The following is a 57,671-nucleotide window of genomic DNA, read 5'->3' as shown; positions in this document are numbered from 1 at the left end:
TTATTGATTGAGCCAATTTTATTCAACGGCAAACGAACAATACGAGATTGTTCAGCCAACGCCTGTAAAATGGATTGACGAATCCACCAAACAGCATAAGATATAAATTTAAATCCACGAGTTTCATCAAAACGTTTCGCTGCTTTTATCAATCCTAAATTGCCTTCATTAATTAAATCTGGCAATGTAAGTCCTTGATTTTGATATTGTTTAGCAACAGATACCACAAAACGCAAGTTTGCTTTTGTTAATTTCTCTAAAGCCAATTGGTCTCCGGCTCTAATTTTCTGCGCCAATTCCACCTCCATCTCAGCAGTAATTAAATCTACTTTTCCAATTTCCTGTAAGTATTTGTCTAATGATGCGGTTTCCCTGTTGGTAACTTGTTTCGTTATTTTAAGTTGTCTCATGAAGTAGCTAATATTTTTTTTTGTTAATATAAAGGGTCTACAATATTATACGTTGGATTCTTGAGAATGTTACAAAAAATATCACAAAACATTTTTTTAGTTTCAAAAATGACTTAATTTAAAGCAATATTTTGGGCGTTTCCGTTGAAAAAACGGGCGGGCTTTACGCTATAATCTTTTTTTCGGAAAAAAAACCTCAAAAAAGGATTTTCACTTCAATCCCTAGCGCGAATTGAATTTATAATGAAAAATTGTATGCATTTCCCAATTACTAATTACCAATTACATGTTACAATTATTTAGCCGACAATAATTTTTGATAATAAAAAGCAGGAAGTAAAATAAAAACAAACAAAGGCTGTATTAAAAATCTACGGATGTAAAAAATTAACATATAGTTTTGTGTTACATTAAATTTTAAGAGAATAAAAAGCATCAAACTCAATGCTAAAAAAGCAAGAATGTAAAATTTAGCCGAAAAATAAAGCACTTTTACATCATTAAAAACCAAATAAATAATCGCCAATGAAATGATGGTGTTTAACGCGTATCTGTAAAAAATGTTCAAAAAATAAGTACCGAAATTCAGATCGGGAATAGAGGTATATAAAAAGTTACCTTTAAAATAATCCAAAAGCGGATCATAGAAATAGGGCTGTAAAAAAGCGCGAATAGAAATCAGCATAAATAGCAGCACAACAATTAAAAGTATTCGAACTGATTTTCTCATTTTTTTAATGTTGAAAATTTCTTTACCCAAACAAACCAAAGCAAAAATGTTATTCCATATATAATGGATGGAAATATAATTTCATGCAATATGTGCTGGTACTGCGGATATCTATACAGTGCAATTGAAATAATTGCAATTCGAACAATGTTTGTGAAATAAATAAGCAAACTTCCAAATAAGATATACAAAACCGTAGCTTTAAATTTCCCGGCAAAAGCAATGATAAAAGCAATAAATAAGATGATGATGCTAATTGCATTACAGCCTTCAACTATAAAAGCGGTAAATTTACCGTTAATAAATAATTTTACGGCTAGTGTTTCAGTGTCTTGTTTTATTTCTGTTGGATAACCAAAAACGTTTAATAAATATTGTGTTTGTTCGGCAACATTTTTGGTGATTGGCGCGCACGAAAAGGGAGACGAACTGTTTTGTGTTTTTTCTAAATATAAGGAATACAGCAAAAACAATAGCAAATAAGTGCCAAAAAATTTTATTAAAAATAATACTACCGTTTTATTGCCTTTCACAAAAAAAAGAATTTTAATTTTGCATAAAATTACAAATTAATATGAATATTCTTCAATTAAAAGAATCTATAACCGCTATTGCAGAAAGCAACCAATCGGTTTCAGAAAAGAGACAGGAAATTTGCGATTACTTAAAACAAGAAATTGACTATTACCATTGGGTTGGTTTTTATTTTAAAAACGGAAATGCAGCCGAATTAAAACTGGCTGAATTTGCCGGAGAACCAACCGAGCACACTGTCATTCCATTCGGAAAAGGCATTTGCGGACAAGTGGCAATCAGTAACGAAAATTTTGTGGTTCCGGATGTTACCGCTCAAGATAATTATATTTCCTGCGGATTTAAAGTTAAAAGTGAAATTGTGATTCCCATTTTTGTAAATGGAGAAAATGTGGGGCAAATCGATATTGATTCTCACATCACAAATCCTTTTTCTGAAGCAGATGAATTGTTCTTGGAATTTGTGTGTAAAAAAGTTGCGCAATTAAAATAAACACCCCCAATAAATATATTTTTCAATGTTAAAAAAATCCCCAAAAACAAATGTCAAAACAAAACGTTTAATTGACAAAGTTTCTTTTCTGAATAAACTTTTTAGAAAAAATCATCCTAAAAATACTTCCCAAAACTACAATGAAATGGTGTCAAATTTCCACCAAAAAATTAAAAATAGTTAATTGAATTTTATGACTATTTTGTGTTGTTTAGACTATTGATTATTAGTAGCTTTGCCAAACATTTATAAAGATAACTTATGGGTACATCCAAAAAAGCAAAATCGGCACTAATTTCAGTATTTCACAAAGACGGTTTGGCGCCAATCATACAAAAATTAAATGACCTTAAGATTACAATTTATTCTACGGGTGGAACGGAGAAATTCATTAAAGAGCTTGGCGTTAGTGTAATACCGGTTGAAGATTTAACCTCATATCCTTCAATTTTAGGAGGAAGGGTTAAAACATTGCACCCAAAAGTTTTTGGAGGAATTTTATCAAGAAGAGAAAATGATAATGATATTTTGCAGTTGGTGCAATATGAAATTCCTGAAATTGATATTGTAATTGTTGATTTGTATCCGTTTGAAAAAACTGTATCCATTGGAGCTTCAGAAGAAGATATTATTGAAAAAATTGATATAGGCGGAATTTCGTTGATAAGAGCCGCAGCAAAAAACTTTAACGATGTTATTTGTGTTTCATCACTTAACCAATATGATGAGTTTTTGGAAATACTTTCATCGTCCAATGGTGAAACTACTATAGACCAACGCAAAAAATTTGCAGCAAAAGCATTTGCGGTTTCCAGTCATTATGATACCAAAATTTTCAACTATTTGAATCAGGACGAATTGGCATTCAGACAAAGTTTTGATGAAGTTTCAATTTTGCGTTATGGAGAAAATCCACACCAAAGAGGTTACTTTTTTGGAAATTTGAACGAACTTTTCGACATACTTCATGGAAAGGAACTTTCCTACAACAATTTGCTGGATGTTGATGCTGCGATAAATTTAATGAATGAGTTTAAAAATGACGAACCAACATTTGCCATTTTAAAACATAATAATGCTTGTGGCATAGCACAAAGAGCTACTTTAAAGCAAGCTTATTTGGATGCTTTAGCTGCTGATCCAACTTCTGCATTTGGTGGCGTTTTAATTTCTAATAAAGTTATTGATGCAGAAACTGCCAAAGAAATTCATCAACTTTTTTGTGAGGTTGTGATTGCACCTGGGTATAATAAAGAGGCGTTAGCGCTTCTAAAAGGCAAGAAAAATAGAATTATTTTAGTTCAGAAAGATATTGAATTGCCAGACACTCAATATAGAACCGCCTTAAATGGTGTTCTTTTTCAAGATAAAAACAACAAAACAGATGCGCTCGACGTTGTAGAATTTGTGACGTTAGAAAAACCAACCAATAGTGAATTGGAAGATTTGCTTTTTGCCTCAAAAATTTGTAAACACACCAAGTCAAATACTATTGTTTTGGCTAAAAATAAACAGCTTTTTGCAAGTGGAACCGGTCAAACCAGCCGTGTAGATGCTTTAGAGCAGGCGATTGCTAAAGCCAATCATTTTAATTTTGATTTAAAAGGAGCGGTAATGGCAAGTGATGCTTTTTTTCCATTTCCAGATTGTGTGGAGATTGCAAATAAAGCTGGAATTAACGCGGTAATTCAGCCAGGAGGTTCAATTAAGGACCAATTGTCAATTGATTATTGCAATGAGCATAAAATCTCGATGATATTTACGGGTACACGTCATTTTAAACACTAATTTAAGTAACTTTGTGAAATTTCAAATTTTTAAAACAATAAAATAATATGGGTTTTTTCGACTTTATGACCGAGGACATTGCAATTGACTTAGGCACTGCCAATACGCTTATCATTCATGAGGGTAAAGTAGTTGTGGATCAGCCATCAATAGTTGCAAGAGATAGAAGTACTGGGAAAATTATTGCAACTGGTAAAAAAGCCAGTTTAATGCAAGGAAAAACTCATGAAAATATTAAAACAATACGACCATTAAAAGATGGCGTAATTGCAGACTTCGAAGCTTCTGAACAGATGATAAAGGAGTTTATAAGAAGTATTCCAAGTATAAAAAAGCGATTTTTTACACCTTCATTGCGCATGGTAATTTGTATTCCTTCAGGAATTACACAAGTTGAAAAACGTGCTGTAATTGATTCTTCGGAACATATGAATGCAAAAGAAATATATTTAATTCATGAACCAATGGCCGCGGCTATTGGTATTGGTATTGATATTATGCAGCCTAAAGGAAACATGATTATCGATATAGGAGGCGGAACAACAGAAATTGCAGTGATCGCTTTAGGAGGTATTGTTTGTGATAAATCCATTAAAGTTGCGGGTGATGTTTTTACCAACGACATTGCCTATTATATGAGAACGCAGCATAATTTATATGTTGGAGAACGCACCGCTGAAAATATAAAAATTCAAGTTGGCGCCGCCACGGAAGATTTAGAAGTTCCGCCGGAAGATATGCTTGTTCAGGGGCGCGATTTATTAAGCGGTAAACCAAAACAAGTTCAGGTTTCATTTAGAGAAATTTCGAAAGCATTGGATAAATCTATTTTGCGAATTGAAGATGCCGTTATGGAAACGCTTTCAAAAACACCACCTGAATTGGCAGCCGATATCTACAACACCGGAATTTATTTAGCTGGTGGAGGATCTATGCTTCGCGGGTTGGACAAACGTTTGTCCAGAAAAACAGATTTGCCCGTGTATATTGCTGAAGACCCTTTAAGAGCCGTAGTTAGAGGCACGGGAATTGCATTGAAAGATATAGAAAAATTTAAGAATGTATTAATGAAATAGGTTAATTTTCTATTGTTTATATGCGGCAAATCATTTATTTTATTCAAAAATTCAGATACTTTCTGCTGTTTATAGTTTTAGAAATTTTTGCTTTTATAGTTATCATTCAGGATTATTCTTATCACCAAAGTAAATTTGTCAATTCTGCTAATTTCATTACAGGTTTTTTTTATAATAAAGTAAATTCCGTAAATGAATTTTTTCATTTAAAAGTTGACAATCAGCTTTTAAGTGAAGAGAATACACGTTTAAAAAACCTGTTGGAAAAAAGGGAAAATATTTATGCGATCGATAGTTTCACAGTTATTGATACTTCCCAATATTTTCAAAAATATGAATATTCAGTTGCGAAGATTATCAATAATAATTTTACCAAGAGAAATAATTTTTTAACACTGAACAAAGGTTCTAAACATGGTTTAAATTCAGATTTAGGCGTTATAAACAGCAAAGGAATCATAGGAGTTATTAAAAATGTATCTTCGAATTACGCGACTGTGCTTTCCATTTTAAATAATAATTCAAAAATTAATGTTCGTCTTAAAAACAGCAATCATTTTGGCACTTTAATTTGGAACGGAAAAGATTACAACATCACTCAAATCATTGATATTCCTCGACAAGCAGTAGTTAAAGCAGGAGACACAATTATTACAGGAGGTAAATCGGCAATTTTTCCGGAAGGTATACTTGTTGGCGTTGTTAAAGATTTTAAGTATGAAAAGAATAAATATCAACAAATTAATGTGTTGTTATTTAATGATATGAGTTCAATTGGCGAAGTTCAAATTGTCAAAAATCTTCAAAAAAACGAACAAATTACTCTTGAACAAAGCCTAGTGAATGAATAATATAGCAATAAATAATACAATTCGTTTTATAGCCCTGTTATTATTACAGGTTTTGGTTTTTAACCATATGAACATATTTGGGAATATTAATCCGTTGGTCTATATTGTATGGGTATTCTTATTTCCTTTTCGAAAAAAGAGAAGTTTATTTCTGATCCTAAGTTTTTTTCTGGGTATTTCTATAGATTTTTTCTCAGATTCAGGGGGGGTAAATGCTTTTGCCATAACTTTTATTGCTTATCTCCGACTTCCAATATTATTAGCGATTCTAAGAAAATCGGACTTTGATTATGCGCAATTCAACTTAAGAAACATTTCAACCAACAAAGTGTTTTTGTTTATTGTGACGTTAACATTTATTCATCATTTTATCCTTTTTAGCCTTGAATATTTTAGTTTTAATGCAATTTTGAGCATTATTTCCAACACCATATTAACAAGTGTTTTTACAATTATTATCAGTACTTTGGGGATCGTGTTGTTTACAAAAAAGAAATAGATGAAAAGAACTGGCTTATTATCTTTTTTAATTATTTTTATAGGAATTGTATATATTGCACGCTTATTTTATTTGCAGATACTTAACAATTCCTTTAATAAACCTACGCTCAATAATTCGGCCGTAAAAGTAATGTATGACTACCCGGAAAGAGGTTATATATTCGACAGAAACGGGGTTTTAATGGTGGCCAACCAATTATCTTATGATGTTATGGTTATTCCCAGAGAAGTTAAACCTATGGACACCATTGCGTTTTGTACTTTGCTTAAAATTACCAAAAAGGAATTCATTGAAAAAATTGATAAGGCTGCACATTATTCCACCAGAATTCCGTCTACTTTTTTAGCGCAGGTCTCAAAAGAAGATTATGCATCCTTACAGGAAATATTGTATAAGTTTAAGGGCTTTTATATTCAAAAACGTTCATTAAGAGAGTATCCCAAAAATTCTGCGGCAAATGTGCTGGGTTATATTAGTGAGGTAAATGAATTTATGATGAATAAAAATTCAAATTATCATTTGGGAGAATTAATCGGCACAGCAGGCGTAGAAAAATCTTATGAAGAGGTGTTGAGAGGTGTTAAGGGCGTTAAATTTATACAACGTGATAGATTTAACAAGGAAATAGGCTCTTTTAAAAATGGTCTATACGATACCCTTCCAATTTCCGGAAATGACATTACGTTAACTATTGATGCCGTTTTGCAGCAATATGGAGAAGGTTTAATGGCAAATAAACGGGGTGGCATTGTTGCGATTGAGCCTGCAACAGGTGAAATATTGGCCATGGTTTCTACGCCAACTTATGATCCAAATTTAATGGTTGGAAGAGAGCGTTCAAAAAACTTCACTAAATTTTATCTTGACAGCGTAAATAAACCTTTGCTAGACAGGGGTTTGCAGGCGCAGTATCCTCCAGGATCTCCATTTAAAGTTATTTCGGCCTTAACAGCTTTGCAGGAAAACGTAATTTCTACAGAAAGCAGTATTCAATGTTTCGGCGGTTATAAATATGGATCGGGAAAGGGTGCCTTTATGAGATGTCACTGTGAAACAAATGGGAGCCCGGTTGCATTGAATAAGGCGATTTACCGTTCCTGTAACAGTTATTTCGCAGCTGCTTACAGAAAGGTAATAGAAAAATTTCCAACCCCAACAGAAGGTGTAAATGTATGGAGTAAACATGCAAAAAGTTTTGGTTTGGGAAATTACTTAGATAATGATTTGTCCGTTGGCCAAAAGGGATCAATACCGGATGGAGCTTTATACAATAAAATTTATCCAAACGGACGGTGGAGGTCTACTGCAACAATTTCTAATTCAATTGGGCAGGGAGAGGTGTTAACCACGCCAATTCAATTGGCAAATATGACTGCTGCGATAGCAAATGAGGGGTTTTATTATATTCCCCATATTGCAAAAAAAATTAAAGATAAAAGTTTGGCTAAAAAATTTACCAAACCTATTTATACAACAATAGATAAAAAAAATTTCAAACCTGTAATTGAAGGTTTATTTGATGTATTTGATAATCCTCGAGGAACCGCAAGAGGGTCTATAGTTGAAGGTATTAAGATTTGTGGTAAGACAGGTACATCTGAAAATCCTCATGGGCAGGATCATTCCATCTTTATTGCTTTCGCACCAAAAGACAATCCGAAAATTGCCATTGCTGTTTTTGTTGAAAACGGCTATTGGGGGTCGCGATGGGCAGGGCCAATTGCAACTTTAATGATAGAAAAATACTTAAATGGAGAAACCTCAAGGCCATTGTTAGAAGAACGAATGCTCACTGGCAGTATTCAAGAGGAATATGATAAACAGTTAAAAGAACTTTTAAAAGTTGAGAAGTAGAAAAGACAATATATTTCACGGAATTGATTGGGTCTTGGTTCTCTTTTATTTCGTTTTTATCTTTTTAGGATGGATTAATATCTATGCTGCAACAATTATTAATGGAAATCAGTCTGATTTATTGAATTTTTCAACTGAATATGGAAAACAACTTATTTGGATAGGATTCAGTTTCCCTATTATTTTGTTAATTTTAATGTTTGAAGCCAAATTTTATGAAAAATATGCGTCCATTATTTATGGAAGTTCTTTATTACTTCTTGCGGGGCTTTTCATTTTAGGCAAAAATATTAATGGATCAACCTCTTGGTATGCGTTAGGAAGTTTTAGTTTTCAGCCTTCTGAAATTGCCAAAGCCGCAACAGCATTGGCAATTGCCAAATTGGTAAGTGATAAACAGTTTAATTTAAAAAAGTTATCTGTACAAGCCCAGGCTTTATTGGTTTTGTTTTTCCCGGCAGTATTAATAATAATGCAACCCGATCCAGGTTCAGCATTGGTTTATACAGCATTTATTTTTGTTTTGTACAGAGAGGGATTGCCTTTTTATTACATAACAATTGGGTTTATTGCCACATTCTTATTTGTGATTACACTTTTATTGGGTTATCCGGTGACACTAATTAGTACTTCAATATTTTTTATTTGTATTCTTTTATTTTTTATTTTTTATCGACTAAGGGCTTTCAAAAAGGGATGGGTTAAAATAATGGGAATCTACTTGGTTTCAGTTATGTTTATTTTTAGTGTTGATTTTGTTTTTAATCAGGTATTTGAGCAGCATCACAGGGATAGATTTAACATCATCCTTGGCAAAACTGTAGACACCAAAGGTATTGGGTATAACACAAACCAATCTGTCACTACAATTGCTTCAGGAGGTTTTTTTGGGAAAGGATTTTTACAAGGCGAAAGAACGCAAGGTAATTTTGTGCCGGAACAAAATACAGATTATATATTTACTACAGTTGGTGAAGAATGGGGATTTCTTGGCAGCGCTATTGTCATAATTTTGTTTGTTGCCTTCTTATTGAGAATTATCAGTAAGGCGGAACAACAAAAATCTAAATTCAGCAGAATTTACGGGTATAGTATTGTCGCAATATTTTTCATGCATTTTGTAATAAATATAGGAATGGTAATTGGGTTGGTCCCAACTATCGGAATCCCATTGCCATTTTTTAGTTACGGAGGTTCTGCACTTTGGGGATTTACAATATTACTTTTTATATTTGTCAGACTTGATGCCAACAAAACGTATGAGTGGTAAATTCTTCTTTAAATAAACTCAAATTACCCCAAACAAAAAAGCATCCACAAAAGGGATGCTTTTTTAAATTGTAGTTTTAAAAATTATAATGCAGCTACGTGCTTAGCTAATTTAGATTTTAAGTTACCCGCTTTATTTTTGTGAATAACATTCTTTTTAGCTAATTTATCTAGCATTGATACCACTTTTGGAAATAACGCTACAGCTTCCTCCTTTTCGGTCGCAGCACGTAAATTTCTAACAGCATTACGAGTTGTTTTGTGCTGATATTTATTTCTTAATTGCTTAGCGCGATTGCTTCTAATTCTCTTTAATGCTGACTTGTGATTTGCCATTTTTATTTTTTTTAACTTTTTTGTAGTCCGTAGGGGAATCGAACCCCTGTTACCAGGATGAAAACCTGGCGTCCTAACCCCTAGACGAACGGACCATTATGTATTTATTGACAATTCTATTTTGTCAATGCGGATGCAAAAATACAACTATTTTTTATATCACAAAATATTTCTGTATAAAATTAATAGGCTTTTGCAAATAATACTCTTTGAACTGATGTTTCCCCAGTAAACACGCACTTTCCTGTCTCAATTTTATTATTTAAGGGAATGCATCTTATTGTTGCTTTTGTTAAATCCTTAATTTTCTCTTCAGTTTTAGCGGTGCCATCCCAATGTGCCGAAATAAATCCGCCTTTGGTATTTAGTACTTCTTTAAATTCTTCAAATGAATTAACTTCTGTAATATGAGTTTCTCTGTATTGAAGTGCTTTATTGTATAAATTTTCCTGAATTTCGTTTAATGTTTTTTCAACATGCTCAACAACAGAATTTTGAGATATGTTTTGCTTTTCAAGGGTGTCTCTTCGTGCAATTTCCAAGGTGCCGTTTTCTAAATCTTTTGGCCCCATGGCAATTCTTAAAGGAATTCCTTTTAATTCATATTCTGCAAATTTCCATCCTGGTTTATAGGTGGTTCTATTGTCATATTTTACTGAAATGCCTTTTTTGCGTAAATCTTTTACAATTTCATTAATTTTAGCTGAAATGCTTTCCAATTGCTCGTCGGTTTTATAAATTGGAATAATTACGACTTGAATCGGCGCAAGGTTTGGAGGAAGTACCAATCCTAAATCGTCAGAATGCGTCATAATTAGTGCGCCAATTAATCGGGTGGAAACTCCCCAGGATGTTGCCCAAACATATTCTTGTTTCCCTTCTTTGGTAGTAAACCTAACGTCAAATGCTTCTGCGAAATTTTGCCCTAAAAAGTGAGAAGTTCCTGCCTGCAATGCTTTTCCGTCTTGCATGAGTCCTTCAATACAATAGGTTTCCTCGGCACCGGCAAATCGTTCACTATCAGTTTTTAGACCTTTTATCACTGGCATGGCCATATATTTTTCAGCAAAATCAGAATATAAGTCCAATATTAATTCAGCTTCTGTGATGGCTTCATTTTTAGTTGCATGAGCAGTATGCCCTTCTTGCCATAAAAATTCTGATGTTCGCAAAAACAATCGGGTACGCATTTCCCAACGCACAACATTTGCCCATTGGTTTATCAGTAATGGTAAATCACGATAAGATTGAATCCAACCTTTATAGGTACTCCAAATAATGGCCTCACTTGTAGGTCGAACAATTAATTCTTCTTCTAATTTCGCATTTGGGTCAACCATCAATTTTCCTGGTCTGTCTGGATCATTTTTTAATCGATAATGAGTTACAACAGCGCATTCTTTGGCAAATCCTTCAGCATTCTTCTCTTCAGCTTCAAACATGCTTTTAGGAACAAAAAGAGGGAAATAAGCGTTTTCGTGCCCCGTTTCTTTAAACATTCTGTCCAATTCGGCCTGCATTTTTTCCCAAATTGCATAGCCGTAAGGTTTGATGACCATACAGCCTCTAACCCCTGAGTTTTCAGCCAAATCGGCCTTAACCACGAGTTCATTATACCACTTGGAGTAGTCAGTTTCTCTCTTTGTTAAATTCTTGCTCATAATCAAAAGTTTGGCATAAATGTTGCGCCTATTTTAATGAAAATTATTAATTTCGACAAAATTAGTTTTTTTTAAATAGTTCAACAATAAAAACCACAACTGATTATGAAAGCTTCAAAAAAAATTAACCTAAAAACCTCACAAATTGGCCTTTTAATGCTGCTGGTTGGTGGTTTATATTCTTGTGGCACTTATCAAAGTGTGTACAACGGTGATGATGATGGTATTTATGTTTCAAATAATCAGCCTGATAATGAGGTAGTTATTGTTGAAAATCAATCTAATTTTGATCAAAATTATTTTTATAATCAGCTTGAAGATTTACAAAATTTAAAGCAAGAGGATACTTTTACGGAGATTGACGATTATTTTTATGATGATACAGCTGTTCAGGATGATGAATTATACACAAATTACAATGAGCCTTGGGGATATGATGGTGATGTTGTAATTAACATAAACAGCGGTTATGGCTATATGAGTCCTAATTATTATTGGTACAACCCGTTTTATCAATCTTACTATAACAATTATTATCCATATTATTACAATCCTTGGAGTTACAATTATTACAATCCATATTATTCTTATGGATATAATCCTTATTATTTTGAATCTTACGGATATTATGGCAATTATTACCCATATCGTTCTAATTATTACTATAATTATCCATATTCTTATGGAAGAAACTATGACAGTTATGGAAAAAGATCAAGTTATAATACAAGAAGAAGGGCATATGACAATACAAATTCATCAACTTTAAGTCGAAGAAGCAGCAGTACAGAGGCCAATTCAACAAGAAGAAATGTAAACACATCAACAAGAAGATCTTCTGACGGCAATTTGAACAGAAACAACAACAGCAATCGTAATAATTCTATTAATAGGCAACCAACAAGATCAAATAATACTATTCGAAGAGGTTCAAACAATACAATTCAAAGAGGTTCAAATTCAAATGAACGTTCATCATCAACCAGAAGGAATTCATCATATAATTTTTCACCGACTAATATGAGGTATTATTCAAATGAGAGAGCGTCGTCGGTTAACCGCAATGGTGGTTCAGCCATTAGGGTAAATCCAAACTATTCTGGTAATCGAAATTCAAATACCACTAGAAATACTCCAAATACGACTAGAAGGGAAAGTAATACGAATAACGTTAGAAGAGAAAGTAATTCTAACACGAATGCAAATAATAATACAAGAAGATCTTCCAATGGAAATTCTTCATCAGGCAGAAGTTCAAATAGCGTGCAAAGAAGTAGTTCATCACAATCATCTTCTTCAGGTTCATCATCAAGAAGCAGTTCAAGAAGGGATAATTAAAAATTTTTAGGTTTAATTAATTCGAAAAAGTATGAAAAAATTATATTTATCATTAACATTATTGTGCTTTGGTTATTTTTTAAATGCACAAACATTAGGGTATAATGATATTGGCGTCTTATTTTCAAAGGAAAAAATAAATGGAACCGCTCGTTATAATGCTATGAGTGGCGCTTTTGGTGCATTGGGTGGAGATTTATCGGCGATTGAAATAAATCCTGCCGGCGCTGCCGTATTTTTGAAAAGCGAATTCGCAATATCATTAGATATTAGAAACACGAAAACGTCGGCTGATTTTTACGGAAATAGTTTGTTGAGTGAAAATGAATACACAAATCTATCTCAAGCAGGTGGTGTTTTTGTTTTTAGAGGTTACGGCAATAATTCAGAATGGAGCAATATTGCATTGGGATTTAACTACAGCATTGCCAATGATTTTGAAAACTTATGGATTGCGGAAGGGAATAGTGGGTATTCACCATTAACAGACTATTATGATTACGAACCAGTTGTTTATGTAAATGCTGAAAATCAATATTTTGAGAATTTAACCGATGGAAAAAATAATAAATATTCATTTACAATCGCCGCTCAACACAATGATAACTTATTTCTTGGCGCATCTGTCAATACTTATGATGTTGAATATTTCCAACGTACATTAACTGAAGAATACAATAATGATGGAAATGGCAATACATTAGATTTATTTTCTCGCCAAGAATTGTTAACCTATGGCAATGGAGTTTCTTTTAATTTTGGTGTAATTTCAAAACCCAGTGATAATGTCCGCCTAGGGTTGGCTTACCAATCACCTGTTTGGTACACCTTCTCTGAAGATTTCGTAGAATATGATGATGAAATTCATCTAAGCAGCACCAATGAAATAATTACGGAATATTCAGGAATAAATTCCTTCGACTATAAGTTAAGAACACCAAGCAAATTTACCGGAAGTTTTGCGTATATTTTTAGCACGAACGGACTTGTAAGTGTTGATTACAGTTTAAAAAATTATAGTAATATTAAATTGAGCAATGCCAATTTCAGTGCAGAAAATCAGGCTTTTGAAAACGATTTAGAAAATGTTGGAGAATTGCGTATCGGAACGGAATGGCGCTTTGATAATTTTTCAGTAAGAGGCGGTTTTCACTTTGAAAACAGTCCTTATAAAAGTGCTGTAAGTTCTGACAATTTAGAAGGATTTTCACTAGGGGCAGGCTATAAATTTAGAGGAGGTAAAGTAGATTTCTCTTACCAAAAAGCAACCAATACAGCTCCATATAATTTTTATCCTCAAAGCAATGATGTAAATTCAGCCGAGTTGGATTTTGATACTTCAAAATTTACGGCAACATTGGTTTTGAATATTTAAATTAACTATAAAATCTCAAAAAAAAACGTCTCATGCCATGAGGCGTTTTTTTATTTTTAACCAAGTACATGAAGGATGTTTTATGTATTTTTGCACAAACTATTAAAAATGAAAAATATAGAACTTAACATAGAAAAAACAAATATAGCAACGATACTGAAATTTACTTCAAGTGATATTTTAACCAGTGGAAGTCATCAGTTCAATAATATTGATGAAGCTAAAAATTCACCATTAGCGCAGCAATTGTTTTATTTGCCATTCGTTAAACGCGTATATATTTCCGCAAATTTTATTGCGCTTGAGCGATTTTCCATTGTGGAATGGAGCGATGTGCAAGAAGAAGTAAAGGAGCAAATTGAAAACTACCTGAACAACGGAGGAGTATTGGTCTCAGAAGAAGCTGCCCCAAAAAAAAATCCTGTTGAAGTATATGCGGAATCAACCCCAAATCCTTCAGTATTAAAGTTTGTTGCCAATATTAAATTGGTTGAAAATGATTTGGAATTTAAAAATAGGGAAGAAGCTGAAAATGCACCTTTAGCCTTTGAATTATTTAATTTTCCTTTTGTGAAAGAAGTGTTTATTTCAGAAAATTATGTTTCAATCACAAAAAATAATACCGTTGAATGGAATGAAATAACTGTTGAAATAAGAAGTTTTATCAAGCAATTTATTGCTGATGGAAAAACAATAGCTTTGGAGAATGCAGTTCAGCAAAAAGTCTCACAAGTTTATGCGTCTACTATTGAACTTGACGATATTTCTAAGCAAATTATTGATATTTTAGAGGAATATATTAAACCGGCTGTTGCCGCAGATGGCGGAAATATCATGTTTCAGTCATATGAAGCATCTTCAAAAACAGTAAATGTTATATTGCAAGGTGCTTGCAGCGGTTGCCCATCATCAACCATCACGCTAAAAAACGGGATTGAAAATATGTTGAAGGAACTTATTCCCGGAAAAATTAACGAAGTTATAGCAGTTAACGACTAATTGGCTATGGCAGAAAAAGTTACACCTTACAAAGATTCAGATCTTAGCAAAAAAGAACAAGTCACAAAAATGTTTGATGCCATTTCTAATGAATACGATGGTTTAAATCGGGTTATTTCTTTCGGAATTGATATAAAATGGCGCAAAAAAGTGGTTGAAATTGTTGGAAAAATAAATCCTGATTCAATTTTAGACATTGCCACAGGAACAGGCGATTTGGCTATCAATTTATCCAAAACAAAAGCTTCAAAAATTGTAGGCCTTGATATTTCTGACGGAATGCTTGACGTAGGACGAAAAAAAATTGAAAAACTTCAGTTAAACAAGACTATAGAAATGGTGCTTGCAGATTCTGAAAAAATGCCTTTTGAAGATAATTCTTTTGATGCCATTACAGTTGCTTTTGGCGTTCGGAATTTTGAAAATCTTGAAAAAGGATTGGCAGAAATTTACAGGGTTTTAAAAGTGGGAGGAATTTTCGTGGTCTTGGAAACATCGATTCCAACCAAAACGCCTTTCAAACAAGGGTATAAATTTTATGCCAAATACATACTGCCTTCCATTGGAAAACTGTTTTCAAAAGACAAAGTTGCCTATCAATATTTGTCTGATTCGGCAGCTTCCTTTCCTTATGGACCAGCCTTCAACAATATTTTGCATAAAATTGGGTTTATAGCTATTGAAAATAAACCGCAAACATTTGGTGTTGCTTCAATTTATATTGCAAAAAAATAGTACATGAAAAAGGCATTTATTATCATTTTTTTAATATTCTTTTCTCTAAAGAATCTTCAAGCCCAAAAAAGAGATATTGTTCAATACAGACAAAATTGGGACAAACAGCAGGTTTTTTGGGGGTATTTTTTAGGAGTTAATAAAAAGGATTATAAAATATCCTATAAAACGGACGGTGCTTTTATTGTTTCAACGCCAAGTTTGGGTTTTGAAGTTGGACTTATTGGTGATTTTCGGTTGCATAAAAATATTAGTTTAAGATTAGAACCTGGGCTTTCAAGCAATTCAAAAGAACTTGCATTTACACATATTGAGGGAGAGAACGATAGTATAAGAGAAGTGAATTCAACCTATTTTAGAGTTCCTTTATTGCTCAAGTTTAATACGGACCGATTAAATAATATGCGGCCATATGTTATTGGTGGCGTTTCTTACGATTATAATTTTTCCAGCAATCAGGACAATCCCGATGATAATAAACAAGGGGAATTTAGAACCAAAAAGAATAATTTTTCCTATGAACTTGGTATTGGCGTAGATTTATACCTGCCTTATTTTATTTTTTCACCTTCAATCAGAGGTGTTTTTGCCATTAATGATGAGCTTGTCAGGGATGATGACCTGAACAGTCCGTGGACAGGTTCGGTTGATTATTTTGGAACAAGAGGTGTTTTTATAAAATTTGCTTTTCATTAAACGATTAGGTCAATCGCTTAAATTCACTCAATAATATTGCGGCAGCAGTTGCTACATTTAAACTTTCGGTCTGCTTTAACACGCCAAACCTCGGTATTGAAATGGTATTGGTTATTAATTTTAAAATGGAGTCTCGAATGCCGTTCGCTTCATTTCCCAGAACCAACAAAGCACTTTCGGGTAAGCTGCTTTTATATACATTTTCACCATCCATAACCGCAGCAAATTTTGGTAAATTTGAGTTTTGTAAATAAGCAGCCAAATCCGTATAAATTATCGAAACTCTGGTTAAAGAACCCATGGAGGACTGCACTACTTTTTGGTTATAGCAATCGACCGTGTTGGTGGAGCAAATCAATTGGTCCACACCAAACCAATCGCATAATCTAATAATGGCACCTAAATTTCCCGGATCGTTAATTTCATCCAAAGCAACAATTAAACCTGATTTTATGGAAGGTGTTTCTGCAGGAATCTTAAAAAGTGCCAAAACATTGTTTGGCGTCACAAGGGTGCTTATTTTTTTTAATTCGGTTTCAGAAATTTCAGTAACTTCCTCTAAATTTTTATAGATTAAATTGTCAACACAAAATAAGTGTTCCAATTCAAAATCAGAGTTTAAAAATTCAGCTACAATTTTAGTGCCTTCAGCAACAAATAAATGACGTGCAGTTCGGAACTTTTTTTGATTAAGGCTCGTTATTGTTTTTAATTGATTTTTACTTAAACTCATTAATTTATTTATAAAAAATAGTAATTTGTTATACCATTGAAAAGTTATACTTTTGAAACAAATTTAAACGCTTATTTATTGAAAACCAATTTTATAATATTATTAATTTTTGTAGGTGTATTTTTTGGTTTTTTATCGTGTAATTCAGTGAAGTACGTTTCTGAGAATGAATTTTTACTTGTAAAAAACAAGGTTATTGTTAACGATAAAAAAAATGCTAGCGATGAAATAAACGATTATATTGTCCAACGCCCCAATCAATTGGTGCTTGGTGTTGCCTTGCCGCTGCATTTTTATAATTTGGGAAACAAAAATTTTGAAACTGATTTTGATATATGGAAATTAGAAAATCCGGGCTGGTATAATTTTACAACGGGCGTATTTTCTGAAAAACAAGCGCGGGGTGTTCGAAATTTCAAATTTAAAATGCATCAGTGGATACTTAATAATGGAGAGCCTCCTGTAATTTTAGACACAAAAAAAGCTTCACAAACTGTTAAAAACTTAACGCAGCACTATTACAATGAAGGTTATTTTAATGCTAAGGCAGACTTTGATGAGCATCATTTGAAAAATAAGAAAGCTTCTATTGATTATATTGTTGATACAGATAAACCTAATCAATTGGACAGCATTACAACAAATATACAATCGGCTGTTTTGGACTCCATCTATGAAATTCATAAAAGCAAATCCAAAATTAAAGAAGGAGACCAATTTAGACTTTCTTCATTTGTTAATGAACAAAACAGGTTAACTAATTTATTTAGAAATTCAGGAATTTATAGATTTTACAAAAACGCAATCACTTTTGAAGTTGATACATCATCTACGGATTACAAATCGGATGTTGTGCTTCTTATTGATGGCAATACAGGTTCTGTTCCATTTAAGGTACAGAAAATTCAGAAAGTTAATATTTATACCGATTATTCCTTTTCCAATTCTGGAGATAATTCAATAAAAGACAGTATAAATTACAAAGGATTTTCATTTTTTGCCCAGGAAAAATTAAAATATAATCCGAAGTATTTATTAAATTCTATTTTTATTGAAGCAAATGATATTTATAAAGATGAAACTAGAGAGTTAACGAGAAAAAACATAAGAGGTCTTCAAAACTTCAGAACAGTTGATATAAAATATGAAGAACTGGATAATGACATGTTGGAAGCTTCCATCTATTTATCGCCTCTTAAGAAATATTCTATTGGGATTAATACAGAACTTACACATTCAAATATCAGGCAACTAGGGATTTCAGGAAAGCTTTCATTTTTAGACAGAAATATTTTTAGAGGGGCTGAGTTGTTTAAATTTTCTATACAGGGTTCGTTTTTAGATTCAAAAGATGCGGCTGAAAAATCAAAATTATTAAATGCTTGGGAAATTGGAGGAGATATTTCATTAGAACTTCCAAGATTTGTGTTTCCGGTTAAATTTGAAAAATTAATTCCGAAAAGCATGGCTCCAAAAACAATTTTTACTTTGGGAACAAGTTTGCAGAAAGATATTGGACTGGATAAACAAATATTCACAGGAATTGTTGATTATACATGGGAATCTTCAAAAACAAAAAATCACAGTTTTCAGTTATTGAATGCGCAATTTATCAAAAATTTAAATATTGAATCTTATTTTAATATTTACAAATCTGAATTTAATGAAATTCAGTATATAGCAAACACTTATTTTAATGACACCTTAACCACTGATGGCGCAATAGGATTTATTGACACCAAAATTGATGCAAATTTTGAAGAAAGTAATCCTTCAGAATATAAAATTATCAGAAATATCAGAAATCGTTACAATATTATTACTGAAGATGTTTTGGTTCCTTTAATGGCTTATACATTTACCTATAATAATAGTGAAAATTATAAAGACACTGATTTTTCATTTTTCAGATCACGTGTGGGAGCATCAGGGAACCTAACCTCGCTTTTGGCTAAAAACATAGATGTCAATAACAAAAAAACGCTTTTTGGAATACCAATAGCCCAATATGTGAGGGTCGATTTGGAATACAAAAAATTCTGGGACGTATCAGAAAAAACTGTTTTGGTCTTCAGAAGCTTTTTAGGAGTGGCGGTACCTTATGGGAATTCAAAAACAATACCTTTTAGCAGAAGTTATTTTATTGGAGGCCCGAATGATTTAAGAGCCTGGAAAATTTATGATTTAGGTCCGGGATCTACAAAAAGCGGGTTGGAGTTCAACGTTGGAAATCTTAAATTTATAAATAGTTTAGAGTATAGATTTAATGTGATTAACAGTATAAATGGCGCATTATTTGTTGATGCAGGTAATATTTGGGAAATTTCAAATGCTTCAATAACTGCATCGGAAGCAAAATTTAAAGGAATCAACTCAATAAAAGATATTGCGATAGGTACAGGTTTTGGACTTCGATATGATTTAAGTTTTATTTTATTGCGGTTGGATTTAGGATTTAAAACTTATGAACCTTATCTTTCAGAAGGAGACAAATGGTTTAAGAATTATAATTTAGCGCATTCTGTTTTTAATTTTGGGATAAGTTATCCTTTTTAAATCAGAAGTTTAAAACTATTTCGATTTCGTTTTTTTTCTATTCATATGTTTATTTAATAGGGATAATTCCTTAATTTTGCTATAATTCACAATAACTACATATAAAATATTATGGGTCAAACAATTAAATCGGGAGTTGCAACAGGAAAAACAGTACAAGAACTTTTTAAGTTGGCAAAAGCCAAAAATTTTGCAATACCAGCAGTAAATGTTATCGGATCGAACACAATTAACGCTGTTTTAGAAACAGCAAAGGAGTTGAATTCACCTGTAATTATTCAATTTTCAAATGGAGGAGCTCAATTTAACGCGGGGAAAGGATTGTCCAATCTAAACCAAAAAGCTGCTATCGCAGGAGCTGTTGCGGGCGCTAAACACATTCATTTATTGGCGGCTGCTTATGAAATTCCTGTTATTTTGCATACAGACCATTGCGCAAAATCATTATTGCCTTGGATTGATGGTTTATTGGATGCCGGAGAGCAATTTTATAAAGAGAATGGCGTGCCACTTTTCAGTTCCCATATGCTAGATTTATCAGAAGAGCCAATTGAAGAAAACATTGAAATTTGTAAAAAATATCTTCAGCGTATGGCTAAAATGGGGATGACTTTAGAAATTGAATTGGGAATTACCGGAGGTGAAGAAGATGGTGTTGATAATTCTGATGTTGATTCCTCAAAATTATATACCCAACCAGATGAGGTTGCCTATGCTTATGAAGAACTTAAAAAAGTGAGCGATTGCTTTACCATTGCAGCATCTTTTGGAAATGTTCACGGCGTATATAAACCCGGGAATGTAAAATTAACACCAAAAATTTTAGACAATTCTCAAAAATTTATTCAAAATAAATTCAAGACAGGCGTAAATCCTGTAGATTTTGTATTTCACGGTGGTTCAGGATCAACAGTTGAGGAAATTAGAGAAGCTATTGGTTACGGCGTTATAAAAATGAATATTGATACTGATCTTCAATTTGCTTTTACAGAAGGAATTAGAGATTATATGGTTAACAACATAGATTACTTAAAAACGCAAATAGGAAATCCAGACGGCGCCGATCAGCCAAATAAAAAATATTACGATCCAAGAAAATGGTTGCGAGAAGGTGAACTTACTTTTAAAACTCGTTTAATACAGGCTTTTAAAGATTTAAACAATGTTAACACATTATAGATCTTAGGATTACAATTAAAAATTCATAAAGAGAGCATATTTTTATATGTTCTCTTTATTTTTTTTAGTAATTTGCACCTCTTATTTTCACTAAAACAACATAGTTATGTCATCTTGGTTTAAAAGAAAAGATAAAGGAATTCAAACTCCAACAGAAGATAAAAAAGACGTGCCGAAAGGCTTGTGGTATAAAACGCCTAGCGGCAAGATTGTTGACGCTGCAGAACTGAAACAAAATTACTATGTTAGCCCAGAAGACGGTTACCATGTTAGAATAGGAAGTGCCGAATATTTTGAAATTCTTTTTGATAATAATACTTTCAAAGAATTTGATAAAGATATGGTTTCTAAAGATCCACTAAAATTTTCTGACAGCAAAAAATATGTAGATAGGCTTGAAGAAGCTTACGAAAAAACAAAACTTAAAGATGCGGTTAGAACAGCTGTCGGTAAGTCGTTGGGTAAGGATTTAGTTATTGCTGCCATGGATTTTGCTTTTATTGGCGGTTCCATGGGAAGTGTAGTAGGCGAAAAAATATCGAGAGCAATTGATTACTCAATTCAGAAAAAAATTCCGTTTTTAATGATTTCAAAATCAGGCGGGGCAAGAATGCAGGAAGCCTCTTATTCATTAATGCAATTGGTAAAAACATCGGCTAAATTAGCACAGCTTGCTGAAGTGAATATTCCTTATATTTCATTATGTACAGATCCAACAACTGGCGGTACAACGGCATCATATGCCATGCTTGGTGACATAAATATTGCTGAGCCAAATGCTTTAATCGCTTTTGCCGGACCAAGAGTTGTTAAAGACACTACAGGCAAAGATTTGCCGGAAGGATTTCAACGTTCGGAATTTGTTTTGGAACATGGTTTTTTAGATAAAATTATTGAAAGAAAACACCTGAAAAAGCAAATTAATTTATACATTGATTTAATTCAAAACTTACCAGTAAGAAAATAAGAAAAGCGAGCTCCAAAAGGCTCGCTTTTTTAATATATTCAAGTATCCTAATTCAATAAAAGCAAATCCAATTTTAGATTTTCAATTTTTTTTGATACATTATATTTTTTGCTGGCAGAGCATTATTGCAGGTGAGTGGTTTAATATTAATTTTAAAAACAAAATATCACTTCGTAATTAATTGTAAATCAATAATAATAATAGTATATTTGCCGACTGCAAGCCATAAGGTTTAGCAATACATAAAAATTATTAATAAAATTAATGTTAGCATGTACTTAACTAAAGAGAAAAAAGAAGAGATTTTCGCAAAACACAGTGAATCAGCCACAAACACAGGTTCGTCTGAAGGGCAAATTGCCTTATTTACTTTTAGAATTAATCACTTAACAGAACACTTAAAAAGAAATCGTAAAGATTTTAACACTGAGCGTTCATTGGTGAAATTGGTAGGTAAAAGAAGAAATATACTTGATTACTTAATTAAAAATGATATTGTGAGATATCGTGAAATTATTAAGGAATTAGGCATAAGAAAATAATTTCACTAAAAAAGAGGCTTATTTTGCCTCTTTTTTTTTAACTTATTTCAAAATAAAAAAGCAACAAATTAAACTTTTCATTGGGCAACACACAACAACACAACACAAACCAATTGTTTAATTAAATTAAAAAATTATTTATGGTACCTAAGGTATTTCGACAAATTATTGATTTAGGAGATGGAAGAACCATTTCTCTTGAAACCGGAAAATTAGCAAAACAAGCGCATGGTTCTGTTGTTGTTCAATCAGGGAAATGTATGTTGTTATGTACAGTTGTTTCCAATTACAAACAAAGTGATGTCGATTTTTTACCATTAACGGTAGACTATCGTGAAAAATTTGCAGCTTCAGGGCGTTACCCTGGTGGTTTCTTCAAAAGAGAAGCAAGACCTAGCGACGGAGAAGTACTGACAATGCGTTTAGTAGACAGAGTGTTACGTCCTCTTTTTCCAAAAGATTACCACGCTGAAACACAAGTGATGATTCAGTTAATGTCTCATGACGAAGACGTAATGCCAGAAGCAATGGCAGGATTAGCAGCATCTGCAGCAATTCAATTAAGTGACTTCCCATTCGAATGCCCAATTTCTGAAGCACGAGTAGGTAGAGTCAATGGCAAATTTGTTATTAACCCAACACGCTCACAATTAGAAGAGTCAGACATAGAAATGATAATTGGAGCTTCAGCAGATTCAGTAATGATGGTTGAAGGTGAGATGGATGAATGTAGTGAAGAAGAAATGGCAGAAGCTATTAAATTTGCTCATGAGTCTATTAAATTGCAAATTGCTGCTCAAGTTCGTTTAGCAGAAGCCGTCGGCAAAAAAGAAGTTCGTGAATATCAAACTGCTGAACAAAACGAGGACTTAGCAAAAAGAATACGTGATTTAGCTTATGATAAATGTTATGCAATAGCAAAACAAGGAACGTCTAAAGTAGAACGTACTGCTGCTTTTTCTGAAGTTAAAGAAGAAGTTAAAGCTTCATTTACCGAAGAAGAAATGGCTGAATTTGGTCATCTTGTTGGTGGATATTATAACAAAGCAGAAAAGGAAGCCGTTCGTGAATTAACTTTAAGTGAAGGTTTACGATTAGATGGTAGAAAAACTGATGAAATTAGACCAATTTGGTGTGAAGTTGATTATTTACCATCAACACATGGTTCTGCTATTTTTACACGTGGCGAAACCCAAGCTTTGGCAACAGTTACTTTAGGAACATCTAGAGATGCTAATAAAATTGACATGCCATCTTTTGAAGGTGAAGAGAACTTCTATTTACATTACAACTTCCCTCCTTTTTGTACAGGAGAAGCACGGCCTTTAAGAGGAACATCTCGTCGTGAAGTTGGACATGGTAATTTAGCACAACGTGCATTAAAAGGAATGATTCCTGATAATTGTCCGTATACAGTACGTGTTGTAAGTGAGGTGCTAGAAAGCAACGGTTCGTCTTCAATGGCAACTGTTTGTGCTGCTACAATGGCTTTAATGGATGCTGGAGTTCAAATGACAAGACCTGTATCTGGTATTGCAATGGGACTAATTTCTGATGGTGATCGTTATGCTGTATTATCTGATATTTTAGGGGATGAAGATCACTTAGGAGATATGGACTTTAAAGTTACTGGTACTTCTAAAGGAATTACAGCTTGCCAGATGGATATTAAAATTAAAGGCTTGCCTTATGAAATTTTAGTGAATGCTCTAAAACAAGCTCGTGCAGGTCGTTTACATATCTTAGATAAAATTACTGAAACAATTGAAGCTCCTGCTGCAGATGTGAAACCACATTCTCCAAAAATGGTGACTAGAAGAATTCCTAACGAATTTATTGGTGCATTAATTGGCCCAGGAGGAAAAGTAATTCAAGAGATGCAAAAAGAAACTGGAACTACTATTGTAATTAATGAAGATCCAGTAACTGAAGAAGGTATTGTAGAAATTTTAGGTGTTGGGCAAGATGGTATTGACGCTGTTTTAGCTAAAATAGATTCTTTACTATTCAAACCGCAAGTTGGTGGTGTTTATAATGTAAAAGTAATTAAAATGCTCGATTTTGGTGCAGTTGTAGAATATCTTGACGCTCCGGGAAATGAAGTGTTATTGCATATTTCTGAATTGGCATGGGAACGTACAGACAATGTTACCGATGTTGTGAATATGGGTGATGTTTTTGACGTAAAATATTTTGGTAAAGATCCAAAAACGCGTAAAGATAAAGTATCTCGAAAAGCACTTATGCCAAAACCAGAGGGGTTTGTAGAAAGACCTCCACGTGACAGCAGCAGAGATAATAGAGGTGGCGGTAGAGATAATCGCGGTGGTGACAGAGACAGAAAACCTAGAGAAAGAAGAGATTAATAATATTTCTCTTTGAACTAAATACTAAAAAATGGCTTCTCAAATTTGAGAAGCCATTTTTGTTTTGTGTTTAATTAATGAAAATAATCACTTTTTGAATTTAAATATACAATCAATTTTTATTACTTTAGGCGACTGTAAAATAAATTGGATTTGTAAATTCCAAAACTTTACTAATGTTTAAAAAAAAGAATAATTAATAACAGAAACTATAAAATAATGAAAAAATCACTTTTTGTATTTGCCGCAATTTTTTATTTTGCCATATTTTTTACTGCTTGTAAGGAAACTAAAAAAGAAGAATTAAAGGAAGAAGTTAATATAGAAAGTCATGACAATCATGACCACTCCAAGGGAGAAATGACCTCTAATGTTTACCAATGCCCAATGGATTGTGAGAAAGGAAAGACCTATGATTCGGCAGGTGCTTGTCCGGAATGCGGGATGGATTTAAAAGCAATAGCTTCAGAAAATTAACACGTTGAATGATGTAAATGTATTGCTTCAGGAGAATGTAAATGTGAAGTTGTATCAAGCGCAAAAGAATTCTCTAAGTGTGAACCGGGAAAATGTTTCTGTTGAGCATAACTTCTACAATTTAGTTGACAGTAAAAAAGCCGCTTAATTTAAATTAAGCGGCTTTTATTTTTATTTGATTTAAATTTTTACATCATTCCTGGCATTCCACCACCCATTGGAGGCATTCCGCCAGCTGATTCTTCTTTTATTTCAACTAAGGTACACGCAGTAGTTAAAATCATACCCGCAACAGATGCTGCATTTTCTAACGCAATTCTTGTTACTTTTGTAGGATCAATAATACCAGCTTTAAACATTTTAGTATATTCATCTGTTTTAGCATTGTAGCCAAAGTCACCTTTTCCTTCAATAACTTTTGCAACAACCACAGAACCTTCACCACCTGCATTTTCAACTATTTGGCGTAATGGTTCTTCAATAGCCCGGTCTAAAATTCTGATTCCTGTTAATTCATCTAAATTTTCAGTTGTTAATGATTTAAGCACCTCTTTAGTTCTAACCAAAGCAACGCCACCACCGGCAACAATACCTTCTTCAACAGCAGCACGTGTTGCGTGTAACGCATCATCAACCCTATCTTTCTTTTCTTTCATTTCTATTTCACTTGCGGCACCAACATAAAGTACAGCAACACCACCAGCTAATTTAGCCAAACGTTCTTGTAATTTTTCTTTGTCGTAATCTGATGTTGTTGTTTCAATTTGTGCTTTAATTTGTGCAACTCTCGCTTTTATTTCATCAGGCTTTCCAGCTCCGTTTACAATAGTAGTATTGTCTTTATCAATGGTAATTCTTTCAGCAGTACCTAACATATCAAGAGTAGTATTTTCTAAAGACAATCCTCTTTCTTCAGAAATTACAGTACCACCCGTTAAAACAGCAATATCTTCTAACATTGCTTTTCTTCTATCACCAAAACCTGGCGCTTTTACGGCAGCAATTTTTAATGCACCACGTAATTTATTCATTACTAAAGTCGCTAAAGCTTCACCTTCTACATCTTCGGCAATAATTAATAAGGGTTTACCGCTTTGAGCAACAGGCTCTAATATTGGCAGTAAATCTTTAAGATTTGTTATCTTCTTTTCAAATAAAAGAATGTAAGGATTTTCTAAATCGGTAAGCATTTTGTCTGCATTTGTAACAAAATAAGGTGAAAGATAACCTCTGTCAAATTGCATTCCTTCTACAATATCAACATAAGTTGAAGTTCCTTTAGCTTCTTCAACAGTGATAACGCCTTCTTTACCCACTTTTTTAAATGCTTGAGCAATTAAATCCCCGATGGTTTCATCGTTATTTGCTGAAATAGAAGCAACTTGTTTTATTTTATCAGAATTGTTACCAACTTCTTGCGATTGTTTTTTTAAATCTTCAACAATTGCGGCAACTGCTTTGTCAATTCCGCGTTTTAAATCTAACGGATTTGCTCCTGCAGCAACATTTTTTAAACCTTCTTTTACAATGGCTTGTGCTAAAACGGTTGCGGTTGTTGTTCCATCACCTGCCAAATCGCTGGTTCTTGAAGCGACTTCTTTAACCATTTGAGCGCCCATATTTTCTAATGGGTCTGCCAATTCAATTTCTTTGGCAACACTTACGCCATCTTTAGTAATTACGGGTCCGCCAAAGGATTTTCCAATTACTACGTTTCTTCCTTTTGGACCTAAAGTTACTTTAACTGCATTTGCTAGAGCGTCAACACCACGTTTTAATCCGTCGCGAGCTTCTATATCAAAAATTATTTCTTTTGCCATTTTATATTATGTTATAAGTTATTTGTTAAAAGTTTTAGACTTTAAAATTTTTAACTATTTTTTAATTAAACAATTGCTAAAATATCGCTTTCTCTCATGATAAGATATTCTACTCCGTCTACAATAAGTTCAGTGCCTGCATATTTACCAAATAACACGGTATCTCCAACCTTAACAGTCATTGGCTCGTCTTTTAATCCTTTGCCAGTTGCAATTACATTTCCTTTTTGTTGTTTTTCTTTAGCTGAATCTGGAATAATAAGTCCGGAAGCAGTAGTTTTTTCAGCTGGAAGCGGTTTTACTAAAACTCTATCTGCTAATGGTTTAATGTTAATTTTACTCATTTGAAATTGGTTTAAAAGTTATTAATTCTTTGAATTAGGGGTTCCAAAATTATGCCAATTCTATAAAACTGACAAATGTGTTTTTAAAAGAAGAAGTATTAAAATAAAAATGCCAACGTGTCATTTACATTGGCATTTTTAAGGATATATTTTCAGTAAATATTATTTAACAGTATCTTGAGTAGCAGGTGTTGAAGTGAATGGTTGCGCTGGTGCATCCTGAACTTCACGGTTTTGGATAGTATTTTCAATTTCCGAGCTGGTGTCAACTGCATTTGGTTTGGGTGCCGCAAAATTTGATAATAAAATTAAGGCAAGCAATACAATTGAAAGTGTCCAAGTACTTTTATCTAAAAAGTTAGTTGTATTTTGAACGCCTCCTAAAGACTGTGTTCCGCCACCGCCAAAAGAAGATGATAATCCTCCACCTTTTGGATTTTGAACCATAATGATTAAGATGAGCAAAAATGCTACGATCATAATCAGAACTAAAAATAATGTATACGTCATGACTTATTTTTTTTGTAATTTTTTTATTGTTTTAATTCGGTCTGCAAAGAAACCACTTTTTTCTGGATATTTCAAAATTAAAATGCGATAAGCTTTTATGGCATTTTCATATTTTTTTTGTTCAAGATAAACCTTAGCCAACGTCTCCGTCATTAAACTTTCATTATCTGTTGAACTAGCCAAAATGACATCAATATTTACGGCGTTTTTGTCTACTGGTTTTATTTTAGGATTCAATTCAATAAACTTATCAATTAAGTTAAATTTTTCTTCGATTTTTTTAATTTTGCTAACCGGATTTTCTCCTCTTACAATATGTTTTTGTGCAATTAATTGCATCCACTCGTTAAATGAGTGTGGTTCGGAACTTATAAACTGAATTGGTTTTCCAATTTCCAATACATCAGTTGCTATTTCTTCCCGTTTTAAAATTTCTTGTTTTTGAAATGTTACTGGTTCAGCTTCTGCATTTTTATTTGAAAAGGAATCTGTAATTTTTTTATGAAGGGCTTTCGCTTCTTCGGAATCAATAACTTCAATTTCTTCAATGATTATAGCTTCTTTATTTGCCTTGGCTGTAAATATAGGAGAAGTAATAAAATCAAAAAGCACTTTTCTGTCAATGGTATAGGCCGCTGTTTTTTTTAAGGTTTGGTTGTATTTAAAGCTATTTGTTTTATTGAGTCCTTTTAATTGAATTGCCCTGGCTGATTGAAAATACGGAAATTCGGAAATAACTTCGTTTAATTGTTGCGTTTTTAAGGCATCAATATTTTCGGGATGTTGCAAAAAATATGTGAATTCATTACTATTCATAAATTTACCATTTTGCTACTGAAGCATTAAAAACATCTTGAGTAATACGTTCAATAATTTCATTAAAAGCATCATCTAAAATACCGCCTGTTAATTGGGCGTTTCCGTCATAATCATAATAATGTGAAAAGGAGCGCTCAAAATTGTCTTCTTCAAATTTATTGTTGAAAAAACGCACATTTACCGTAATGGTGAGTCTGTTTTGCGCAGCAGTTTGTTGCGCTGTCGCGGTCATTGGGTTAATTTTATACCCTGTAATTTCACCTTCAAATTGTAAATCTCCTCCGGCTTTCACCAAACTTAAATTGGTTTGCTGTAAAAATAAATCCTGCAAACGAGTTGTGAATTCCTGACTTAAAGAAGGTTCAACCAAAATGGCATTGTTGGGGAAATAATCAATTTGAATCGTTTTTACATCAGATTGAATATTAGTTCCCGTAAATGAATAAATACCGCAACTTTGTGTGGTGAAGATTAAGATCAATAAGACTAGGCAACTAATTTTTTTCATTTTTATATTTTGATGTTGTTTAAGAATCCGAAAATTATGGTCAAAGTTACTTATTTTAACTATAGATCATAATGTTTTATTTTTCGATACAATGTTCTTTCTGAAATCCCCAATTCTTTTGCGGCCAATTTCCGTTTGCCCTTGTTGCGATCTAACGATTTTTTTATCAATTCAATTTCTTTATCCTGAATGGACAGGCTTTCATCAGCATCAATGGTTTCTTCAAAGTCATAAGAGTCTGAATCTTTATACTTTTCATCCATTCGAACAACTTCTATATGATTTTCTGCTTCGGAATCTAAATCATCTTCATTGTATATTTTCTGAATTAATTTTTTACTTTCTTCCTTAACGTTTTCAACATTGTCGCTTTGCATTAAATCGAGTGTTAATTTTTTCAAATCGTTAATATCGTTTCGCATATCGAACAAAATCTTGTACATAATTTCCCGTTCTGTGGAAAACTCACTGGCCGATTTTTTGTTTTCAATTACCGATGGTAAATTGGTTCCTTTGCTCGGTAAATACTGTAATAATCGTTCCGAAGAAATCAATCTTTTTTCTTCAACTACGGAAATTTCTTCTGCGATGTTACGTAACTGTCTAATATTTCCTGGGAAACCATAATTTTCCAAAACCTTAACCGCATTGTCAGAAAGTTTAACAGTTGGCATTTTATATTTTTGAGCAAAATCCGAAGCGAATTTTCTAAATAATAAATGAATATCACCAATACGATCTCGCAATGGCGACAAATTTATTTCAATGGTGCTTAATCGATAGTATAAATCTTCCCTAAATTTCCCCTTATTGATGGCTTGCTGCATATTTAAATTGGTGGCAGCAACAATGCGTACATTGGTTTTTTGGACTTGTGAAGAACCTACTTTAATAAACTCGCCATTTTCCAATACACGCAACAACCTAACTTGGGTGGTTAAAGGCAATTCGCCAACTTCATCCAAAAAAATAGTACCTCCGTCTGCGACTTCAAAATAGCCGTTTCGTGCTGCAGTAGCGCCTGTAAATGAGCCTTTTTCATGGCCAAATAATTCACTGTCAATAGTTCCTTCAGGAATTGCGCCACAGTTAACGGCGATGTATTTTGCGTGTTTTCGGTGAGATAGATGATGAATTATTTTTGGAATATATTCTTTACCAACACCGCTTTCTCCGGTAACCAATACCGAAATATCGGTTGGTGCAACTCGAATTGCTTTTTCAATCGCACGGTTTAAGAGAGGGTCGTTTCCAATAATTTCAAAACGCTGTTTTATGGCTTGTAATGATTCCATAGTCTAAATTCTTTTTCCTATTAGCGTGGCAGAAGTACAATCTTCAATATAAACGTTTACAAGATCGCCAAGTTTTTCATCGCCTTTTGGAAAAACCACTACTGCATTTTGTGAATTTCTGCCTTTCCAATGGGTATCGGATTTTTTTGAAGCTCCTTCAATCAATACTTCAACAGTTTTTCCGACAAATTGTTCTGTATGGAATAAACTGTGTTTTTGTTGTAAAAGGATAATCTCAGCAAGCCGTCTTTTTTTAACTTCAAAAGGAATATCATCTTCCATCTTTTTCTCTGCAAGTGTTCCCGGACGTTCAGAATAAGCGAACATGAATCCGAAATCATATTTCACATATTCCAACAAACTCAGGGTTTCTTGGTGTTCTTCTTCTGTTTCGCCACAAAAACCTGTCATCATATCTTGTGACAAACCACAATCAGGAATAATTTTTCGAATGTTGTCAATCAATTCCATATATTCTTCACGCGTATGTTGGCGATTCATTCTTTTTAATACTGAAGTGCTTCCGGATTGTACAGGAAGATGGACGTAATTGCAAATATTTTCATGTTTTGCCATGGTATAAATGACATTTAAATTCATGTCTTGTGGATTGGAAGTTGAAAAGCGAATCCTCATTTTAGGAAAAGCCTTTGCCACCATATCTAACAATTGTGAAAAGTCTACGGCTGTTGCCTGAGCGATATCAGATGCATTTTTAAAATTCTTTTTTAATCCGCCGCCATACCAAAGGTAACTGTCCACATTTTGGCCTAAAAGGGTGATTTCTTTGTAATTTTTTTCGCTCAATTCCTTAATTTCTTCTAAAATACTTTTCGGTTCGCGGCTTCTTTCACGTCCGCGGGTAAAAGGAACCACACAAAAAGTACACATATTGTCACAACCTCTTGTGATGGAAACAAAAGCAGAAACACCATTGCTGTTTAAGCGAACCGGGGAAACATCTCCATAGGTTTCTTCTTTTGACAAAATAACATTTACGGCATCGCGACCGGCATTTATTTCTTCCAATAAATTTGGCAAATCCCTGTATGCATCTGGTCCAACAACCAAATCAACTATTTTTTCTTCTTCTAAAAATTTCGCTTTTAAACGCTCAGCCATGCATCCCAAAACGCCCACTTTCATGGCGGGATTTATCTTTTTTACGGCATTGTATTTTTGCAGTCGTTTACGGACAGTTTGTTCCGCTTTTTCACGAATAGAACATGTATTTACTAAGACCAGATCGGCTTCTTCCAATAAATGCGTGGTATTATAACCTTGTTTTGAAAGAATAGAAGCTACAATTTCACTATCATTTAAGTTCATGGAACAGCCATAACTTTCTATATATAATTTTTTGGAATTTCCTTCAATCTGTTCTGTTAAAAGAGGTTGTCCCTGGTTTTTTTCTACGATAATTTTTTCGTTCCCCATATGTTTTTCTTGGATGGCAAAGATATAACCAATTTTTTAAAAATGTGACAGATTGGCAGAAATTTAACAAAGGATTAAAGTTTAAAAAGTAGAGTTTTTAAAGGTTATTATTCAGATTAAAAAAATTCTATATACTTTTGCAATCCAAAACCCGAATTATATAAGGTGCTTTTATTTGAAGCAGAAAAGGAATTTATGGAGGTTTTAAAATTATAATTATAAAATATGGCGAAAAATTTAGTAATCGTAGAGTCACCTGCAAAAGCAAAAACCATTGAAAAATTTTTAGGAAAAGATTTTCAGGTTGAATCCAGTTTTGGACATATAGCAGATTTGCCTTCCAAAGAAATAGGGATTGATGTTGAAGGTAATTTTAGCCCAAAATATGTTGTTCCTACAGATAAAAAGGCTTTGGTAAAAAGATTGAAAGATTTGGCTAAAAATGCTGATATGGTTTGGTTGGCTTCGGATGAGGACAGAGAAGGAGAAGCAATTGCCTGGCATTTATATGAGCAATTAAAATTAAAGGAGAATACCACAAAACGCATTGTTTTTCACGAAATCACAAAAAAAGCCATATTAAAAGCGGTAGAAAACCCACGAAGTATCGATTATAATTTAGTAAACGCACAACAGGCACGACGTGTTTTGGACAGGTTGGTTGGTTATGAACTATCGCCGGTTCTTTGGCGGAAAGTTAAAGGAGGATTATCTGCAGGCAGGGTTCAATCTGTGGCTGTTCGATTAATAGTTGAAAGAGAACGCGAAATAAAAAGTTTTGTTCCTCAACCTTCCTATAAGGTTATGGCTCAGTTCATTACAGAGGAAGATAAAAAGTTTAAAGCTTCTTTACCGAAAAATTTTGACACAAAAGAAGGAGCGGCATCGTTTTTAAATTCTTGTATTAACGCCAAATTCAAAGTTGACGATTTACAGAAAAAACCAGCAACAAAATCTCCGGCAGCTCCATTCACAACTTCAACATTACAACAAGAAGCTTCCAGAAAACTATATTTTCCGGTTGCCAAAACAATGATGATTGCGCAACGTTTGTATGAAGCCGGATTGATAACTTACATGAGAACAGACAGTCTTAATTTGTCAGAAGACGCAAAAAGTGAGGCTCAAGAGGAAATTATATCCTCCTATGGAAAGGAATACAGCAAACCAAGAAGTTTTCTTACAAAAGCAAAAGGTGCTCAAGAAGCTCACGAGGCAATTAGGCCAACAAGTATGAGTCTTCAATCTGTTTCTATTGATTATGATCAGGACAGGTTGTACGATTTAATATGGAAAAGAACCATTGCTTCACAAATGAGTGATGCGCAATTGGAACGTACCAATGTAAAAATTACAAACACCAATAACAAAGAAGTTTTTACAGCAAATGGTGAAATGATTAAATTTGAGGGTTTTCTAAAAGTATATTTAGAAGGGACTGACAATGAAGATGAAGAGCAAGAAGGAATGTTGCCAAATTTATCGAAAGGTGAAATTTTAGTCAATAAATCCATTACGGCAACCGAGCGTTATACAAGAGCTCCATACCGTTATACTGAAGCAGCACTTGTAAAAAGATTAGAAGAATTGGGAATTGGGCGGCCGTCAACTTATGCGCCAACAATTTCAACCATTCAAAAAAGAGAATATGTTGAAAAAGGGACCATTGAAGGTGAAGATAGAAGCTATACAGAGTTAAAATTAAAAGGCGGTGAAGTAATTACCAAAAAGTTGACCGAAAAAGTTGGTTCAGATAAAGGGAAATTAGTCCCTACAGATATTGGAAATATTGTAAATGACTTTTTGGTTGAGAATTTTTCCAATATTTTAGATTTTGGTTTTACGGCAAAAGTGGAGTCGGAATTTGATGATATTGCAGAAGGAAAAGAAGATTGGATTGCAATGATTAAAGATTTTTACAAATCATTTCATCCTACGGTTGAAGACGTTGCCGAAAATGCAGACAGGGCTAAAGGTGAACGTTTATTGGGTGTTGATCCCGAAAGCGGCAAAAATGTGTATGCGCGTTTAGGAAGATTTGGCGTTATGGTTCAAATTGGAGAAGCAACTGATGATGAAAAGCCAAAGTTTGCAAGTTTACAAGGCGATCAAACATTATCTTCAATCACTTATGAAGAAGCAATGGATTTGTTTAAACTTCCAAAAACAATTGGAAGTTATAAAGAAAAAGAAGTTGTAGTTGCTGTTGGGCGTTTTGGTCCATATATTAAATATGACGAAATGTTTGTTTCAATTCCAAAAGATGAAAACCCGATGTCGGTTGACATCAACCGTGCCATTGAATTAATTCTGGAAAAACAAAAAGCAGATGCTCCAATTTGTGAATACGAAAATATTCCTGTTCAAAAAGGCGTTGGACGATTTGGCCCGTTTTTAAAATGGAATGGACTTTACATCAACGTAAATAAAAAATACGATTTTGATAATTTGACAGAAAAAGATGTTGTTGAATTAATTGAAGAAAAGAAACGTAAAGACATTGAAAAAGTAATTCATCACTGGCCTGAGGATGGAATTTCGGTAGAGAAAGCACGTTGGGGAAGATCAAATATTATCAAAGGGAAAACAAAAATTGAATTGTCAAAAAACATTGATCCAAGTAAATTAACCTTGGAAGATGTTAAGGAAATAATTGAGAAAAACGCCCCAAAAAGGAAAACGACTAAAGGAAAAAAGGCAAAAAAATAATTTTTTTATTATATTGCTGCCGAAAAAGAAATCTTACAACCCCTAAAAAATGAATTTCGATTACCTTAAACCTATTGACGATGCGTTATTGGAATTTGCTAAAATGCAATCCGAGCAATCTTTTGGCCAATGTATCGAAATCTATTCAGCAAATAGTGGTTTCCCGGATTTGACAAATAAAAAAATAGCAATAATTGGTGTTGAAGAAGGCCGATCTGCTATTGAGAATCACGAAGCAGGTTCAGATTTAAATGAAATCAGAAAAGAATTATACAAACTGTTTCCTGGGAATTGGCCAATTAGCGTTGCAGATATAGGAAATATTCCGCAGGGGAATTCAATAGAAGACACTTATTTTGCTTTAGGGGAATTATTGACCTATCTCATAAAAAATAAAATTATTCCTATAATAATAGGGGGTGGACAGGATTTAACCTACTCAAATTACCGAGCCTATGATAAGTTAGAGCAAACCGTAAATATTGTTTCAGTTGACAATAAATTTGATCTTGGCGCTATTGAAGACGATTTAACCTCACAATCCTATTTAAGCAAAATTGTAATGAACGAGCCAAATAACTTGTTCAATTACAGTAATATTGGCTATCAAACGTATTTTAACTCCCAAAATGAAATTGATTTGTTGGATGGCTTGTTTTTCGAAGCCTATAGATTGGGAGAAGTTTCAAACTCAATTCAATTGGTTGAGCCTGTTTTACGAGATGCCGATATTGTAAGCGTCGATTTATCTTCAGTAAAAAATTCGGATGCCCCCGCCAATAAAAATGCAACACCTAACGGTTTTACGGGTACAGAAATTTGTGCCATTTCAAGATATGCTGGCATAAGCGATAAAGTGACCTCTTTTGGCATTTATGAGTACAATCCAAAATTTGATATAAAAAACCAAACAGCACAGTTAATTTCACAAATGATATGGTACTTTATAGAAGGTGTTAATTATAGAGCAAATGATTATCCTTTCGGACTAATGGACAATTACCAAAAATATATAGTGCCCATTGAAAACCAAGTGCTGAATTTTTATAAAAGCAACAAAAGTGGTCGATGGTGGATGGAAATAAATTTAAATGAAAGTAATAAATTTAAAAGACATGCGTTAATACCTTGTGCGTATCAAGATTATTTAAGTGCTACGAATCAGGAAATTCCTGACAGGTGGTTAAAAACGCTGAAAAAATTAGTATAAAAAAATTGTGTTGCGTATACTAAAATACATTTATTTTTGTTTTAAACAGACAAACAAAATATTGTTTTTTAAGATAATTAGTAATACGTTTGCCTTAAAGGATTAAGAAAAAAAATATGAAGAAAATATCGTTGTATATTTTACTGGTCTTAGTTATATATAGTTGTGGATCTAGCGATCAAGGTGAGTTAGTTGGGGTGAAGTCAGGCAGTAAATGGCATTCTAAAAAACCTTTAGGCATGACTTTAATACCTGGGGGATCATTTACGATGGGTAAACAGAGCGAAGATGTTGCGGGAGCCTTAAATTCTCCAACCAGAACTGTAACAGTACGTCCATATTATATGGATGAAACTGAAATTACCAATAGTGAGTATAAAGAATTCGTGTTTTGGGTTCGGGATTCTGTTGTAAGAACTGAGCTGGCACTTTTTTCTGAATTGATGTCTTCTGAAGGGGATATTATTTTGGAAGATTATCAGTTTTTAGACATAGATACAACCGATATGTCTCCATATCAAAAATATATGATGAAAACCTATGGAAGTTTGGGAGATATTAATTCACCCACGCAAGGTAAAATGCTGAATTGGGATGAAAAGATTGTATGGAATGTCAATGAATTTCCAAGTGAAGAATATGCTGAAGTGATGATTGATTCTATTTTAATGCCTATTGAAGATAGTTTTGAAGGCAGAAGAATGGTAAATCCAAAAAAATTAAAGTTTAAATTTTCATGGTTAGATCAAGAAGGCGCCGGAAGAAATAACGCAGATAGAAGAAATTTTATTAAAACAAAAGTTGTTTCGGTATATCCGGATACAACAGTATGGATTAAAGACTTCAATTACTCTTACAATGACCCAATGCATCAGGATTATTTTTATCACCAGGCCTATAATGATTATCCGGTTGTGGGTGTGTCCTGGATGCAGGCAAAAGCTTTTTGCCACTGGAGAACCAAAAAGAAAAACGATTATTTAAGGACTAAGAAAAATTCCGCCATAATTCCTCAATTTAGATTGGCAACAGAGGCGGAATGGGAATATGCTGCCCGTGGCGGTCTTGAAAACGCTACATATCCATGGGGAGGCCCATATACTACAAGTGACAGAGGTTGTTTTTTAGCAAACTTTAAACCGGCTAGAGGTAATTATGCTGTAGATGGCGCATTATATACTATGGAAGCGAAATCATATTTTCCAAATGACTTTGGATTGTACAATATGTCTGGTAATGTTTCAGAATGGACAAATACAGCCTATAGTGAAGCGTCATATTATATAGGTTCTACTATGAATCCGAATGTTGAAATTGACAAAAATAAGCGAAAAGTAATCCGTGGAGGATCTTGGAAAGATGTAGCATATTTCTTGGAGGTAAGTACTCGAGATTTCGAGTATGCAGACTCTGCCAGAAGTTATATTGGTTTTAGGACTGTTCAGGATTTTCTTGGGACTAATATAAACGGAGAATAAATACATCATAAAATAAACTAACAAACAAACTTAATTATGGCATCATCAAGAAATAGAAAAAGGTTATTTAATTACGCTTATGGTATAGGAGCGTCTATTGTAATATTAGGAGCATTATTTAAAATCCAACACTGGTCAGGCGGTGGGTTGATGTTATCTATTGGTATGATTGTAGAAGCATTGGTGTTTTTTATCTCAGCCTTTGATTCTGTTGAAGAGGATTTAGATTGGACATTAATTTATCCTGAACTTTCAGGCGGAGACAGACGTCCTAAAGAAGTTGGTGAAGTTAAAGAAGTGCAAAGTTTACTTTCGCAAAAATTAGACGATATGCTTAGAGATGCAAAACTTGATTCAGGTTTAATGCAAAGTTTAAGCGAAAGCATTCAAAATTTTAAAGGAGCAGCTGAAAATATTGCTCCTGCAGTTGATTCTATTGCTGCAACCAATAAATACAGCGAGCAAATGTTTTTGGCCGCTGCACAAATGGAATCTTTAAATAGCTTGTATAAAGTTCAAGTTGAAAGTGCTAGTAAACAAGCTGAAATTAATTTAGAGGTTACTGAAAATACGACCAGATTAAAAGAACAAATGGAATCTTTGGCAACAAACCTATCTTCACTTAACGGTGTTTATGGCGGTATGTTATCGGCAATGTCAATTAAAAACTAATTAGTTGAGAAATAAATTAATTATTAACTTTAAATCTAATTAGTATGGCTTCAGGTAAATTATCACCAAGGCAGAAGATGATTAACATAATGTACTTAGTTTTCATTTCAATGATTGCAATGCAAATGTCTAAGGAAGTGCTTTCTGCTTTTGGGTATATGAATGAGAAACTTGCAGAAAATAATATTACTGCGACTTTAAAAAATAATGCAACACTTAAAAATTTAGCTACAAAGGCAATTGAACAGCCTGAAAAATATAATGAGCTTTATGCTAAAGCTAAAACCGTAGACGAGTTGTCTTCAAAATTTAATGACTATTTAGAGGAAAAAAAACAATTTTTCCTTAAAGAGCAAGATGACTTGAAGAATTATGAGGCAATGGATCAGACTAGTACTGTAGATGAATATTTTTTTAAAGGAGATGCTTTCACAACTGAAGGTCAGGAATTTTTAAACAACGTGAATGGCTATAGAGATGCAATAATTAAAATTGTTGGAGAAAAAAGCGGATTAGCTGCCACTATTAAAAAAAGGTTTGACACTTCCGATCAAGATACTGATGATGGCAAACAACCTTGGTTAAAAAACAGATATGAAGGATTTCCTTTAATTTCTACTGTTACCAATTTAACATCGATGCAAACCGATATCAGAACAACGCAGTCCGAAATTTTCGGGACTCTGTTAGGCGGCCAATTAGAAAGCGATGTTTCGATGTCGAATTACAAGACAATTTTAATTCCTGAAAAATCTGCTTTTTTTCAAGGCGAAAACTTTAAAGGAAAAATAGTTTTAGGGCGTTATGATGCCTCTCTAAAACCATCAGAAGTGGTGGTAAACGGAAATAAAATTACAACTATTGTAGATGGAGGAGCAATTTTAGATTTTCCAGCCGGTGCAGTAGGGGAACGTGATATAAAAGGGAAATTTGTTTTTATTGAAAACGGGGAACCCGTTGAAATTGAAATCAGCAGTTCGTATGCTGTTATTCCGAAACCAAATAGTGCAGTAATTTCAGCAGATAAAATGAATGTTGTTTATAGGGGTGTGGCTAACCCGATGACGATTTCAATTCCCGGAATACCGGATAATTTAGTGAATGCATCTGGCTCAGGATTATCTAAGGCAAGTGGTACTGGTAAATATATTATGACGCCAGGATCTGGTAGGGAAGTTAAAATTAACGTTACAGGAAAACTCCCTAACGGACAATCAGTTAGCTCTTCCCAAGATTTTAGGATTAAGGATATTCCTTCACCTGTAGGTTCAATAAGAAAGCAATCTGGCTATGTTATAATGCCTGGAGCAAGTTTAGAAAAATCTACGGTTGGTGCAGAATTACCGGATTTCGATTTTGACTTGGTGCTAAACACCTCAGGGTTTACGATTAAAGTGCCTGGACAATCTGCTGTAGTTGTTAGCGGAAATAGAATGAATGATCAAGCTCAAAAAGCAATTGGCAAAGCAAAAAGGGGTGATGTTGTTACAATATTTGACATAAAATCGTCGTTAGGAGGTAATTCTTCCTATAAAATTAAAGATGCTTCGGCAGTAAGTATAGAAATACAATAAAATAAATTTAAATGATGAATAAGAAAAATATTGGAATTTTTATTTTGGCATTTGTGCTGTTCAATACCATGTATGCACAGTCAAATCTATTGAATGCCAAGAAGCCTTCCGATATTGGAAAAAAAACAGCAGCGCAAAAAGCTGTAGATAATGACAAACCATTAGAATACGGGTATGTTGACGATAGAGATATTCTTTGGTCCAAAGTTGTTTGGGAATATATTGATTTAAACGAGCGAATTAATTTGCCGTTTTATTATCCTACTGATACCATGAGTGTGTCAACCGACAGGCGATCGCTGTTTGACACCTTATTAAAAGGTATTAAAAATGGTGATATTACGGAAGTTTATGACGATTCTTATTTTACAGCAAAAATGACTAAAGCTGAAATTAATAACAAGCTTTACCGAGTTGATACTACAGCTGCCGGTTTTGATGAATTAAATGCAGGAAGCGCAAATATTGATGAGTATATTGATAGAATTAATTTGACTTCTCAGGATATTGAAGGATTTAAAATTAAAGGACTTTGGTATTTTGACAAGCGACAAGGAGAATTAAAATACCGATTGATTGCTTTAGCTCCCATTGCTCCTGATGTTCAAATAATGGGTAGGGAAGATATCAATGTAAATGCTGAACAGTTGGCATTGTTCTGGGTTTATTTCCCCGATGCGCGAGAAATACTTCATGACGCCGAAGTTTTTAATCAAAAAAATTCAGCCTATCCAATATCTTTTGACCATTTGTTAAATGCACGAAGATTTAGTTCTATTATTTATCGTGAGGAAAATATTTACGGAGATAGGGATGTGGATGAATATGTAAAAGGAAATGCATTATTTCAAGTTCTGGAGTCCAATAAAATTAAAGAGGACATCAGAAATAAAGAACTTAATATGTGGAATTATTAATAATTTTACCAAAATTTGAAAAACTCCTGCATTTTGCGGGAGTTTTTTGTTTTATAAAGTGAATTGCACAATGCAAGTAGATTATATTATAGTAGGTTTGGGATTGGCAGGATTGGCCTTCACCAAAGAATTGGAAAAAAACAAAAAATCGTACTTGGTTTTTGAGGATAATTCTCAAAACTCTTCAATTGTGGCTGGTGGAATCTACAATCCGGTTGTCTTAAAACGGTTTACGCCAGTTTGGAATGCGACGGAACAATTGAATATCGCTTTGCCGTTTTACGAGGATTTAGAAATTAAATTCAATAAAAAATACCATTTTCCAATCAATATTTATCGCATATTTAAATCAGTTGAAGAACAAAATAATTGGTTTGCGGCCTGCGACAATCCAATGCTTTCTAATTATATGTCCACAAAATTAATTCATGAAAAGCACGAAGGTGTTTTAGCGGGTTTTGGTTATGGGAAATTAATGAATACAGGAAGAATTGACACAAAAAGCTTGCTTGATGATTATCGGTATTATTTAGCAAACAGAAAATTAATTAGAAACGAAAGTTTTCAATATTCAGCCTTAAAAATAAATGAAGAAAACCACGAATATAAAGGAGTAACTGCCGGAAAAATTATTTTTTGCGAAGGTTTCGGACTTAAAAACAATCCGTTTTTTAATTATTTGCCTATGCAAGAAGCAAAGGGTGAACTTATCACTGTTCATGCGCCAAACTTAAATATTGATTTTTTAATAAAATCTGCTTTGTTTGTACTTCCTTTAGGAAATAATAATTATAAAGTGGGTGCTACTTTTAACTGGAAAGACAAAACGCAGCTTCCAACGGAAGAAGGGAAAAACGAACTTATTTCAAAATTGGAATCATTTATCACTGTTCCTTATCAAATTGTGGATCATATTGCAGGGATTAGACCAACAGTTAAAGACAGAAGACCTTTGGTTGGCAAACATCCAAAATTTCAAAATTTAGCAGTTCTAAATGGATTGGGAACTCGTGGTGTTATGATTGCTCCAACAGCTGCAAATGCGCTTTACAATAATTTAGAAAACGAAAAAGCGTTGGGAAAGGAAATTTCTATTGATCGTTTTCTTTAACTTTTGTTGCTTTTAAATCGTATTTTATAAATAAATTAATCCAAATTATTCTCGAAAATCTAATTGAAATTGGTGCAGTTAAAACCAAAGTAATCACAATTGGAATAAAACTTTCTACCAAACTAAAATTTAAAAAAAGAACAGCAATTAGAAAAGTTGCAATTGAAATGCCAACAGTAAGTCCGTAATTAACGTACATGGCTCCATAAAAAAAGGAAGGTTCCATCATGTATTTCAATCCACATAGAGAACAATGGTCATGCATTTGAAAAGCTTTATTCAATTTAAACATGTTTTTTTCTTTCATGAAATCGCCTTCATGGCATCTCGGACATTTATTGAATAAAATGCTGTAAAACTTGGTTCCTTTTTTAAACATTTCTATTTTTATTTTTTCTCAAGACTCTAAATTATTATATTAAAAACTTTAACAGAGTGCCAATGTTTTTTGTAGTACTTTTGTGCGATTTTAAAAAAACATATAAATTTACATTAAATTATAAACTATTAATGCTTAACGTACATAATTTATCGGTTTCTTTTGCTGGTTCCGATTTGTTTTCGGGAATAACTTTTAAATTAAATAAAGGGGACAGAATTGGATTAATCGGAAAAAATGGAGCTGGAAAATCGACCTTGTTAAAAGTACTTTCTAAAGATATTGAAGCAACTGGCGGAACAATGGCTTTTGATAAAGAAGTGCGTATTGGATTTTTGCGTCAGGATATTGATTTTGCGGAAGGAAGAACGATTTTGGAAGAAGCTTATCAGGCTTTTGAAGAAATTAAAAAGTTAGAAAGTAAATTAGAAGTTATTAATCACGAATTGGTGGAGAGGACTGATTATGAAAGTGAATACTACCATGATTTAATGGTTAATTTAAATGAATTTACACACCGATATGAATTGTTGGGAGGCTATAATTACCAAGGAAATACGGAAAAAATATTACAGGGTTTAGGATTTCAAAGAGAAGATTTTGACAAACTGACGGATACTTTTTCCGGAGGCTGGAGAATGAGGATAGAGTTGGCAAAATTATTATTACAAAATAATGATATTTTATTGCTGGATGAACCAACCAACCATTTGGATATAGAATCTATTATTTGGCTGGAAAATTTCTTGAAAGTCTATTCCGGTGCAATTGTATTGGTTTCACATGATAAAATGTTTTTAGACAATGTAACCAACAGAACCATTGAAATTTCGTTGGGTAAAATTTACGATTATAAAAAACCGTATTCCCAATTCTTGTTGTTGCGAGGCGAAATAAAAGAAAAACAATTACAGGCACAAAAGAATCAAGAGAAGGAAATTAAGGCAACACAAGTTTTAATCGATAAATTCAGGGCGAAAGCAAATAAGGCTACCATGGCACAATCTTTAATAAAAAGATTGGATAAAGTTGAGCGCATAGAAGTTGATAATGATGACAACGCTGTGATGAATGTGAAGTTCCAAATTTCTAAGGAACCAGGAAAAGTAGTTATAGAAGCTGAAAATTTGTCCAAGAATTATGGTAAAAAACATGTGTTGGAAGATGTGGATTTACTCATAGAAAAAAACAGTAAAATTGCTTTTGTTGGTCAAAACGGACAAGGGAAATCTACGCTTGCAAAAATCATTGTGGGAGAAATTCCGCATGGAGGTCATTTAAAATTAGGCCATAATGTTGAAATAGGATATTTTGCCCAAAACCAGTCGGAATATTTAGAGCCAGAAAAAACGGTGCTGGAAATTATGGAAGATGCGGCAACAGACACCAACAGATCTAGAGTAAGAGATATGTTGGGTTCCTTTTTGTTTAGTGGAGATACGGTGGACAAAAAAGCAAAAATGTTGTCGGGAGGAGAAAGAAATAGACTGGCTTTATGCAAACTGCTATTGTCTCCGTTTAATGTTTTAATTATGGATGAGCCCACAAATCACCTTGATATAGCTTCAAAAAATGTATTAAAACTAGCCCTCAAAAAATTTGAAGGAACGTTAATTTTAGTGTCGCATGACAGAGATTTTTTACAAGGATTGGCTACAACAGTTTATGGTTTTAAAGACAAAGTAATTAAAGAATATCTAGGAGATATTGACTTTTTCCTGGAACAACATCAGATAGAAAATTTGCGTGAAGCTGAAAAAAGAACAGTTGTTGTTAAAAAATCGGATACTTTTAAAAAAGAAGTGGCTCAATTGTCCAGAGAAGAAGATGCGACTCTTAAAAAATTAAAAAATAAATTATCTAAAATAGAAACTCAGATAGATAATTTGGAAAGAGAAATTTCAGAAATGGATGCTGCTTTAGTAAAAGATTATGAGACAACTTCTGCCAAGCCTAATTTTTTTGAAAACTATAAATCAAAAAAAAGCAAAGTTGAAGTGTTGATGGAAGAATGGGCTGAAATTGAAGAAAAGACAGAAAATTGTTCTTAGAAAATAAAAATAGCCGCATACAACAAATTCGTTTTTCCGAAATTGAAAATAGGGATGTTACTCTTTTTATAAAACGCGAAGATGAATTGCATCCTTTTATTTCAGGAAACAAATACCGAAAATTAAAATACAATTTGGAGGAAGCCGCCAAAAAACATAAAAGTACGCTGCTTACTTTTGGTGGAGCGTACTCCAATCATATTCCCGCAACAGCCGAAGCAGGATTTTCCTGTAACTTCAAAACTATTGGCATTATTAGGGGTGATGAATTAGCCGCTAATTTGACAGAAACAATTCAAAACAATCCAACCTTAAAATTCGCTTCAGAACACAATATGCAATTTGAATTTGTTTCAAGAGCGGAGTACAAAAACAAAAATTCACCTGAATTTATTGCTTCACTTAAAGAAAAATTTGGTGATTTTTATTTGGTTCCGGAAGGTGGCACCAATAATTTGGCCATAAAAGGCTGCGAAGAAATCCTGACAGAAGAAGATACGAAATATGATTTTATTTGTTGTGCCATTGGCACGGGAGGAACCATTTCTGGAATTATAAATTCGCTGAAAAGCCACCAAAAAGTAATAGGTTTTCCCGTCTTAAAAGGTGATTTTTTACAACATGAAATCAATAAGTATATACTAAAGCAGGATAATTGGAGTTTAAATACTAATTATCATTTTGGTGGTTATGCAAAAGTTTCAGAAGAATTAATTACATTTATCAACAAATTTAAAAGCGAAACAAAAATCCCTTTAGATCCTGTATATACAGGAAAAATGATGTTTGGAATTGTAGATTTGATTAAAATTGGTTTTTTTGAAAATGGTTCTAAAATTTTAGCGATTCATACGGGTGGTTTGCAAGGAATTGAAGGCATGAATTTATTATTAAAAAAGAAAAATTTAGCACAAATAGTTTAAGTTATGAAGTTGAAAGTTGTTTTTATTTGTTTGGTAACTATTGGTTTTTTAACAAGTTGTAAATCTAAGAAGCAAGTAGTGCATTCACAGCCAAAAACTGCACATCATAAAGTTATTGAAAGGACAGAGAAAATAACGCAATTAGAGACTAAAAAAGAGATAAAATCAACAATTTTTACTTCAACGGAAGATTATATTCAATTTTTTAAAGACGCTGCTATGGAGGAAATGCGGATTTATAAAATCCCTGCAAGCATTACTTTGGCACAGGGTATATTAGAATCTTCAAGCGGTAATAGTGAGCTCACCAAAAGGTCAAATAACCATTTTGGTATAAAATGTCATAAAGAATGGGAAGGTAATCATACCTTTCATGATGATGATGAAAAAGGAGAATGTTTCAGAGTTTATGATAATCCAGCAACTTCATATCGTGACCATTCTTTGTTTTTAACATCTAGAAGCCGGTATTCAAAATTATTCAATATGGCATCAGGAGATTATGTTAGTTGGGCAAATGGGTTAAGTGAAGCTGGTTATGCAACTGACAGAAGATATCCGGCAAAACTAATTGGATTAATTGAGAAATTTGAATTGCACGCCTATGATACTCAAGTTTTAGGAATAGCGTACAAAAAAGTTGAAAATTTGGGTTTGGCACAACACATTGTTGTTAAAGGAGATACTTTGTATAATATATCAAAAAGATATGGCTTAACAGTTGAAGAGCTTAAAAAAATCAATCAATTGGGCTCCAGTGATATTAGTATCGGACAATCATTGAGCGTTACAAAATAAATTTAAAAAAGAGTACCGGGAAAATCTCAAAATTTATCGATATTCAACATAAAATATATGATGTTGAAAATTCCTCAAATCACTAAGGTTAGTCTATAATATTAAAAACTCCATTCGGATACAATAACAAGTTTCATCCAATAAAAATTTAATCGCTATAAAAAAGAAATAATTATGAATTATTATTTTTAACGTATTTTTGCAAAATATGATGAATAAGCTTTCAGATTGGTTACCTACCACAAATAAAGAGGTGAAACTTAGAGGTTGGGATGAGCTTGATGTAATATTATTTACAGGCGATGCCTATGTGGATCATCCTGCATTTGGCGCTGCGGTAATTGGCCGACTTTTGGAAAGTTATGGGTTAAGAGTGGCCATTGTGCCACAACCAAGTGTGCATGATAATTTGCAGGATTTTACCAAATTGGGAACTCCAAAATTATTTTTTGCAGTTACGGGCGGATGCATGGATCCAATGGTAAGCAATTACACAGCCAGTAAAAGAAAACGTGACAATGATGCATATACACCAAACGGCGATAAAGGTTTCAGACCTGATTATGCAACCACAGTTTACGCAACTATTTTGAAGGAAAAGTTTCCTGATGTGCCAGTTTTAATTGGCGGAATTGAAGCTTCACTTCGAAGAGTGACTCATTATGATTATTGGAGCGATACTTTAAAACCAACCATTTTAATAGATTCAAAAGCTGATTTATTGGTATATGGAATGGGAGAACAACCCTTGCATGAAATTGTGAACCTGTTGAAGAAAGGCGTGCCCTTTTCCAGTATAAAAACAGTTAAACAAACTGCCTTTTTAGTGGATAAAGGTGAAGATATTCCAAAAAATAAAAATTGGAAAGATGTAACCATCAATTCGCATGAACTTTGTTTGAAAGACAAGAAATTGTATGCGTCAAATTTTAAAGTAATTGAACAAGAGTCCAATAAGTTATTTGCAGACAGAATTTTTCAGGAGGTCAGCGATTATACTTTAGTTATAAATCCGCCTTATGAAACAATGACAGAAGTTGAAATTGATGCTTCTTTCGATTTACCTTACACACGTTTACCCCATCCAAAATACAATTCTCGCGGACCTATTCCTGCGTTTGAAATGATTAAATTTTCCATAAACATTCATCGTGGTTGTTTTGGTGGTTGCAGTTTTTGCACCATTTCTGCACATCAGGGAAAATTTATTGCGAGCAGAAGTCAGGAGTCTATTTTAAAGGAAGTTGATAAAGTGGCTAACATGCCCGATTTTAAAGGGTATTTGTCGGACATCGGCGGGCCTTCTGCAAATATGTACAAAATGAAAGGGAAAGTGCAGGAGATTTGTGATAAATGTGTTTCGCCTTCTTGTATATCGCCGGTTATTTGTCATAATTTAGACACATCACACAAACCTTTAACTGAACTTTATAAGGCGGTCGATAAACATCCGAAAGTTAAAAAATCATTTATTGGAAGTGGAATTCGACATGATTTATTAGTGCCAGAATTCAATAAAAGGGCAGATCCTAAAGAGCTGGATGCTTATACTGAAGAAGTCATGACAAACCATGTTTCTGGCCGATTGAAAGTTGCTCCTGAACATACTTCAGACAATGTATTGAAATTAATGCGTAAACCATCTTTTACCTATTTCCATAAATTTAAAGAGCGTTTTGACGCCATAAATATTCGGAAAAAGCTAAATCTTCAATTGATTCCTTATTTTATCTCAAGTCATCCTGCCTGCGAATTGGAAGATATGGCAAATTTGGCAGCTGAAACCAAAGATTTGGGATTTCAATTGGAACAGGTTCAAGGTTTTACGCCTACGCCAATGACTGTTGCCACTGTTATTTATTATAGCGGCTATCATCCGTACACCCTAAAACCAACTAAAACACCAAGAACCAAACAAGAAAAAGACGAACAGCACCGATTTTTCTTCTGGTACAAAAAGGAAAATCAGCAATGGATCAGAAATACGCTGACAAAAGTTGGGAGAACAGATTTGCTTCAGAAATTGCTACCCGATAATAACAGTTGGCGGAAAAACAAAAAATCACCGGCAAAAAACACCTTCAATGATGCCATTCCTTTTAAGTCAACATTTAAAGGAAAATCTTTCAAAAGAAATAAAGCAAAGAATTAAGCAACAAAAATTTAGGACATTAAATTTAATCCTTAAATTTGTTTTTACTTTAAACAAACAGATAATGAAAAAATTATTATTATTTTTTTTATTGTTTACAACTTCTTTAATTGCCCAAAACAAAGTTAAAGTCGATTTAAGCAATCCAAACGCAACTATTCACACCCACTTATATTTTTTAAATTCCAATTCTTATGAACCTGAAAAAGCAGCCGCTGTAATTTATGGTTATGATAGTATGGAGGCAAAGGAGATTGCAGTCAAATTAAAGGAAATATTGGATACTAAAGGATTAAAAGTTGATTTTAGCAAGGTACCGACCGATAGTATGTATTCAGACACTACAACCACAAAAGGAGGAAATCAGTATTTATTATTTCCAAACAAAATGCCTGAAATATATTTAGAAAAAATTGAAGATAATTGGTATTATTCTAAAGAAACTTCCAGTAAAGTTAAAGAACTTTACCAAAATATGTATCCCTGGTACATGGTGAAATTGCAAAAAATAATGCCTGATGTTGGGCACAGAACACTTTTTAAAATTGAACTTTGGCAGTATTTTGGTTTACTCATTTTAATAATTATCAGTACAGGGTTATTTTATGTGTTGCGAAAAATTGTTTATTTTATTTTAAATAAAACACAACATTTAATCATCAATATATCAAATGATGAGATTAAATCATCTTTGAGAAAATTGACTCGTCCAGTTGTTTTATTGATATTGATGGCATTTGTAAAAAAAACATTGCCTTCATTGGTGTTGCACATTGATGTTTCCAATTTTTTATTTTTAGCAATAAATATCATGGTCATTGTTTTTTGGATATATGTATTCTTAAAACTTGTGCAGGTAATTATGAGTGTTTACAGCAAATTTGCCGAGTCTACGGAGTCTAAATTAGATGATCAATTGGTTCCTGTTTTGAGAAATTTTTTACTGGGGTTGGTTATATTTATTGGAATTCTTAAACTATTGACCCTTTTTGGTGTTGATCCTGTTACAGTTATTGCAGGGGCTTCTATTGGTGGTATTGCAGTGGCATTGGCTTCACAGGACACCGTTAAAAACTTTATTGGAACCATCATGATTTTCGTGGACAAACCTTTTCATATAGGTGACTGGATTGAAGCTGGTACAGTGATTGGAACGGTTGAAACTGTTGGTTTTAGATCTACGACCGTTAGGGCTGCGGATACCACAATTTTCCAAATTCCAAATAGCCAACTTTCTGAAATGGTGGTGAATAATAAGGGTTTACGCTCTTTCCGTCGTTATACCACAAATTTGGGGATCCGCTATGATACGCCTCCCGAACTTATTGAGGCCTTTGTTCAGGGAATCAGAAGTATTATTGAATTGGAACCTTCAACGAGAACAGAACAATTTAATGTTGAATTTGTTGGATTTTCTGATTCTTCCTTGTCCATACTTTTAAATGTTTATTTTGTTAATTTAGATTGGAACAGTGAGCAATCCTCCAAACACATTTTGCATATGAAAATTCTAAAATTAGCCGGTAGTTTAGGTGTTGGATTTGCATTCCCGTCCTCAACACTTATGATTGAACAATTTCCAGATAAAAAGGGAGTCGAAATCAATTACAATATCGATGAAAAGAGAATTAAGGATATATTGGACCCCATTAATTTAAACCAATAAAATGAAAAAAATTATAATAGCGCTAGTGCTAATCACATTGTTTTCATGCAAGGAAAACGGAGATGCACGTAAACCTAAAAATCAAGTTACCGTTGAAGAAAATTGGACTGCTATGCAAAAAAAACTAGGTAAATATGTTACTTTTAAATTGACATCAGACTTAAGTGTTTTAACAGAAAATGAACGTAAAATGTTGCCGATTCTTATAAAAGCAGCATCTAAAATGAATGAGCTGTTTTGGTATGAAGCCTACGGGGATAAAAATCAACTTTTAGATTCTATTTCTGATGAGGATACCAAAAAATTTGTTGAAATAAATTACGGGCCTTGGGATAGGCTCGATGGAAACAATCCATTTATTGATGGTGTTGGAAGTAAACCTTCCGGAGCAAATTATTATCCGGCTAATATGACTAAATTAGAATTTGAGACTTTTACTGATGGAAGCAAATCGAGTTTGTACACTTTTGTCAGAAGAAATAAGGAGGGGAAATTGTTTACAATTCCTTATCATATTCAGTTTAAAAATGAAGTAAAAGAAGTAGCTGATTTGCTATTGGAAGCTTCTAAATTTGCTGATGATGAAGGACTTAAGAATTATTTGGAATTGCGAGCACAAGCATTTTTAGATGATAAATATCAAGCTAGTGATTTGGCCTGGATGGACATGAAGACAAACGCACTTGATATTGTGATTGGCCCAATTGAAACTTATGAAGATCAGCTTTTTGGGTATAAAGCGTCGCATGAAGCTTACGTGCTGATAAAAGATAAGGTTTGGAGTGAAAAACTTGCCCATTTTGCCAGTTTTTTGCCCGAGTTGCAAACTGGACTTCCGGTTTCGGATGCCTACAAACAGGAAGTTCCAGGAACTGATTCCGATTTAAATGCCTATGATGTTGTTTATTATGCAGGTGACTGCAACGCAGGTAGTAAAACCATCGCCATTAATTTACCAAATGATGAGACTGTTCAATTGCAAAAAGGAACAAGAAGGCTGCAATTGAAAAATGCGATGCGTGCCAAATTTGATAAAATATTAATGCCTATTTCAGAAATATTAATTGATTCAACTCAGCGTAAATATGTTAAGTTTGATGCTTTTTTTGCCAACACCATGTTTCATGAAGTTGCTCACGGATTGGGAATAAAAAATACGATTAATAATAAAGGCACGGTTAGAAATGCCTTAAAAGAAAGGGCTTCTGCTTTGGAAGAAGGAAAAGCCGATATTTTAGGATTGTATATGGTGCAGCAGTTGCATAAAAAAGGAGAATTGGAGGGAGATATGAAAGACTATATGACCACTTTTATGGCAAGTATTTTCCGCTCTGTACGTTTCGGCGCTTCGAGTGCACATGGTAAAGCCAATATGATTCGATTTAATTTCTTTAAGGAAGAAGGTGCTTTTACCAAAAATGAAGATGGAACTTATAAAGTGAATTACAAAAAAATGGAAGAGGCCATGAGGCAGTTATCATACCTAATTTTAACCATGCAGGGAAATGGAGATTATGAGGGTGTTGCCAAATTGGTAGAAGAAAAAGGCATAATTCCAGGTGATTTACAAAGTGATTTAGACAAGCTGAGTGATGCCAATATTCCTGTTGATGTTATTTATAAGCAGGGAGTTGAAGTTTTAGGTTTATAACTATTTATAAATTACCCATAAAAAAAGCCTTCATTGAAGGCTTTTTTTATGGGTAATTTATTTAAGATTTCGGATCTAATATTCCATCAATTCGCTTAGCGATATCCTGTAAATGATATTTTGTATTGGTGTTAGTTGAGGCAATGGCAGCTCTCTGTGCCGCTACTTTAACACGGTTCAATTCTCCACGAACAACAGAAACAATGTCAGATTCATTTACGGTAACCAAAGTACGTTTAACATAGCCTGATTTTCTTTCGCTTGGTTTAATGTCTTTTGCAGTCATTAAATAGCCAAGCCGGTCAACATAAGCTCTTTGTAAATTTCTGCGATAAGTATCAATGTTTTTTCCTGTGTTTAGTTCAGACCATATTCCACCATGTAAATCATTCATCATTGAAATTAAAGAATAGGAATTAGCACCGTTTAATGTTTCATTCTCTATCATTCTCATCATTCTGCCTAAATCAAGAATATTGTTCAAGGTTCTAACTTGTGTTGCTCTAATTCTCTCAGTTACTCCAGAATATTCAGTCCTTCCAATAATAGCTTTATCAATTAGCCAAGTTGGAGTTTCGAACAATTCCTTATTTATAAATTTCAAACAATTTTTTTGATGCGTTCTATCAACATGTGCATAAACAGCACCTTCTTGGTCATAAGTTTTATAGTTTTCATAAACACCTCCTAAATTTGAAGAAACATGGCCCATATACCTATTAAATTGGGAAATTACATGCCCATACATCATTCCCAAATCATCATAATTTTTACCTTTTTCAGCAGTCCATTTTATTAAATTTGGAACAATTCGCTTTAAGTTAGCAATTCCGTAAGCACTGGCTTTAATGGCATCATCCCCTAAATCTTCAGTTTGAGAACTTGGGTCAACTACGCCTCCGGCTTGTTGATGTCCAAAACGATATAATTTGTCTCCGGCATGTTTTAAAATCCAGCTATCCAATATTTCTTTTTCATCTTCAGGAGTTTTGGCCTCTAAAATTGGGCGATATCCCCAACTCATGGCGTATTTATCATAAACACCAATGTTTGGCATTAATGCAACATCTTTATCTCCGGGTTGCGCCACATAGTTAAAACGTGCATAATCCATAATGGATGGTGCAGTTCCGAATTTTTTGGTAAATGTAGCTGAACGAAGAGAGTCTACTGGGTATGCACAACTACTTCCCATATTATGAGGAAATCCTAAAGTATGACCAACCTCATGAGAAGAAACGAATTTAATTAGTTCTCCCATAACTTCATCTTTAAATTCTGTGTTTTGTGCTTCAGAATTTATAGCAGCCGTTTGTACAAAAAACCAACCTTGTAATAAACTCATTACATTGTGATACCAATTAATGTCAGATTCTAAAATTTCTCCAGATCTTGGGTCGCTTACGTGCGGGCCATTGGCATTAGGTATTGGTGAAGCCAAATATCTAACCACAGAATAACGAGCATCTTCAGGACTCCATTCTGGATCTTCTTCTTTTGTTGGTGGATCTTTTGCGATAATTGCATTTTTAAATCCAGCAGCTTCAAAAGCTACTTGCCAATCTTCAATTCCTTGTTTTATATATTTAATCCATTTTTCTGGTGTGGCTCTGTCAACATAATAAACAATTTGTTTTTTTGGTTCAACCAGTTCACCATTTTTAAATTTGTCAAGGTCTTCATCTTTTACTTCTAGTCTCCAGCGATCTAAATAAGTCACCTCTTCACTTTTTTGAGCTTCCAAGCCATAATCTGTCTGACTTGTAGTGAACCAGCCAACTCGTTCGTCAAAAATTCTTCGTTTCATAGGAACTTTCGGCAATAAAATCATTGAGTTACTCATTTCAACAGATACCATTCCAGTACTTGAGTTTGATGGTGGTTCTGAGGCTGAATAGGTTTTTACGTGACGCGTTTCAATATTTTGAGGATAACTTTTTACGCTTTCAATAAATGAATTTTTTGCCTCAAGTTTTGTGATTTTATATTGTTTTCTTATAAATTCAGGCAATCCTAATGGTTTTACATCAGTAGAAAACAATTCAGTAACATCAATTACTGTAGCAGTTTTATCGTTGTTGAATGCTTTAATTGGAAATGTGAATAAGACAGGTTCGAAATTTGAATTTACCACAGCTTCATGAACAGGAAGTTCTTCGTTGGCAACAATATTGTGCGAAACTACCCGTAATATAATTTGTTTGTCTTTTTTTTGCCAGCGCAACACTTGCGTATTGGTTTTTTGTCCACCAAAACTCATGTCATTTGATGTATTTTTAGAAATGCGCGTAACCATTAAAAATTCTCTTTCAAGTAATGAATCTGGGATTTCATATAGGTATTTGTCATCAACAAAATGCAATTTAAATAAACCTTCATCGGTTTTCGCATCTGAGGTTACTACTTTGCCATAAGGTTCAATAGCATCTTTTTTTGGCTTAGCTTCAGGCTGTGTCGTGTCCTTTTTATTGTTCTTTTTTTTCTTTTTTTGTGCTTCGGCACTGGTGGAAATTCCAACTACTAACAAAACAGTTAATAAGCTGGTAAAAAATCTTTTTGTCATAAAAGTTTAAAGTTTGATTTTTATATAATGAAATAAATTAAGATCCTAAGATATTAAAGGGAACCTTTAATATCTTAAATGGATGTTAAAGAAAAGAATAAATAACGAAAAAATAGCTAAAAAACAGTTCTTTCTTTAGAATAAACAGAATGGATTTTCAAGTGCGGTATATCATAAATATATAGGGTAATATTTTCTTATTTCTTGAAACAAAAGATAATTTAAAAAAAAATCATAGAATATCTTAACAACTTGTTTCTTGCTCAAACAAAAATAACCACATTCAAATTAATAAAATTAGTTGAAAATTTTAATTTTATCAATTTTTTATCAATTGCCTTTGAATTTTTTCAATGGCAGATTCAATAGGTTTATCGGGTTCAATTACGTTGTATGCACCCCAAAACTCGGGATCTTTAAATCCGGAAGTGTTATCGCTCATAATTACAGAGTGTCTTAAACGATCTTTAGGTTTAGGAAGTTGACTCTCATCGCTTTTTTCCCAATCGGTAACTGCCATTTCAATAGTTGTATAATAGATGGTGTTGAACCACTTTTTAGCCCAATTAATTTTAAATCCGAGTTCAACTCGGCTGTACCCATAATACCATTTACCTTCTTTTTCCCGATATTCAACTTGATAGTAAGCTTGAATCGGTAGAACATCGGCTCTTCTAGGTTTTTTAATGATAAAAAATCGGCTCGCTTTTTGTTTATTTTCAAGATTTAAATAAAATTTCGCATTGGTTAAAGCGAATGTTTGAGCATCTATATATAATTTTCCGTAAAAATAGGGGTCATTGATGTATTTCTTTTGTTTAAAATTCACAACGTAAATTAGTCTGTTATCAATTTTAGTCGAATTGTCAAAAGTAAAGTCATAAATATCAACCATATCTTCAGCAAATAACATCCCTGTATTTTTCATGACGTCTAAATACAAGGTGTTAAATGGCCCGCCCCTGAGTTTGAAAGCCACAGTGTCCAATTTGTTGTAATCGGTGCTTTTACGCGCTTTATATATTTTTAAAATATCACTTCTTCCTGATGTGTAAGGTTGTTTATAAATTTCAACAACAGCTTCAGACAGCGACACATAGGTTCTTCTTTTTTTTATGGTTTCTCTATAAAATGAAGTCATTTTCAGTTCATCATTATAATAATTGTCGCCCTTTTTCTTTAATGCCTCAAGAACCAGGGATGTAGCGTCTTTCACATTAATTTTAACTTCGGAAAGTTCTTCAATATAAGTTTCAAGTTTTATAATGGTGTTTTTTGTGTCAAAATCCACCAAATTAATCACTTTACTGGTATAGCCCAAAAATGAAATGGTAACCCTTCGCTCTATAAATTTTTTTGGAACCTTCAATAAAAAATCACCTTGCTTATTTGTAATGGTGCTGATATTTGTTCCATTGACCAGCAGTGTAGCGTTTTCCAATGACTTTTTGGTCTTGCTGTCTATAACGCTTCCTCTATATTCGTTAAATCCAATGGTGTCATTGAAAATTCTATTGGTTGCATAACTTGAATTTTGAAATCCGACAATTAAAAGAAATAAAAAAAATGAGGTAATAAAGGATTTTTTTGCTGAAAACGATACGTGTTTTGTCATGGCCAAAAGTTTAAATTAAATAGCTAAGTTTTGACTATCGAAGTTAGTGATTTTTACTTAATTAATTTACAAAGTTAATTTAAAATAGCACCTGTTTTTAACAAAAATGTTAACGCTATTGACTTTTTTATATTTGAAATATTAAAATTTGTGTTGGGAACAAGTATTTTTGAAGTTGATTATTAAGGTTTACTAAAGACATTCAAACATTAAGCCAATATGTTAATTTTAGATTAAAAGAGCGAAATCTAGGAGCAAAGACATTTTCCGTAAAATAGTTGTCATTATAAACAATAAATAAGTCTGAAAGTGGAGCAAAACGCCATTGTAACCTTGTGTTTATGCTAAAATTATTTTGCTGGCTACTATATTGAACAAATGTTGCCCAAAATAAACTTTTATTAAATGTGATGTCTATTTTAGGCCCAATGAGCCAAACTGAAGCATCTGGGTAAGGGTTAGGCAAGTTAATGTTATCATAATTAATTTGAAGAGAACTTGAAAAGTAAGGTTGTAATCGTAAAGTAAATTGTGCTTGAAACGAATATTTTTCACCATTATAAAACTTTCCGATTGATGGGTTCAAATTATAAGAAAAAGTATTTCTTTGATCAGAGTTATATTTTACTTCATAACTTGTATAATAATAATTTTTATCCCCAGGAATTGGTTCTGCACCATCAGTGCTGGTTGGGTCAAAGCTTTCATAAAGATGCGTATATCTGTTGAACATTTTAAATTCTAACTTTGATGTGTTTTGAAATTCAGCTTGCCAGCGTGTTACAATGGTATAGTCAGAATTTTTAAAATTTAGTTCTGGCTTCCATAAGAAAAATGGCATTACTGAAATGCTATGTTTTTGGATTTTTCCTTTTTTAGGCCAAAACGTACGTTGGACTAAAGGACTAATTTTAAAAACATCAGTTCTTTTGATATACCCTAAGTCGGATCTAAAATTTTCACCTACAAAAACAGCTCCAAATCTTAAGTTCCAATTTCTGCTAAAATACTCGGTTGATGCACCTGAAGATATATCTTTATCATTAACATTTTGCGAAAATGATTTGTGAAAAAAGTATTTTCCAACCCAAGTATTGTCTTTTGAAGCTAACCTATAATCAAAACCAAAAACACGATTGAACCGATTTTCATCTTCTACAAAATCATAATCTTTTGTGGCTTGTTTATTAATAAACATAACGCTTAAATTTGAACGACTAAATAATTTATATTGGGCAGTAATAACAGCGTTATTTGTAGTGGGAATTTCATTAGTTAAATCTTCAGCAGTTTGCATATTTTAAATCCCTAAACGTAAATTGTTGTTCAATTTACCACTTAATCGTATTCCGGCAATAATATCATTTTCTATATCGTTATCATCTTTATCTTTTGCTATTCCAATTCGTCTAGAGAAAAATGGATTTGAGTCCTTGTTGTCACCAAAATCTGCAAATAGATCACTATTCTCAATAAAAAACTGTCTTTTTTCAGGAAGAAAAACTTCAAAACGTTTTAAATTAGTTACTTGCTGATCAACCTCTACTTGCGAAAAATCGGGATTTAACGTAAGATCTATATTCATACTATTTCCAATTGCTAATTTTGCGTCACCACCAATTTTGAAATCAATCTTAGATTCGTCCGTTTCGTAGTCTTAAGCCGCTAAAGTATTTAATGTAGGAATAATTGAAATAGGAGGGTTAGATTTGCCCAAAGGTTTTTCAAAAATCATATCTCCCATTTAGGCCAAACTAAAAATTAATTGGTTTTGAGGAATATTCATCCAAGTACTTTGTTCATTGTCTTGTGTGTCAAAATGGTAACTGTTAAATCTCCATTTAGTTTCTCCTTCTCTATATTTAAATGCCGAAAGAGGAATCGTCCATTCTATAATATAATGATCTTCATGAATTTTAGTTTCTCCAAACCAGGTTGTATCCCAAGTAGTGTTAAATCCTCTAAGTTCAGTGCCTCCTCCAGAAATTAGAGCCTCTCGAAG

49 protein-coding genes, 1 tRNA gene and 1 pseudogene (1 of these 51 running past the window's edge) are annotated in these 57,671 nt (G+C 33.2%); 31 read left to right on the top strand and 20 right to left on the bottom strand.

The annotated features are described in order from the left end of the window. The 3 genes from ABY285_RS02870 to xrtF all read right to left on the bottom strand — a co-directional run. Positions 1 to 410 carry the 5' end (the start) of an RNA polymerase sigma factor RpoD/SigA gene (locus ABY285_RS02870; protein ID WP_372766816.1) on the bottom strand. It extends 454 nt beyond the left edge of the window, so the window shows 410 of its 864 coding nt (coding positions 1-410); the start codon lies at positions 408 to 410; the stop codon falls past the left edge of the window. A 295-nt stretch (positions 411 to 705) separates the two neighbouring features. Further along, on the bottom strand, positions 706 to 1,140 hold the full coding sequence (locus ABY285_RS02865) for an exosortase F system-associated protein (RefSeq protein WP_372766814.1): 435 nt from the start codon (positions 1,138 to 1,140) through the stop codon (positions 706 to 708). After that, a complete protein-coding gene (gene xrtF / locus ABY285_RS02860) occupies positions 1,137 to 1,685 on the bottom strand; it encodes an exosortase family protein XrtF (protein ID WP_372766869.1) in 549 nt (182 codons plus the stop codon). Before xrtF ends, ABY285_RS02865 begins: the two co-directional genes overlap by 4 nt. Before the next feature lie 29 nt (positions 1,686 to 1,714). Here xrtF and ABY285_RS02855 point away from each other — a divergent pair, with 29 nt between their 5' ends. From ABY285_RS02855 to rodA, 7 genes are all read left to right on the top strand, one after another. Beyond that, positions 1,715 to 2,167 carry a GAF domain-containing protein gene (locus tag ABY285_RS02855; protein WP_372766812.1) on the top strand — a complete coding sequence of 151 codons (453 nt, stop codon included), beginning with the start codon at positions 1,715 to 1,717 and terminating at the stop codon, positions 2,165 to 2,167. Positions 2,168 to 2,428: 261 nt separating this feature from the next. After that, complete coding sequence (gene purH, locus ABY285_RS02850) at positions 2,429 to 3,955, top strand: bifunctional phosphoribosylaminoimidazolecarboxamide formyltransferase/IMP cyclohydrolase (protein WP_372766810.1); 1,527 nt, start codon at positions 2,429 to 2,431, stop codon at positions 3,953 to 3,955. Positions 3,956 to 4,002: 47 nt separating this feature from the next. Next, positions 4,003 to 5,031: a rod shape-determining protein gene (locus ABY285_RS02845; RefSeq protein WP_372766808.1), complete on the top strand. Its 1,029-nt coding sequence runs from the start codon at positions 4,003 to 4,005 to the stop codon at positions 5,029 to 5,031. Between the two features lie 20 nt (positions 5,032 to 5,051). Beyond that, positions 5,052 to 5,882, top strand: a complete 831-nt coding sequence (mreC, locus tag ABY285_RS02840; RefSeq protein WP_372766806.1) for a rod shape-determining protein MreC — start codon at positions 5,052 to 5,054, stop codon at positions 5,880 to 5,882. Next, positions 5,875 to 6,381 carry a rod shape-determining protein MreD gene (gene mreD / locus ABY285_RS02835; protein WP_372766804.1) on the top strand — a complete coding sequence of 169 codons (507 nt, stop codon included), beginning with the start codon at positions 5,875 to 5,877 and terminating at the stop codon, positions 6,379 to 6,381. Before mreC ends, mreD begins: the two co-directional genes overlap by 8 nt. Continuing rightward, on the top strand, positions 6,382 to 8,238 hold the full coding sequence (gene mrdA / locus ABY285_RS02830; protein WP_372766802.1) for a penicillin-binding protein 2: 1,857 nt from the start codon (positions 6,382 to 6,384) through the stop codon (positions 8,236 to 8,238). Then, positions 8,228 to 9,508 (top strand): rod shape-determining protein RodA, encoded by a 1,281-nt coding sequence (gene rodA / locus ABY285_RS02825; protein WP_372766800.1) that lies wholly within the window; start codon positions 8,228 to 8,230, stop codon positions 9,506 to 9,508. The genes mrdA and rodA overlap by 11 nt, the downstream gene beginning before the upstream one ends. 83 nt (positions 9,509 to 9,591) lie before the next feature. Here rodA and rpsT read toward each other — a convergent pair whose 3' ends face one another. The 3 genes from rpsT to proS all read right to left on the bottom strand — a co-directional run bounded on the left by rpsT (position 9,592) and on the right by proS (position 11,504). Next, a complete protein-coding gene (gene rpsT, locus ABY285_RS02820; protein ID WP_372766798.1) occupies positions 9,592 to 9,843 on the bottom strand; it encodes a 30S ribosomal protein S20 in 252 nt (83 codons plus the stop codon). 23 nt (positions 9,844 to 9,866) lie between these two features. Further along, positions 9,867 to 9,938: transfer RNA gene (locus ABY285_RS02815), tRNA-Glu, on the bottom strand. Positions 9,939 to 10,025: 87 nt separating this feature from the next. Next, positions 10,026 to 11,504, bottom strand: a complete 1,479-nt coding sequence (proS, locus tag ABY285_RS02810; protein ID WP_372766796.1) for a proline--tRNA ligase — start codon at positions 11,502 to 11,504, stop codon at positions 10,026 to 10,028. 105 nt (positions 11,505 to 11,609) lie between these two features. Here proS and ABY285_RS02805 point away from each other — a divergent pair, with 105 nt between their 5' ends. The 5 genes from ABY285_RS02805 to ABY285_RS02785 all read left to right on the top strand — a co-directional run bounded on the left by ABY285_RS02805 (position 11,610) and on the right by ABY285_RS02785 (position 16,647). Further along, positions 11,610 to 12,842, top strand: coding sequence for a hypothetical protein (locus ABY285_RS02805; protein ID WP_372766794.1), 1,233 nt, complete (start codon positions 11,610 to 11,612; stop codon positions 12,840 to 12,842). 31 nt (positions 12,843 to 12,873) lie between these two features. After that, entirely contained in the window at positions 12,874 to 14,217 is a 1,344-nt protein-coding gene (locus ABY285_RS02800; RefSeq protein ID WP_372766792.1) for an OmpP1/FadL family transporter, read from the top strand. Between the two features lie 108 nt (positions 14,218 to 14,325). Beyond that, the gene (locus ABY285_RS02795) at positions 14,326 to 15,216 is read left to right on the top strand and encodes a NifU family protein (protein ID WP_372766790.1); all 891 of its coding nucleotides are present in this window, start codon (positions 14,326 to 14,328) and stop codon (positions 15,214 to 15,216) included. Positions 15,217 to 15,222: 6 nt separating this feature from the next. Then, the gene (gene ubiE, locus ABY285_RS02790; protein ID WP_372766788.1) at positions 15,223 to 15,951 is read left to right on the top strand and encodes a bifunctional demethylmenaquinone methyltransferase/2-methoxy-6-polyprenyl-1,4-benzoquinol methylase UbiE; all 729 of its coding nucleotides are present in this window, start codon (positions 15,223 to 15,225) and stop codon (positions 15,949 to 15,951) included. A gap of 3 nt (positions 15,952 to 15,954) precedes the next feature. Further along, a complete protein-coding gene (locus ABY285_RS02785) occupies positions 15,955 to 16,647 on the top strand; it encodes a porin family protein (RefSeq protein WP_372766786.1) in 693 nt (230 codons plus the stop codon). A gap of 4 nt (positions 16,648 to 16,651) precedes the next feature. On the opposite strand, the gene ABY285_RS02780 is transcribed toward ABY285_RS02785, so the two are convergent. Next, positions 16,652 to 17,380 carry a TrmH family RNA methyltransferase gene (locus ABY285_RS02780; protein WP_372766784.1) on the bottom strand — a complete coding sequence of 243 codons (729 nt, stop codon included), beginning with the start codon at positions 17,378 to 17,380 and terminating at the stop codon, positions 16,652 to 16,654. A gap of 147 nt (positions 17,381 to 17,527) precedes the next feature. Here ABY285_RS02780 and ABY285_RS02775 point away from each other — a divergent pair, with 147 nt between their 5' ends. The 6 genes from ABY285_RS02775 to ABY285_RS02750 all read left to right on the top strand — a co-directional run bounded on the left by ABY285_RS02775 (position 17,528) and on the right by ABY285_RS02750 (position 25,467). Continuing rightward, positions 17,528 to 19,936 carry a BamA/TamA family outer membrane protein gene (locus ABY285_RS02775; protein WP_372766782.1) on the top strand — a complete coding sequence of 803 codons (2,409 nt, stop codon included), beginning with the start codon at positions 17,528 to 17,530 and terminating at the stop codon, positions 19,934 to 19,936. 111 nt (positions 19,937 to 20,047) lie between these two features. Next, positions 20,048 to 21,115 (top strand): class II fructose-bisphosphate aldolase, encoded by a 1,068-nt coding sequence (gene fbaA / locus ABY285_RS02770; protein ID WP_372766780.1) that lies wholly within the window; start codon positions 20,048 to 20,050, stop codon positions 21,113 to 21,115. Positions 21,116 to 21,221: 106 nt separating this feature from the next. Next, positions 21,222 to 22,082, top strand: a complete 861-nt coding sequence (gene accD / locus ABY285_RS02765; protein WP_372766778.1) for an acetyl-CoA carboxylase, carboxyltransferase subunit beta — start codon at positions 21,222 to 21,224, stop codon at positions 22,080 to 22,082. A 272-nt stretch (positions 22,083 to 22,354) separates the two neighbouring features. Next, on the top strand, positions 22,355 to 22,624 hold the full coding sequence (rpsO, locus tag ABY285_RS02760) for a 30S ribosomal protein S15 (protein WP_372766776.1): 270 nt from the start codon (positions 22,355 to 22,357) through the stop codon (positions 22,622 to 22,624). A 140-nt stretch (positions 22,625 to 22,764) separates the two neighbouring features. Then, positions 22,765 to 24,990 carry a polyribonucleotide nucleotidyltransferase gene (locus ABY285_RS02755; RefSeq protein ID WP_372766774.1) on the top strand — a complete coding sequence of 742 codons (2,226 nt, stop codon included), beginning with the start codon at positions 22,765 to 22,767 and terminating at the stop codon, positions 24,988 to 24,990. Positions 24,991 to 25,209: 219 nt separating this feature from the next. Continuing rightward, complete coding sequence (locus tag ABY285_RS02750; protein ID WP_372766772.1) at positions 25,210 to 25,467, top strand: heavy metal-binding domain-containing protein; 258 nt, start codon at positions 25,210 to 25,212, stop codon at positions 25,465 to 25,467. Positions 25,468 to 25,655: 188 nt separating this feature from the next. On the opposite strand, the gene groL is transcribed toward ABY285_RS02750, so the two are convergent. The 7 genes from groL to miaB all read right to left on the bottom strand — a co-directional run bounded on the left by groL (position 25,656) and on the right by miaB (position 32,200). Further along, positions 25,656 to 27,287, bottom strand: a complete 1,632-nt coding sequence (gene groL, locus ABY285_RS02745) for a chaperonin GroEL (protein WP_372766770.1) — start codon at positions 27,285 to 27,287, stop codon at positions 25,656 to 25,658. 65 nt (positions 27,288 to 27,352) lie between these two features. Continuing rightward, positions 27,353 to 27,631, bottom strand: a complete 279-nt coding sequence (groES, locus tag ABY285_RS02740) for a co-chaperone GroES (RefSeq protein ID WP_372766768.1) — start codon at positions 27,629 to 27,631, stop codon at positions 27,353 to 27,355. A 162-nt stretch (positions 27,632 to 27,793) separates the two neighbouring features. Continuing rightward, entirely contained in the window at positions 27,794 to 28,141 is a 348-nt protein-coding gene (gene secG / locus ABY285_RS02735; protein ID WP_372766766.1) for a preprotein translocase subunit SecG, read from the bottom strand. A gap of 3 nt (positions 28,142 to 28,144) precedes the next feature. Next, positions 28,145 to 28,957, bottom strand: a complete 813-nt coding sequence (locus tag ABY285_RS02730) for a tetratricopeptide repeat protein (protein WP_372766764.1) — start codon at positions 28,955 to 28,957, stop codon at positions 28,145 to 28,147. A gap of 4 nt (positions 28,958 to 28,961) precedes the next feature. Beyond that, positions 28,962 to 29,468, bottom strand: coding sequence for an LptE family protein (locus ABY285_RS02725; protein ID WP_372766762.1), 507 nt, complete (start codon positions 29,466 to 29,468; stop codon positions 28,962 to 28,964). 59 nt (positions 29,469 to 29,527) lie between these two features. Next, positions 29,528 to 30,763 (bottom strand): sigma 54-interacting transcriptional regulator, encoded by a 1,236-nt coding sequence (locus tag ABY285_RS02720; protein WP_372766760.1) that lies wholly within the window; start codon positions 30,761 to 30,763, stop codon positions 29,528 to 29,530. 3 nt (positions 30,764 to 30,766) lie between these two features. Next, positions 30,767 to 32,200 (bottom strand): tRNA (N6-isopentenyl adenosine(37)-C2)-methylthiotransferase MiaB, encoded by a 1,434-nt coding sequence (miaB, locus tag ABY285_RS02715; protein ID WP_372766758.1) that lies wholly within the window; start codon positions 32,198 to 32,200, stop codon positions 30,767 to 30,769. Between the two features lie 225 nt (positions 32,201 to 32,425). Here miaB and topA point away from each other — a divergent pair, with 225 nt between their 5' ends. The 7 genes from topA to ABY285_RS02680 all read left to right on the top strand — a co-directional run bounded on the left by topA (position 32,426) and on the right by ABY285_RS02680 (position 41,871). Next, positions 32,426 to 34,909, top strand: a complete 2,484-nt coding sequence (gene topA, locus ABY285_RS02710) for a type I DNA topoisomerase (RefSeq protein WP_372766756.1) — start codon at positions 32,426 to 32,428, stop codon at positions 34,907 to 34,909. Positions 34,910 to 34,958: 49 nt separating this feature from the next. After that, a complete protein-coding gene (locus ABY285_RS02705; RefSeq protein ID WP_372766754.1) occupies positions 34,959 to 36,119 on the top strand; it encodes a formimidoylglutamase in 1,161 nt (386 codons plus the stop codon). A 116-nt stretch (positions 36,120 to 36,235) separates the two neighbouring features. After that, positions 36,236 to 37,597 carry a gliding motility lipoprotein GldK gene (gldK, locus tag ABY285_RS02700; protein ID WP_372766752.1) on the top strand — a complete coding sequence of 454 codons (1,362 nt, stop codon included), beginning with the start codon at positions 36,236 to 36,238 and terminating at the stop codon, positions 37,595 to 37,597. Between the two features lie 36 nt (positions 37,598 to 37,633). After that, positions 37,634 to 38,269 carry a gliding motility protein GldL gene (gene gldL, locus ABY285_RS02695; RefSeq protein ID WP_372766750.1) on the top strand — a complete coding sequence of 212 codons (636 nt, stop codon included), beginning with the start codon at positions 37,634 to 37,636 and terminating at the stop codon, positions 38,267 to 38,269. A gap of 44 nt (positions 38,270 to 38,313) precedes the next feature. After that, the gene (gldM, locus tag ABY285_RS02690; protein ID WP_372766748.1) at positions 38,314 to 39,843 is read left to right on the top strand and encodes a gliding motility protein GldM; all 1,530 of its coding nucleotides are present in this window, start codon (positions 38,314 to 38,316) and stop codon (positions 39,841 to 39,843) included. A gap of 11 nt (positions 39,844 to 39,854) precedes the next feature. Further along, on the top strand, positions 39,855 to 40,760 hold the full coding sequence (gene gldN, locus ABY285_RS02685) for a gliding motility protein GldN (RefSeq protein WP_372766746.1): 906 nt from the start codon (positions 39,855 to 39,857) through the stop codon (positions 40,758 to 40,760). A gap of 70 nt (positions 40,761 to 40,830) precedes the next feature. Next, the gene (locus tag ABY285_RS02680) at positions 40,831 to 41,871 is read left to right on the top strand and encodes an NAD(P)/FAD-dependent oxidoreductase (protein WP_372766744.1); all 1,041 of its coding nucleotides are present in this window, start codon (positions 40,831 to 40,833) and stop codon (positions 41,869 to 41,871) included. Here ABY285_RS02680 and ABY285_RS02675 read toward each other — a convergent pair. Beyond that, a complete protein-coding gene (locus tag ABY285_RS02675; RefSeq protein ID WP_372766742.1) occupies positions 41,852 to 42,250 on the bottom strand; it encodes a DUF983 domain-containing protein in 399 nt (132 codons plus the stop codon). The genes ABY285_RS02680 and ABY285_RS02675 overlap by 20 nt on opposite strands. 131 nt (positions 42,251 to 42,381) lie before the next feature. Here ABY285_RS02675 and abc-f point away from each other — a divergent pair, with 131 nt between their 5' ends. The 6 genes from abc-f (at position 42,382) to ABY285_RS02645 (ending at position 51,491) form a co-directional block, all read left to right on the top strand. After that, on the top strand, positions 42,382 to 44,301 hold the full coding sequence (gene abc-f / locus ABY285_RS02670) for a ribosomal protection-like ABC-F family protein (protein WP_372766740.1): 1,920 nt from the start codon (positions 42,382 to 42,384) through the stop codon (positions 44,299 to 44,301). Further along, positions 44,292 to 45,224: a 1-aminocyclopropane-1-carboxylate deaminase/D-cysteine desulfhydrase gene (locus ABY285_RS02665; protein WP_372766738.1), complete on the top strand. Its 933-nt coding sequence runs from the start codon at positions 44,292 to 44,294 to the stop codon at positions 45,222 to 45,224. The genes abc-f and ABY285_RS02665 overlap by 10 nt, the downstream gene beginning before the upstream one ends. A gap of 3 nt (positions 45,225 to 45,227) precedes the next feature. Further along, positions 45,228 to 46,022 carry a glucosaminidase domain-containing protein gene (locus ABY285_RS02660; protein WP_372766736.1) on the top strand — a complete coding sequence of 265 codons (795 nt, stop codon included), beginning with the start codon at positions 45,228 to 45,230 and terminating at the stop codon, positions 46,020 to 46,022. Positions 46,023 to 46,230: 208 nt separating this feature from the next. After that, positions 46,231 to 48,174, top strand: coding sequence for a YgiQ family radical SAM protein (locus ABY285_RS02655; protein WP_372766734.1), 1,944 nt, complete (start codon positions 46,231 to 46,233; stop codon positions 48,172 to 48,174). A gap of 64 nt (positions 48,175 to 48,238) precedes the next feature. Continuing rightward, positions 48,239 to 49,840 carry a mechanosensitive ion channel family protein gene (locus ABY285_RS02650; protein WP_372766732.1) on the top strand — a complete coding sequence of 534 codons (1,602 nt, stop codon included), beginning with the start codon at positions 48,239 to 48,241 and terminating at the stop codon, positions 49,838 to 49,840. Position 49,841: 1 nt separating this feature from the next. Beyond that, positions 49,842 to 51,491 (top strand): Zn-dependent hydrolase, encoded by a 1,650-nt coding sequence (locus ABY285_RS02645; protein WP_372766730.1) that lies wholly within the window; start codon positions 49,842 to 49,844, stop codon positions 51,489 to 51,491. Positions 51,492 to 51,552: 61 nt separating this feature from the next. On the opposite strand, the gene ABY285_RS02640 is transcribed toward ABY285_RS02645, so the two are convergent. From ABY285_RS02640 to ABY285_RS02620, 5 genes and pseudogenes are all read right to left on the bottom strand, one after another. Then, a complete protein-coding gene (locus ABY285_RS02640) occupies positions 51,553 to 54,054 on the bottom strand; it encodes a zinc-dependent metalloprotease (protein ID WP_372766728.1) in 2,502 nt (833 codons plus the stop codon). A gap of 319 nt (positions 54,055 to 54,373) precedes the next feature. Then, positions 54,374 to 55,669, bottom strand: a complete 1,296-nt coding sequence (locus ABY285_RS02635) for a carboxypeptidase-like regulatory domain-containing protein (protein WP_372766726.1) — start codon at positions 55,667 to 55,669, stop codon at positions 54,374 to 54,376. A gap of 202 nt (positions 55,670 to 55,871) precedes the next feature. Next, complete coding sequence (locus tag ABY285_RS02630) at positions 55,872 to 56,966, bottom strand: hypothetical protein (RefSeq protein ID WP_372766724.1); 1,095 nt, start codon at positions 56,964 to 56,966, stop codon at positions 55,872 to 55,874. Between the two features lie 3 nt (positions 56,967 to 56,969). Continuing rightward, complete coding sequence (locus ABY285_RS02625; RefSeq protein WP_372766867.1) at positions 56,970 to 57,266, bottom strand: DUF5916 domain-containing protein; 297 nt, start codon at positions 57,264 to 57,266, stop codon at positions 56,970 to 56,972. 147 nt (positions 57,267 to 57,413) lie between these two features. Next, positions 57,414 to 57,671 (bottom strand): annotated as a pseudogene (locus ABY285_RS02620) (hydrolase); the annotation flags it as partial.

This window comes from Lutibacter sp. (assembly GCF_041555395.1).
Lineage (GTDB): Bacteria > Bacteroidota > Bacteroidia > Flavobacteriales > Flavobacteriaceae > Lutibacter.
The sequence above is the reverse complement of the archived record's forward strand: the minus strand, read 5'-3'. Positions and strand labels throughout refer to the sequence as shown.

Excerpts from the sequence above, each read along its gene's own strand:
- topA (WP_372766756.1), top strand. The coding sequence starts at position 32,426 with ATGGCGAAAAATTTAGTAATCGTAGAGTCACCTGCAAAAGCAAAAACC.
- ABY285_RS02795 (WP_372766790.1), top strand. The coding sequence starts at position 14,326 with ATGAAAAATATAGAACTTAACATAGAAAAAACAAATATAGCAACGATA.
- ABY285_RS02780 (WP_372766784.1), bottom strand. The coding sequence starts at position 17,380 with ATGAGTTTAAGTAAAAATCAATTAAAAACAATAACGAGCCTTAATCAA.
- ABY285_RS02865 (WP_372766814.1), bottom strand. The coding sequence starts at position 1,140 with ATGAGAAAATCAGTTCGAATACTTTTAATTGTTGTGCTGCTATTTATG.
- ABY285_RS02785 (WP_372766786.1), top strand. The coding sequence starts at position 15,955 with ATGAAAAAGGCATTTATTATCATTTTTTTAATATTCTTTTCTCTAAAG.
- gldM (WP_372766748.1), top strand. The coding sequence starts at position 38,314 with ATGGCTTCAGGTAAATTATCACCAAGGCAGAAGATGATTAACATAATG.
- fbaA (WP_372766780.1), top strand. The coding sequence starts at position 20,048 with ATGGGTCAAACAATTAAATCGGGAGTTGCAACAGGAAAAACAGTACAA.
- mreD (WP_372766804.1), top strand. The coding sequence starts at position 5,875 with ATGAATAATATAGCAATAAATAATACAATTCGTTTTATAGCCCTGTTA.
- ABY285_RS02630 (WP_372766724.1), bottom strand. The coding sequence starts at position 56,966 with ATGCAAACTGCTGAAGATTTAACTAATGAAATTCCCACTACAAATAAC.
- accD (WP_372766778.1), top strand. The coding sequence starts at position 21,222 with ATGTCATCTTGGTTTAAAAGAAAAGATAAAGGAATTCAAACTCCAACA.
- ABY285_RS02660 (WP_372766736.1), top strand. The coding sequence starts at position 45,228 with ATGAAGTTGAAAGTTGTTTTTATTTGTTTGGTAACTATTGGTTTTTTA.
- rpsO (WP_372766776.1), top strand. The coding sequence starts at position 22,355 with ATGTACTTAACTAAAGAGAAAAAAGAAGAGATTTTCGCAAAACACAGT.
- mrdA (WP_372766802.1), top strand. The coding sequence starts at position 6,382 with ATGAAAAGAACTGGCTTATTATCTTTTTTAATTATTTTTATAGGAATT.
- ABY285_RS02805 (WP_372766794.1), top strand. The coding sequence starts at position 11,610 with ATGAAAGCTTCAAAAAAAATTAACCTAAAAACCTCACAAATTGGCCTT.
- abc-f (WP_372766740.1), top strand. The coding sequence starts at position 42,382 with ATGCTTAACGTACATAATTTATCGGTTTCTTTTGCTGGTTCCGATTTG.
- gldN (WP_372766746.1), top strand. The coding sequence starts at position 39,855 with ATGATGAATAAGAAAAATATTGGAATTTTTATTTTGGCATTTGTGCTG.
- ABY285_RS02655 (WP_372766734.1), top strand. The coding sequence starts at position 46,231 with ATGATGAATAAGCTTTCAGATTGGTTACCTACCACAAATAAAGAGGTG.
- ABY285_RS02845 (WP_372766808.1), top strand. The coding sequence starts at position 4,003 with ATGGGTTTTTTCGACTTTATGACCGAGGACATTGCAATTGACTTAGGC.
- ABY285_RS02635 (WP_372766726.1), bottom strand. The coding sequence starts at position 55,669 with ATGACAAAACACGTATCGTTTTCAGCAAAAAAATCCTTTATTACCTCA.
- ABY285_RS02680 (WP_372766744.1), top strand. The coding sequence starts at position 40,831 with ATGCAAGTAGATTATATTATAGTAGGTTTGGGATTGGCAGGATTGGCC.
- ABY285_RS02640 (WP_372766728.1), bottom strand. The coding sequence starts at position 54,054 with ATGACAAAAAGATTTTTTACCAGCTTATTAACTGTTTTGTTAGTAGTT.
- miaB (WP_372766758.1), bottom strand. The coding sequence starts at position 32,200 with ATGGGGAACGAAAAAATTATCGTAGAAAAAAACCAGGGACAACCTCTT.
- gldL (WP_372766750.1), top strand. The coding sequence starts at position 37,634 with ATGGCATCATCAAGAAATAGAAAAAGGTTATTTAATTACGCTTATGGT.
- mreC (WP_372766806.1), top strand. The coding sequence starts at position 5,052 with ATGCGGCAAATCATTTATTTTATTCAAAAATTCAGATACTTTCTGCTG.
- secG (WP_372766766.1), bottom strand. The coding sequence starts at position 28,141 with ATGACGTATACATTATTTTTAGTTCTGATTATGATCGTAGCATTTTTG.
- ABY285_RS02730 (WP_372766764.1), bottom strand. The coding sequence starts at position 28,957 with ATGAATAGTAATGAATTCACATATTTTTTGCAACATCCCGAAAATATT.
- groES (WP_372766768.1), bottom strand. The coding sequence starts at position 27,631 with ATGAGTAAAATTAACATTAAACCATTAGCAGATAGAGTTTTAGTAAAA.
- gldK (WP_372766752.1), top strand. The coding sequence starts at position 36,236 with ATGAAGAAAATATCGTTGTATATTTTACTGGTCTTAGTTATATATAGT.
- ubiE (WP_372766788.1), top strand. The coding sequence starts at position 15,223 with ATGGCAGAAAAAGTTACACCTTACAAAGATTCAGATCTTAGCAAAAAA.
- proS (WP_372766796.1), bottom strand. The coding sequence starts at position 11,504 with ATGAGCAAGAATTTAACAAAGAGAGAAACTGACTACTCCAAGTGGTAT.
- ABY285_RS02705 (WP_372766754.1), top strand. The coding sequence starts at position 34,959 with ATGAATTTCGATTACCTTAAACCTATTGACGATGCGTTATTGGAATTT.
- ABY285_RS02800 (WP_372766792.1), top strand. The coding sequence starts at position 12,874 with ATGAAAAAATTATATTTATCATTAACATTATTGTGCTTTGGTTATTTT.
- ABY285_RS02650 (WP_372766732.1), top strand. The coding sequence starts at position 48,239 with ATGAAAAAATTATTATTATTTTTTTTATTGTTTACAACTTCTTTAATT.
- rpsT (WP_372766798.1), bottom strand. The coding sequence starts at position 9,843 with ATGGCAAATCACAAGTCAGCATTAAAGAGAATTAGAAGCAATCGCGCT.
- ABY285_RS02645 (WP_372766730.1), top strand. The coding sequence starts at position 49,842 with ATGAAAAAAATTATAATAGCGCTAGTGCTAATCACATTGTTTTCATGC.
- purH (WP_372766810.1), top strand. The coding sequence starts at position 2,429 with ATGGGTACATCCAAAAAAGCAAAATCGGCACTAATTTCAGTATTTCAC.
- groL (WP_372766770.1), bottom strand. The coding sequence starts at position 27,287 with ATGGCAAAAGAAATAATTTTTGATATAGAAGCTCGCGACGGATTAAAA.
- ABY285_RS02755 (WP_372766774.1), top strand. The coding sequence starts at position 22,765 with ATGGTACCTAAGGTATTTCGACAAATTATTGATTTAGGAGATGGAAGA.
- ABY285_RS02750 (WP_372766772.1), top strand. The coding sequence starts at position 25,210 with ATGAAAAAATCACTTTTTGTATTTGCCGCAATTTTTTATTTTGCCATA.
- ABY285_RS02855 (WP_372766812.1), top strand. The coding sequence starts at position 1,715 with ATGAATATTCTTCAATTAAAAGAATCTATAACCGCTATTGCAGAAAGC.
- ABY285_RS02725 (WP_372766762.1), bottom strand. The coding sequence starts at position 29,468 with ATGAAAAAAATTAGTTGCCTAGTCTTATTGATCTTAATCTTCACCACA.
- ABY285_RS02720 (WP_372766760.1), bottom strand. The coding sequence starts at position 30,763 with ATGGAATCATTACAAGCCATAAAACAGCGTTTTGAAATTATTGGAAAC.
- ABY285_RS02675 (WP_372766742.1), bottom strand. The coding sequence starts at position 42,250 with ATGTTTAAAAAAGGAACCAAGTTTTACAGCATTTTATTCAATAAATGT.